Below are 57,066 nucleotides of genomic sequence, written 5' to 3'. Positions count from 1 at the left end.
GTTCACGATCAGCGACCACACTGCCGCGTAGCCCGGCACGGCCATGCCGAACAGGTGCACGACGAAGATCGAGCCCTTCAGGTGCAGCGAGAGGGCCATCCACGTGCCGGTGGCGATGCCCGCCGCCCAGCCGAGCAGGAGGCCGCGCCAGTCGAGCATGCGCGTATAGAGGCCGAGCACGATCGCGGGCAGCGTCTGGATGATCCAGATGCCGCCGAGCAGTTGCAGCTGGATCGCGTACGTGAGCGGCAAGCCCAGGATGAACGCCACCGCGCCCACTTTCACGACCAGCGAAACCAGCTTGGCGACATTGGTCTCCTGCTCGTGATTCAAGTTGCGGTTGATGAACTCCTTGTGGATGTTGCGCGTGTAGAGGTTGGCGGCCGCGATCGACATGATCGCCGCCGGCACCAGCGCGCCGATACCGATGGCCGCGAACGCCACGCCCACGAACCACGACGGGAAGTACTGCAGGAACAGCGCCGGAACCGCGAAGTTCGGGCCGAAGGCCTTGAAGTACGGCGCGTATTGCGGCATGTCCTTCACGCCCGAGGCGAGCGCCATGTAGCCGAGCAGCGCGAGCAGGCCGAGCACGAGCGAGTACGCGGGCAGCATTGCCATGTTGCGGCGGATGCTGTTGCCCGACGACGACGAGAGAATCGCCGTGACCGAGTGCGGATACAGGAACAGCGCGAGCGCCGAGCCCACCGCGAGGGTCGCATAGGCGCTATAGCCGTTCAGGCTCGCGGCATCCGGGGCCTTGAGCAGCAGCTTGGCCGGCGGCACCGCGCCGAAGATATGGCCGAAGCCGCCCAGTTGCGCCGGAATCACAATGATAGCCGCGATGATCGTGATGTAGATGAGCACGTCCTTCACCACCGCGATCATGGCCGGCGCGCGCAGGCCCGAGGTGTACGTGTAGGCCGCGAGAATCGCGAACGCGATGATGAGCGGCAGATCGCCGACGAAGCCCGTCGTGTCGAAGCCGAGCCCGCCGATCACCACCTCGATGCCCACCAGTTGCAGCGCGATGTACGGCATGGTCGCGACGATGCCGGTGACCGCGACGGCGAGCGCGAGCACGCGGCTGCCGTAGCGCGCGCTCACGAAGTCGGCCGAGGTGACGTAGCTGTGGCGCTTGGCGATGGCCCAAAGCTTGGGGAACACCACGAACGCGAACGGATAAATCAGGATCGTATAGGGCAGCGCGAAGAAGCCCGTTGCGCCCGCACCGAACACGAGCGCCGGCACGGCCACGAAGGTATATGCCGTATAGAGGTCGCCGCCGAGCAGGAACCACGTGACGATGGTGCCGAAGCGCCGGCCGCCGAGACCCCACTCGTCGAGATGGGCGAGATCGCCCTTGCGCCAGTGCGCAGCGAGGAAGCCGACGATGGTGACGCCGACGAACAACAGGACGAAGACGAAGGTTGCGATGACGTTCATTGCGCACCCCCTGCCTTGCCCGCGCCCTTCGAGCGGTCCTTGGTCTTGATATAGACGAACACGGTGATGACGGCGCTGATCAACACCCAGAGGAGCTGATACCAGTAGAAATAGGGGAAGTCCCACAGCGTGGGCTCGATCTTGTTGTACGACGGCACCCAGATCATGGCGATCCAGGGCAAGAGCAACAACCAGAGCCAGTGCTTGCTGGCCTTTTGGGCGTCGGCGTCGTGAGCCATGACGTCTCCTCGTTAGTTATGTATTTATGGGGGTTTTGATTGAGTCCACCGCCCGATATAAGGCGGTCCACGGCCCGCGAGATCGTGCCTCGCAAGGTCCCCGAAAGCGCAGAAAAGAGTAGCGATGGTGCGCCGGCGGGTCAAGACGGGCGGACCCCAATTTAGATCACGTTGTCAAGACACAACTGGCATCGCGCTTGCTCCGCGATTGTCAGCGATTAGAAAGCTTGCTGCTTAGAGGCGCAATAAAAAACCGGCCTCATGAATCATGATGCCGGTCCTTCCTTGCACAGCCGGCGTGCCGATGTGCGCAACGCAACGCCTTGCGGCGCTGGCGTCAGATGGCGAACGTCTCGCCGTTCTTGCCATCGGACTCGCGCAGCGCCTTCACCCACTGGTGCGCCGGCAAGCCGAGCTTGCTTTCGAGCAGACGCGCACGCTTGTCGAGCGCCGCCCAGCTCACTTCGAGCGCCGGACCCGAGAACGCCAGCGCGATGCGGTTGCCATCGTGCACTTCGGGCAGCGCGATCACACGGCCGTCGAACGCTTCCTTCAGGCGCTTCATGTTGCGCACATAGCTCGGGTGGTCGCCGAACAGGTTGATGGTCGCCACGCCGGCATCGGCGAGGCACGCGCGCGCCGCGCGATAGAACGCCACGCTGTCGAGCACCGGACCGCGCGCGGTCGCGTCATAAATATCGATCTGCAGCGCGCCGATGGTGCCGTGGTTCGCGCGGTCGTGCACGAAGTCCCACGCGTCGAGTTCGCGCACGGTGAGGCGCGCGTCGTCATGCGGCAGTTCGAACATCGTGCGCGCGGCCACCACGACCGCGGGGTTCAGTTCGATCGCCTCGACCTTCGCGGGACGCAGATAACGATGCGCGAACTTGGTCAGCGCGGCGGCGCCGAGACCCAGTTGCACGATGCGCTCGGGCGTCGCGAGGAACAGCGTCCAGGCCATCATCTGCTGGGCGTATTCGAGTTCGATGTGTTGCGGCTTCGAAAGGCGCATCGCGCCCTGGACCCACTCGGTGCCGAAATGCAGGTAGCGCACGCCGCCCTCTTCCGAGAACGTCACAGGCGCGAAGCGCGGCTTGCGCGGCGCTTCGATGACCGGCGCGTTGTCGAGATCGGCATCGGCCTGCTTCGAGGCGGCCTTGCGGGTCTTCACTGCATTGGCGGTCTTGCTGAATGCGCGCGCTTCGGCCGAAGCGCGCTTGATGAGAGTCGTCATGTACAAAAATCTTGCTTGTAAGGAGCAGATGCAGATGCGAAATCCGCTGCGCTTTTTCGGGTGCGAAATCGTGAGCGAATCATACGCAACTGCGCATACGCAACTGCGCGGGCGACCGAGAGCATAGCACTCGCGGCGGATCGGTCCGGTTTTATACAACAGGAGCCGGTCTCGTTTTGCCCGGCAATCCGCACGCAACCGATGTCGTGCATAGTCGCTTGCAAGTGCCGCCTTAGCGTGGAGCGATTGCCGCGCGCTTACGTTTTGGGGCGCTGGCGCGCGGCTCCCCCACGAACTCGCCGAGCGCGCGCCACGCCACCAGCTTCGCTGCAAAATTCATCGACGCATAGGCAGGACTACTGGACGGCATCCGCAGAATGCGAAAGCGCGCTGCGTGCGGCCCGAGAATGCGCTCGCCGATGCGCGCCGCGGTGCCGCCGTTGAACGCGATCGCTTCGAGCACGGGCAGGCCTTCGATCAACGCGATGAGATCGTTGCCCGCGTGATCGCGGATATTGCCGTCGAGACTGCCCTCGCGCCGCGCCTGCGCGACCACGTCCCATAACCCGATGCGATGATCGAGCAGCGTTTGCAGACGCGCGTCGTACGCCAGCGCGGGCAGATCCGCGCCGATTACCTCGCCTACCAGATGCCAGAAACGGTTCTGCTTGTGCGCGTAGTACTGCTGATGCGCAAGCGACGCCTCGCCGGGCAGACTGCCGAGGACCAGCACGCGCGTGTGCGCATCGACGACCGGTGCAAAGCAGCGCTTGAGGCTCATCGGCGAAGGCCCACTGTGTGGAGCGACGGCGCTCAACGCGACGCCTGTTGTGAGGGATGTTGGAGAGCCCGCGAAGCCGTGTGACCGAGCGGCCCGCGCTCGCGCGCCGAGTGTGTCGAATATGCGGGCAACGCCGGCTGCGCATCGCCTGCCAGATACGCCAGACGTGCCAGGCGTGCCCACAGCGCGGGCAGCATACATTCGGTCACGAGCAGCGGCGCACCGTGGCGCTCGAACACGGAACGGCGCGCGACGAACGCATGTGGTACATGCTCCCGCATTTCACGCGCGGCCAGCGCATGGAGCGGATGCCGCGCACTCACGCGCCGGCTCACGAGCGCCGAGCGCGCGACGCCGCTATCGGTGTAAAGCAGTTCCGCCAGTGGACGCGTGCGCAGGCGGCGCATGGCTTGCCAGATGCCGTGGCTCGCCACGACCGGCGTCGCGCTGTGCGCGGCCACGAACGGCACGCCGTCGACTTCGAGCACGATCTCGCGCACCCAGGCCCGCTCGCGCGGCGCCAGACCGAGCGCGACGCATTCGTCGGGCCAGGGCATGTCGACGGCTTCGCGCGTCACGCGCACAACGACATGACCGAGCGCGCGCAGATGCGCGGTAAGCGAGCCGCCGCGAGTGAGCCAGTCTTTCTGATCGGCGCTGAAGGCCGCGAGGGGCGCGACGCGCCAGTGGGCGTCGGCAGCATCGAATCGGATGGGCATGGCGCGCATTATAGGCCCCGTGCATTTCAATTCGCTGCCGGGCGAACAACGAGGCAAAACGGCATAAAAACCGCCCAAAGTGGGGCAGCAAGCAAAAATCCCCTTACAGCACGAGGCCGCAAGGGGATCAACCGTGCAGACGCAGCACGTCTACGTGCTGCGTGGCGCCGCGCGCCCGCGGTGCGCTTTAACCTGCCCGTGCCAGCAGCAGCGCATTAGTGCGCTTCACGAAGCTCGCCGGATCTTCCAGCGCGCCGCCTTCGGCAAGCAGCGCCTGATCGAACAACAGATGGCACCAGTCGCCGAAGTCCGCGCTATCCGTGCGCAGCGCCTTCACGAGCGGATGCTCGGGATTGACTTCGAGAATCGGCTGCATCTGCGGCGCCTGCTGGCCCGCCGCCTTGAGCATGCGCTGCAGGTAGCCGCTCATGTCGCCTTCGTCGGCCACGAGGCAGCTCGGCGAATCGGTCAGGCGGAACGTGAGGCGCACGTCCTTGGCCTTGTCCTTGAGCGCTTCCTTCATCTGCTCCACGAGCGGCTTGAGCTCTTCGCTCACCTTCTCCTGCTGCTGCTTTTCCTCGTCGTTGAGCGCGCCCAGGTCGAGGTCGCCGCGTGCCACGCTCGCGAGCGGCTTGCCGTCGAAATCGTTGAGGAACGACAGCATCCATTCGTCCACGCGGTCCGCGAGCAGCAGCACTTCCACGCCCTTCTTGCGGAATACTTCGAGGTGCGGACTATTCTTCGCGGCCTGCCAGGTGTCGGCGGTCACGTAGTAGATCTTCGACTGCTCGGGCTTCATGCGCGCGACGTAATCGGCGAGCGAGACGGTCTGCTCGTTCGTGCCGTTGTGCGTCGACGCAAAGCGCAGCAGCTTCGCGATGCGCTCGCTGTTCGCCTGATCCTCGCCCACGCCTTCCTTGAGCACCTGACCGAACTCGGTCCAGAAGGTCGCGAACTTCGCCTTGTCTTCTTCCTTCGCTTCGGCGTCGGTTTGCGCCGAAGCCATCTCTTCGAGCATGGAGAGTACGCGCTTGGTCACGCCATCGCGAATCGCCTTCACATCGCGGCTTTCCTGCAGGATTTCGCGCGAGACGTTGAGCGGCAGATCGCTCGAATCGACCACGCCCTTCACGAAGCGCAGGTAGTTCGGCAGCAGTTGCTCGGCTTCGTCCATGATGAAGACGCGCTTCACATAGAGCTTCAGGCCGCTCTTGTGATCGCGGTTCCACAGGTCGAACGGCGCATGCGACGGCACGTAGAGCAGTTGCGTGTATTCGCTGCGGCCCTCGACGCGGTTATGCGTCCACGCGAGCGGATTCATGTGATCGTGCGCGAGGTGCTGATAGAACTGCTGATACTGCTCGTCGCTGATGTCGTTCTTCGCGCGCGTCCACAGCGCGCTCGCCTGATTGATGGTCTCGTACTCGTCCTTCGTGACCATCTCGCTCTTTTCGGCGTCCCATTCTTCCTGCTTCATTTCGATGGGCAGGCCAACGTGATCCGAGTACTTCTGGATGATCGACTTGAGCTTCCACGCGGAGAGCAATTCGTCTTCGCCTTCGCGCAGGTGCAGCGTGATCGTGGTGCCGCGCTGCGCGCGCTCGATCGACTCGACCGAGAATTCGCCTTCGCCCGCGCTCGTCCAACGCACGCCTTCAGCGGCCGGCAGACCCGCGCGGCGCGTTTCGACGGTGATCTTGTCCGCGACGATGAAGCCCGAGTAGAAGCCCACGCCGAACTGGCCGATCAGCGCCGCGTCCTTCTGCTGGTCGCCCGAGAGCTTGCCGAAGAATTCCTTGGTGCCCGAGCGCGCGATCGTGCCGAGGTTGGCCACGGCTTCGTCGTGGCTCATGCCGATGCCGTTGTCGTCGATGGTGACGGTGCGCGCGGCCTTGTCGAAGCCCACGCGAATGCGCAGGTTCGGATCGTTTTCGTAAAGCGCGTTGTTCGCGAGCGCCTCGAAGCGCAGCTTGTCGGCCGCGTCCGATGCGTTCGAGACCAGTTCGCGCAGGAAAATTTCCTTGTTGCTGTACAGCGAATGGATCATCAGGTGCAGAAGCTGTTTCACTTCCGCCTGGAAGCTCATGGTTTCTTGTGCCATGGTCGGGGTCCTTTTTCGTTGCAATCAGTAGGGTTGGCCGCGTGCGCATTGCCGCGGCGCGTCGTGCGTCCATGTGGGGACGCGCCGCGCCGGTTTCAAGAGCACGGGGTTAAAGCGTGCCGGATTCGGGGTGCCGATTCCGGGTCACCGATTCAGGAATACAGTCAGGGCTATATTTCGGGGCGCCAGCGCGCATGTGCCGGTTCAGGCGCGCCGCGCCACACCGTCCAGATAGCCGGCAAGGAACGTCGGCAGCGTCGGGTCGCCGCAGTTCGCGATGTTAAAGCGCATCCACGTCGTGGGCGACTGGTGCGGCGAAAACAGGCTCCCCGGCGTGAGCAGGAAGCCCGCCTCGTGGCCAGCCGCCGTGAGCGCGTCGGCGTCCACGCCGGTGTCGGCCCACAGGAACATGCCCGCGCCCGGCGCGGTGAAGAGCCTGCAGCCCGCGCGCTCCAGCATGCGCGCGGCCTTGTCGCGCACGCCGTCCAGACGCACGCGCAGCCGCTCGACGTGGCGCCGGTAGTGGCCTTCGGTGAGCACGCGAAAGAGCACGCGTTCGTTGAGCTCGGGGCTCGTCATGCCCACGAGCATTTTCTGGTCCGCGACCGCCTGTGCCACATCGAGCGAACTCGCGATGAAGCCCACGCGCAGATTGGGCGCGAGCGTCTTGGAGAAGCTGCCGAGATAGATCACGCGGCGTAGCTGGTCAAGGCTCGCGAGGCGCGTGGCCGGATAGCCCGCTGGGCATAGATCGCCGTAAATATCGTCTTCGACGACGAGAAAATCGTACTGCTCGGCGAGGCGCAGGATGCGAAACGCCTGGGCGGCCGTGAGCGAGGTGCCGGTGGGGTTTTGCAGCACCGAGTTGATGACGAGCAGCTTCGGCCGCCAGGTCGCTACGAGCGTTTCGAGCGCGTCGAGGTCCGGCCCTTCGGGCGTGTACGGCACACCCACGAGACGCGCGCCTTGCGAGACGAAACGGCCGAACATCTGGAACCACGCGGGGTCGCCCACCACGACGGTGTCGCCGGGCTGGACGTACAGGCGCGCGAGCAGGTCGATGGCCTGGGTGATGCCCGAGACCATCACGAACTGCTCGGGTGTCGCGCCGATCTCGAACTCGGCCAGACGCGTCTGCAACTGCTGGCGCAGCGGCAGGAAGCCCTGCGGCGAGCCGAAGCCGAGCAGTTGCGAGCCGCTCTGGCGGCCCAGCGAGCGCATGGCTCCCGCCAGCAACTCGCCGTCCAGCCAGCGTGCGGGCAGATAGCCGAGCCCCGGCCCCTTTTCCGGATGCGTCGACGAATGGAGCATGTTGCGCAGCAGCCAGACCACGTCGAGGGTGGGCGGCGGCGCGGGCTCGGCTGCGCCGCCGGCATCCGCACCGGACGCGGCGGGACGACGCTCCAGCGGCGCCACGGCCGCGAGCCGCTCGCGCACATAGAAGCCCGAGCCGCGCCGCGAATCGAGGTAGCCCTGCGCGACGAGGCGCTCATACGCCTCCACCACCGTGAAGCGCGAAACGCCCTTGTCGAGCGCGAGCTTGCGGATGGACGGCATGCGCATGCCGGGGCGGAACACGCGCTCTTCGATGCGGCGGCGGCCCCACTGGACGAGCTGATCGACGAGCGTCGTCGTGGCGGCGTCGTGCGGCGCCGGAATCTGGTCGAGGGGAACGGACGACATGGCGGCTCCAACTGTACAGAACACTATCGGAGCGATTGTACCGTTACTGTCTACCACCATACCGGTACATTTCTTCAGATACTTGCCGGTAAAGCTCCTTCTCCCGACGCGCTTTTATGACCGCCACGCCGCTCAGCCTCGATCATCTCGTCGTTTCCGCCCGCACGCTGGACGAAGGTGTGCAGTATGTCGCCGATACGCTGGGCGTGGCGCCCGCGGGCGGCGGCGCGCATCCGCTCATGGGCACCCACAACCGCCTGCTCGGGCTGTGGGGCGGCGCCTATCTGGAGGTGATCGCGGTCGACCCCGGCGCGAGCCAGCATGCCGCCGGTCGCGCGCGGCTCTTCGCGCTCGACGATCCCGCCGTGCAGGCGCGCCTCGAAACGGGACCGTACCTCTCGCACTGGGTCGCGCGCGTCGTGCCGCCCAGAAGCCTCGAACGATGGCGCAGCCAGTACCCGCAGCGCATCGCCGATCTCGTGCCGATGACGCGCGGCGATAGAAACACGCAACTGAGCTGGCAGCTCACGGTGCCGCTCGACGGCGCGTTCCCGTCCTGGCAGGGCGTGGGCGACGGCATTCTGCCCTCGCTGATCCAATGGGACACGGCGCGCCATCCGTCGCAAACGCTCGGCGACAACGGCATCGTGCTCAAGTCGCTCACGGGCTTCCACCCGCAGACGCAAACCGTGCGCGAGCAGTTGAACTGGCTCGGCGCGTCGCATCTGATCGCGCTGGAAGAAGCCGATGCGCCGGCGCTCGTCGCGCAATTCGAAACGCCCTCGGGGCTGCGTACGCTCGGCGCCCCCGCGCGCGCCACCTGAGCGGGTTTCGCGCCATAATCGACAATTTCCGGCAGCCTGAGCTTCGCGCCCGCGCCGCCTCAATCCGGGCCACCCGGCCCCTCGTAGCCGTTTCTCAACCAGGAGACCCCATGGACCAAAGCGATCTCAAGGCTGCCCCCGCGTGGCAACTGTCCGAGCGTGCGATCAAGCTGACCAGCTCGGCGATTCGCGAAATCCTGAAGGTCACCGAGCGGCCCGAGGTCATTTCGTTCGCGGGCGGCCTGCCCGCGCCGGCCTCGTTCCCGGCCGAGGAAATGCGCGCGGCCGCCGACCGCATCCTGCGCGACAATCCCACCGGCGCGCTCCAGTACAGTGCGACGGAAGGCTATCTGCCGCTGCGCGAATGGGTCGCCGAGCGCTACTCGGTGGGCGGCGCGAAGATCCGCGCGTCGCAGGTGCTGATCACCACGGGCTCGCAGCAGGCGCTCGACCTGCTCGGCAAGGTGCTGGTCTCGCCGGGCAGTCCCGTGCTGGTGGAAACGCCCACTTATCTCGGCGCGCTGCAATCGTTCTCGCTCTACGAGCCGAACTACGTGCAGATGCCCACCGACGACCTCGGCCTCGTGCCCGAAGGCCTGACGCCCGAACTCACCGCCGGCGCGCGCCTGCTCTACGCGATCCCGAACTTCCAGAACCCGACGGGCCGACGCCTGCCGCTCGAACGCCGTCAGGCGCTCGCCCGCTTCGCGCAAAGCGCGCCCTTCCCGGTCGTCGAAGACGACCCCTACGGCGCGCTCGACTACGCGGGCCAGCCGCTGCCCACGCTGCTCTCGATGGCGCCCGAGCATATCGTGCATCTGGGCTCGTTCTCGAAGGTGCTGGCGCCGGGCCTGCGCGTGGGCTACATCATCGCGCCCGAGGATCTGCACTTCAAACTGGTGCAGGCCAAGCAGGCCACCGACCTGCACACGCCGAGCTTCACGCAGCGCATCGTCCACGAAGTCGTGAAGGACGGCTTCCTCGACACCCATATCCCGAAGGTGCGCGCGCTCTATCGCGACCAGTGCGCCGCGATGCTCGACGCGCTCGCGCGCAACATGCCCGAAGGCGTGAGCTGGAACCGTCCCGAAGGCGGCATGTTCGTGTGGGTCACGCTGCCCGAAGGCATCGACACCATGAAGCTGCTCGAACAAGCCGTGGCGCAGAACGTGGCCTTCGTGCCAGGCGCGCCGTTCTTCGCAAGCGAGCCGCAACACAATAAGCTGCGCCTGTCGTTCGTGACCGTGTCGCCCGCGAAGATCGAGGAAGGCGTGGCGACGCTCGCGAAACTCATCCGCGCGCGCATCTGATGCGCGCAGTCCCGAACCCCTCTTCACTCTGACTGTAAAAGGACTCCTGATCATGGCTGACATCAACGTCTACGACCGCCTCAACGAACTCGGCATCGAACTGCCGACCGCCGGCGCACCCGCCGCCGCCTACGTGATGAGCGCGCAGAGCGGCAACACCGTGTATCTCTCGGGCCACATCGCGAAGAAGGACGGCAAGGTCTGGGCCGGCAAGCTGGGCGAGTCGCTCACGACCGAGGAAGGCAAGGCCGCCGCGCACTCGATCGCGATCGACCTGCTCGCCACGCTGCACGCCCACACGGGCGACCTCAACAAGGTCAAGCGGGTGGTCAAGCTGATGAGCCTCGTGAACTCGACGCTCACCTTCACCGAGCAGCACATCGTCACGAACGGCGCTTCCGAGCTGATCGCCGACGTGTTCGGCGAGAAAGGCAAGCACGCGCGTTCGGCCTTCGGCGTCGCGCAGATTCCGCTGGGCGCGTGCGTCGAGATCGAGCTGATCGCCGAAGTCGAGTAAGCGTTCGGCAAAGCGGCCTGGTCGGCCTGGGTGGTCTGTCCCGGGCTGACCAGGCCGCGCCCTCTCGGGTTGCGTTCCCTCGGTCGCGCCCCTCCCCCCGCCTATCTTCCCGCTCCTCTTTCTCACGCCATGACCGCACGCAGCGTCCGCTTCAAGCAGGTCGACGTATTCACGTCGCATCCCTTCAAAGGCAATCCGCTTGCCGTGGTGTTCGATGCGGACGGGCTCGATACGGCGCAGATGCAAGGCATCGCGCGCTGGACCAATCTCTCCGAAACCGCGTTCCTGCTCGCCCCCACCGACGCGCGCGCCGACTATCGCGTGCGCATCTTCACGACGCAAGGCGAACTGCCTTTTGTGGGCCACCCGACGCTCGGCACGGCGCACGCGTTCCTCGACAGCGGCGGTCAGCCGAAAACGCCTGGCCGCCTCGTGCAGGAATGCGGAGCGGGTCTCATCGAGCTGGCCGCGCAGCGCCCCGCCGGATCCGATAACGACGCCGCGCAAACCTGGGCATTCGCCGCGCCGCCCGCGAAGATGACGCCGCTGCCCGAGGCGCGGTACGACGCGCTACGCGCCGCGCTGCGCTCGCACGCGATCGATTTCGGCGCGGCGCCGTGCGGGGTCGACAACGGCGCGCCCTGGCTCGTCGTGCGTCTGTCCTCGGCGCAGGCGGTGCTCGCGCTCGACATCGACTATGAGGCGCTCGCAACCATCGCCGCGAGCGTGGGCGCGCAAGGGCTTGCGGCCTACGGCGCACACAGGGACGACGGCCCGGCCACCTTCGAGGTGCGCTGCCTCATGACCGGTCTGGGCAAAGGCGAAGACCCCGTGACGGGCAGTGCCAATGCCGCCATCGCCATGTTGCTCGCGCAGCAAGACCGCCGCCCCGGCAGACGCTACACCGTGCGCCAGGGCACGGCGATGGAGCGCGACGGTCGCGTCTTCGTGGACTATGACGACGCTGCGGACAAGATCTGGATCGGCGGCGCGTCGCTCACGGTCGTCGACGGCACGATGCAACTCGCATAGCACCGCGCCTGCGCGGCATGCATTCTGCGCAGCCCCAATACCCAACCGCACCCAACCGCACTCCATCGCACGCTGCCGCCGCTATGCGCGGCATCGCCTCTATGCGCCGCGGATCGTGACCGCGTCCGCGTTTGCCCACGACTCGCGTATACCCGGGGAGCGATGGCTTCCTTATTCATTGTCCAACCATTAAGATCCAGACATCGGATGCAAGAACGCGTCCGCTGTACCCTGTTCGCGCACTTCGCGCTACTTCCATAGCCGTTCCGATGCCGCCGATCCAACCGAGCGCCTTGCCGTTGTCCTGGCCGCCGCATCAGCGGCGCGACGGTGTGCGCGTGCGGCGGGCGAGATGAGCGCGAACTGGCGCCCCTTCTCGCGCGACGCGGGCATGCGCACCGGAGCGCCCGGGCCGGCCTACACGCGTCCGCGCACGCTGCTTGCTATCCCGCTGCTCGGCGTGCTGGTGCTGATCATGCTGTGGGCCGTGATCTTCACGCGCCTCGCGGTCGAGAAGGAAGCCACCCAGCGCGAGGCAACGGCCTCCGCGGCCATCCTCTCGGCGGCGCTCGAGCAGCACACGGTGAAGGCCATCCACCAGGTCGACCAGATCACGCGCTTCGTGAAGTACGAGTTCGAGAAGACGCCCGACCACTTCAATCTGTCGAGCACGGTCGAGAAAGGCGTCGTGCAGAGCGACTCGCTCGTGCAGGTGTCGATCATCGACGAGCACGGCATACTCGTCGCCAACACCGTGGAGCCCAATCCCAAGCCCATCGACCTCTCGGATCGCGAGCACTTCAAGGTGCACGAGCACGAGAACGACGACCAGCTCTATATCAGCAAGCCGGTGCTCGGCCGCGTCTCGGGCCACTGGACCTTGCAGATGACGCGCCGCCTCAATCACGCGGACGGCTCGTTCGCCGGCGTGGTGGTGGTCTCCGAAGACCCGAGCTACTTCACGAGCGACTTCTACAACAATGCGGCCATTGGCCGTGACGGCGTGATCGCCGTGATCTCGGACACCGGCGCCGTGCTCGCGCGCCGCACCGGCAACGCTGAGCGCGCGAGCGGCGCGTTCTCCGCGAGCGGCGTGTACCCGATTTCCGAGCACGTCTCGGGCACCTACACCGATCCGATCGACCACGTCACGCGCATCGTCTCGTACCGCCATATCGACGGCTATCCGCTCGCGGTGCTGGTCGGACTGTCGCAAGCCGAACAGTTCGCGGACTACAACCACACGCGCAACGTCTACCTGATGATGGCGACGTTCATCTCGCTCGCCATGCTGTCGTTCTTCGCCGTGGCGACCGGGTTGATCGGCAAGCTGCTCGGGCGCGAGCGCGAGATGTCGCAACTCGTGCAGTACGACCTGCTCACCGGCCTGCCCAACCGCTACGCCACGCTGCAGCGGCTGCGCCATGAAGTCTCGCAGCCGGGCAATCTCGGGCGCCTCGCGATTCTCTTCATCGACCTCGACAACTTCAAGACGGTCAACGACACGCTCGGCCACAACGCGGGCGACATCGTGCTGCAAATGAGCGCCGCGCGCCTCGCCGACGCCGTGGGCGGCGCCGGCACGCTCGCGCGCATCGGCGGCGACGAGTTCGTGGTGATCGTCAAGGGCGACGAGATCGAGAAACGCGCGAGCGCGATCGCCGACGTGACCAACGCCGCGTTCACGCATCCGTTCGACGTGCGCGGCAGCGCCTTCGTGCTGCATGCGAGCACCGGCATTGCGCTGTTCGCCGTGGCGCACGAGAGCGAGATCGACCTGCTCAAGAAGGCCGACCTCGCGATGTACGCCGCGAAGGAGGCCGGCCGCAACTGCTTCCGCTTTTACTCGCCGCAGCTCGCGCACCGCGCCGACCACCTGATGAAGTGGGAGCAGCAACTGCGCATCGCGCTCGGCGAAGGCCAGCTCTTTCTCGCGTATCAGCCGAAAATCGATCTGCGGCGCCGCTGCATCACGGGCTTCGAGGCGCTGGTGCGCTGGAACCATCCGCAGTACGGGCTTATTCCCGCGAGCGAATTCATTCCAGTGGCCGAATCGACCGGCCTCATCGTACCGGTGGGCGACTTTGTGATCCGCACCGCGTGCGCGCAGCTCGCGCAATGGCAGCAGCAAGGCTATGAAACGCTCTCGCTCGCCATCAACATCTCGGCGGTGCAGTTCTGGCGCGGCGACCTCTACGAGACGGTCGCGCACGCGATCGAGGAAACCGGTATCGCCGCGCACAAGCTCGAGCTCGAGATCACCGAGACCGCGATGATGGAGTACCCCGAGCTCGTCTCGGAGAAGATTTTCGCGTTGAAGCGCCTGGGCGTGCGCGTCGCGCTCGACGACTTCGGCACCGGCTATTCGTCACTCTCCTACCTGAACCGCTTCTCGGTCGACACGCTCAAGGTGGACCGCTCGTTCGTGCAGGCGATTCCGGCCGACCGCAGCGTCTGCGTGATGGTCTCGGCCATCGTCAATCTCGCGCGCTCGCTCGGCCTCACCGTGGTCGTGGAGGGCACCGAGACCGAGGAGCAGATCGCGTGGCTCTCCGCGCTCGGTCCGATCGAAGCGCAGGGCTTCCTGTTCTCGCGGCCCGTGCCGGTGGAAGGCGTGCCCGCGTTGATCGAGCGTTTCGGTGTGTGCGGCGCGGCGCAGTCAGGCGCGCACGATGCGCGCAACGAACGCGAGAGCGACGCACCGCAGCCGCGCTGAGCGGTGCTTAGCGGTGCATCCGCAGGACTGCTCACCCGCCCCCGGTTTTCGGCGCCCAGGCGCCGCTTTCCCTTGCCGCGCCGCAGAAGCGGCTATGCTCAGAACCCGCGCGACATCACCGCGACGCCGATCGTCACGACGCCCAGCACGAGATTGACGACGACCAGCCTGCGCACGGTGCCCACGGCGCGCGCGCCGTCGGGCCACTTCTGCGCCTGCACCGCGCGTCGAATACGCGGAAACACGGCGAAGCGGATATGGCCGAAGATCAGCATCATGATCACGCCGAGGCCGGCCATGGCGTGCAACTGCCACGTGGCGTGGCCGCCGCCGAACTGCATCAGCAAAAAGCCGCCCGTGAGCAGGATTACGATCACGGCGATGCCCACCCAGTTGAAAAAGCGGCTAAACACCGATTCCACGAGCGGCAGCCGCAATTGCGGCGAGAGATCTTCGAGCGCCGGACGCAGGCAGAAGTGCGCGAACACCATGCCGCCCACCCAGACGGCAACGCTCAGCAGATGCAGAAAGAGCGCGATTTCGATCGCGTGACCCATGCTTGAATTTCCTTGTACGTAGAAACTATCCGGCTGTCGACGGGAGTTGGTGCTTCAGCACTTACTCCCGTCCCATGCAAAGCTGTCGACCAGAGTTGGCGCTTTAGCGCTTACTCTGGTCCCATGCAAAGCTGTCGACGGGAGTTAGTGCTTCAGCACTGCCCCCGGTTCCCGCGTTGCGCGGCATTATTTCATGCGATGCCGCACGTGTGCGCCTCGCACGAAGCGCACACGCTTTACCGTCACCATCGTCGGCGGCCGACGGCTTATTGCGGCAGCACCGGACGCATGCCCGTGATGACCTTGAGCTTCGAGTCGGGCGCACGGCCCTTGCGCGCGCGTTTGCCGATCTGCGGCGCGAGCACTGCGCCCGCCATCAGATCCTCGCCCGCCTTGCCGCCGCGCCCCGTGCCCACCAGCACGACGCCGGCTGCCGTGACCGCGAGCGCCTGCACGAGCGTCTCGCGCGTCTTGCCGTCGTCGTCGAGCTGCATCAGCGTGACGCCGCGCCCGCCGCCCGAGAGCGTCTTCATCTCGTCGAGACCGAACACGAGCAGGCGCCCGCCCGACGAAAGGCACGCCACCTGGATCGCATTGGGCAGCATCGGCATCGGCGCGAGCGGTGCGCAGTTTTCGTCGATCGTCATGAACGCCTTGCCGGCCTTCACGCGGCTCACCATGTCGCCGATCTTCGCGATGAAGCCAAAGCCGTTGTTCGACGCGAGCAGCAGTTGCTGCTCCGCGTTCGCCGCGTAGTAGTGCAGCAGATGCGTGCCTGCTTCCAGTTCGATGAGCGAGGTGACCGGCACGCCGTCGCCACGGCCGCCAGGCAGTTGCGCGATCGATACCGAATAGACGCGCCCGTTGCTGCCCCACGCGATGAGCGTGTCGGGCGTGCGGCACTGGAACGCCGCGTAGAGCCCGTCGCCGGCCTTGAATGTGAAGCCTTGCTGGTCGAGCCCGTGGCCCTTGAGCGCACGCACCCAGCCCTTTTGCGACACCACCACCGTAACCGGCTCGTCCACCACGCGCACTTCGAAGCTCGCGCGCTTTTCCTGCTGGATCAGCGTGCGGCGGTCGTCGCCGTACTGCTTCGCGTCGGCTTCGATCTCCTTCACGATGAGCCGCTTCATCGACGACTCGTTCGCAAGCAGTTCCTCGAGCTTCGCCTTCTCTTCGCGCAGCTCCGCGAGCTCCTTCTCGATCTTGATCTTTTCCAGCCGCGCCAACTGACGCAAGCGGATTTCAAGAATGTCCTCGGCCTGGCGCTCGGAGAGGCCGAACGCGCTCATCAGCGCGCTCTTGGGCTCGTCCGACTCGCGGATGATGCGGATGACCTCGTCGATATTGAGGAAGACGATCATCCGCCCTTCGAGGATGTGGATGCGGTCGTCGACCCTGGTCAGGCGATGCTGCGTGCGGCGCGTGACCGTCGCGAAGCGAAAGCCGATCCACTCGCCCAGAATCTCGCTGATGCCCTTCTGACGCGGACGGCCATCGGCGCCGATCATCACGAGGTTCAAGGACGCGTTCGATTCGAGGCTCGTGTTGGCGAGCAGCGAATTGACGAACTCGCCCTGGTCGATCTTGCTCGTCTTCGGCTCGAACACGAGGCGCACGGGCGCATCTTTACCCGACTCGTCGCGCACGGCGTCGAGCAGCGCGAGCATCGACTGCTTGCTCTGCAACTGCTCGGGCGTGAGCGTCTTCTTGCCGAGCTTGAGCTTCGGGTTCGTCAGCTCCTCGATCTCCTCGAGCACCTTCTGGCCCGAGGTGTTCGGCGGCAGTTCGGTCACCACGAGCTGCCACTGGCCGCGTGCGAGATCTTCGATCTTCCAGCGCGCGCGCACCTTGAGGCTGCCGCGACCCGATTCATAAGCCGCCGCGATTTCCGCTTCGCTCGAAATGATCTGGCCGCCGCCCGGGAAATCAGGCCCGGGCACTTTTTCCATCAGCTCCGCGTGCGAAAGCTTCGGGTTCCGAATCATCGCCACGGCCGCCGCCGCGACTTCGCGCAGATTATGCGAGGGAATTTCCGTGGCAAGACCGACCGCGATACCCGACGCGCCATTGAGCAGCAGCATCGGCAGGCGCGCGGGCAGCGTCTTCGGCTCCTGGAACGAACCGTCGTAGTTCGGCATGAAATCGACGGTGCCCATGTCGATTTCGTCGAGCAGCAGCTTCGCGATGGGCGTGAGGCGCGCTTCGGTGTAACGCATGGCCGCCGCGCCGTCGCCGTCGCGCGAGCCGAAATTGCCCTGGCCGTCGATGAGCGGATAGCGCATCGAGAAGTCCTGCGCGAGGCGCACGAGCGCGTCGTAGGCCGACTGGTCGCCGTGCGGGTGGTACTTGCCGAGCACGTCGCCGACCACGCGCGCCGACTTCACGGGCTTGGCGTTATCGCCGAGACCCATCTCGTTCATCGCGTAGAGAATGCGTCGCTGCACCGGCTTCTGGCCGTCGCAGACGTCGGGCAGCGCGCGGCCCTTCACCACGCTCACTGCGTAGTCGAGGTACGCGCGCTCCGCGTAGTGGCCGAGCGTGAGCGTGTCGCCGTTCGGGGCGTCGGTCACTTCAGCAAAGAGATCGTCCATGTTTCAATCAGTCCGTAATCGGGTATGGGCTTTGATGGGCGTAAAGATGGAAGAAGGCGTGTCCGCTCAGATATCCGCTTCGACTTCGTTGCCCTTCTCTTCGAGCCACGAGCGGCGCGAAGCCGCTTCGCCCTTGCCCATCAGCATCGTCATGCGCGCGACAGTGGCCTCGTAGTCGAGGTCGCCGAGCGCGATGGGCGACAGGCGCCGCGTGTCGGGATTCATCGTCGTGTCCCAGAGCTGCTCAGCGCTCATTTCGCCGAGGCCCTTGAAGCGGCTGATGGTCCATTGCGTCTCGCGCACGCCGTCCTTGCGCAGCTTGTCGAGGATCGCTTCGAGTTCGCCTTCGTCGAGCGCATAGAGCTTCTGCGCGGGCTTCTTGCCGCGCGCGGGCGCATCCACGCGGAACAGCGGCGGGCGCGCCACGCACACGTGGCCGCGCTCGATCAGCTGCGGAAAGTGCTTGAAGAACAGCGTGAGCAGCAGCACCTGGATGTGCGAGCCGTCGACGTCCGCATCGGAAAGAATGCAGATCTTGCCGTAACGCAGGTTCGAGAGATCGACCGTGTCGTCGGGGCTGTGCGGATCGACGCCGATCGCCACCGAAATGTCGTGCACTTCGTTGTTGGCGAACAGACGGTCGCGCTCGGTCTCCCACGTGTTGAGCACCTTGCCGCGCAGCGGCAGGATGGCCTGATATTCCTTGTCGCGGCCCATCTTCGCGGAGCCGCCCGCCGAGTCGCCCTCCACGAGGAACAGTTCGTTGCGCGCGATGTCGGTCGATTCGCAGTCGGTGAGCTTGCCGGGCAGCACGGCCACGCCCGAACTCTTGCGCTTCTCGACCTTCTGGCCGGCGCGCGTGCGCGCCTGCGCCTGCTTGATGACGAGATCGGCGAGCTTCTTGCCGTGCTCGACGTGCTGGTTGAGCCACAGTTCGAGCGCGGGACGCGAGAACGACGAAACGAGCTTCACGGCGTCGCGGCTATTGAGGCGCTCCTTGATTTGCCCCTGGAACTGCGGGTCGAGCACCTTGGCCGAGAGCACGAACGAGACGCGCGCGAACACGTCTTCGGGCAGGAGCTTCACGCCCTTGGGCTGAAGATTGTGCAGCTCGACAAAGCTCCTCACGGCCTGAAAGAGACCGTCGCGCAAGCCGCTTTCGTGCGTGCCGCCCGCGGGCGTCGGAATCAGGTTGACGTAGGACTCGCGCGTGAGCGAGCCTTCCTCGCTCCATGCGACGACCCACGCAGCGCCCTCGCCTTCGGCGAAGGTGTCGTCGGTGGTGCGGGCGTCGGCATAGCGCTCGCCTTCGAACAGCGGGATCAGCAATTCGCTGCCGCCCATGCCTTCGAGCAGATAGCCGCGCAGGCCGTCTTCGTATTTCCACGAGAGGCGCTCGCCGGTCTTCTCGTTGACGAGTTCGACCTCGACGCCGGGCAGCAGCACGGCCTTCGAGCGCAACAGGCGCTGGAGTTCGCCGAACGGCAGATTGGGCGAATCGAAGTACTTCGGATCGGCCCAGGCGGTCACGCGCGTACCGGTCTTCTTCTCGTCGCGCGCGGCGTTGCGCGTGGTGAGGGGCTTCACGACATTGCCGTCCGAGAAGCCGATTTCGGCGACCTTGCCGTCGCGCCAGACGGTCACGTCGAGGCGCGTCGAAAGCGCGTTGGTGACCGAGACGCCCACGCCGTGCAGGCCGCCCGAGAACGTGTAGGCGCCGCCGGCGGCCTTGTCGAACTTGCCGCCCGCGTGCAGGCGCGTGAACACGATCTCGACGACGGGCACCTTCTCGTCGGGGTGCAGGCCGAACGGAATGCCGCGGCCGTCATCCTCGACGGAGACGGACTGGTCGGCGTGCAGCGTGACGGTGATGCGCTTGCCGTAGCCGCCGAGCGCTTCGTCGGACGCGTTGTCGATGACTTCCTGGATGATGTGCAGCGGATTCTCGGTGCGCGTGTACATGCCCGGCCGTTGCCGGACGGGCTCGAGGCCCTTGAGCACCTTGATCGACGCTTCGCTATATCCAGCGTTTGCAGCGTTTGACTTCTTCGTTGCCATGGTGATCCGCAGGGGGTTGTCCGCGCGGATGTCCACAGGTCCTGTGGACATCTACGGGGAAAACGCGTTGAGTGTTCAAAAAAACCGTGACGAAACAACAAGCTGGGTGCGCTGCGCAACACCCGGGCAGACATCGCCTGGCCGGCGCGCGCTCGCGCAGTCGCTCCCGCAGTTATTCGAATTCGCGAGGTATTGTACTGATTTGGGCTTGCGCGGCAATTTGGAAAGGGGTCGGCCGTTCGGCCGAGGGGTGGACGGGGGGCGACTCGCGTAGAATGAACTGCACGCGGCGCGGCCCCTGCCGTCGTATTTTCAACCGTGGTGTTACACCCGGGGTGCTATACCGTTTGGGAGCGTTGACTGTCATGAGACCATCCGAAGCCTTGCGCGCACACCGCGCCGAAATCCGCGCGATTGTCGCGAGCCACCACGCAACCAATGCGCGCGTGTTCGGCTCATCGGCACGCGAGGAGGACGACGACGAAAGCGACCTCGATTTGCTCGTTGATCCGACGCCGGAGACAACGCTTATCGATCTCGCACAAATCCAGTTGCGCCTCGAAGCGCTCATGGGCGTGCGAGTGGACGTACTTACGCCCAAAGCGCTGCCCGAAACCTTCCGCGCCCGCGTAGTCGCTGAATCGGTACCGGTATGAGAAAAAAAGATCTGCGCACCCCCGATTACCTGCGGCATATCCTTGACGCCATCGAACGCATTCGCACATACACGGAGCCGCTTTCACACGAGAGCTTCGCGGCAACACCAATGGCTGTCGATGCCGTCGTGCGAAACATCGAGATCATTGGCGAAGCGGCCCACAACATCACGCAGGGCGATCCTGAGTTTGCGGCCGCGCATCCCGAGATACCGTGAGAGGCAATGTACGGGATGCGCAACCAGGTCTCGCACGGCTACTTTGCCGTCGACATCGACATTGTCTGGAGCACCGTACAGACCTATTTGCCCGACCTGGAACACAAGCCCTCGAAGTTGAAGAACACATAAAAAAGCGGCCCTCACCAGGCCGCCTTCTCTCGCACTACCTCACTTGCGCTTGCTCTCCAGCTCTTCCCACCGCTCCAGCGCAACGAGCAATTCATCGTCGATCGCCGCATAGCGCTCGGTGAGCCGCGCGCCCTCCTGCGCATCCTTCGCGAAAATCGAGCCGTCCTCGATCTTCGCACCGATCTCCTTCTGCTCCGTCTCCAGCGCCTCGATGCGCTTGGGCAGCTCTTCGAGTTCGCGCTGCTCCTTGAACGAGAGCTTCACGGTGCGCTGCGCGTTGCGGCCCACCGCGCTCTCCTTCGGCGCAGCCGCCGCAGGGGCTGCTTCCTTCGGCGCGCGCGCCTCGGCAATCTCCTGCGCGCGAGCGCTCTGGGTCTGCCAGTCGGTAAAGCCGCCCACGTATTCGCGCCAGCTCCCCTCGCCCTCCGACGCAATCACCGAAGTCACCACGTTGTCGAGGAACGCGCGGTCGTGGCTCACCAGCAGCACGGTGCCGTCGTAGTCGGTCAGCAGTTCCTCGAGCAATTCGAGCGTGGGAATGTCGAGGTCGTTGGTTGGCTCGTCGAGCACCAGCACGTTCGCGGGACGCGCAAAGAGACGCGCGAGCAGCAGGCGATTGCGCTCGCCGCCCGAGAGCGACTTCACGGGCGAGCGCGCGCGCTCGGGCGAAAACAGAAAGTCGCCCAGATAGCTCATCACGTGCTTTTTCGCGCCATTGATCTCGACCCAATCGCTGCCCGGGCTGATGGTGTCGGCGAGACTCTTTTCGAGGTCGAGCTGCGCGCGCATCTGGTCGAAGTACGCCACTTGCAGATTCGTGCCCACACGCACCGTGCCGGCGTCCGGCTTCAACTGACCGAGGATCAGCTTCAACAGCGTGGTCTTGCCCGCGCCGTTCGGCCCGACGAAGCCGATCTTGTCGCCGCGCATCACCGTGCTCGAGAAGTTATCGACGATCGTGCGATCGCCGTAGCGCTTCACAACATCGGTCAACTCCGCGACGATCTTGCCCGACTTCTCGCCCTGCGCGACGTCGAGCCTCACGTTGCCCTGGACGTTGCGGCGCTCTTCGCGCTCGTGGCGCATCTGCACGAGGCGCGCGATGCGTCCCACGCTGCGCGTGCGGCGCGCCTCCACGCCCTTGCGGATCCAGACTTCTTCCTGCGCGAGCAGCTTGTCGAACTTCTCGTTCTCCACGCGCTCGACTTCGAGCTGCTGCGCCTTGCGCTCCTGGTACTGCGAGAAGTTGCCCGGATACGAGAGCAGCTTGCCGCGGTCGAGCTCGACGATGCGCGTGGCCACGCGGTCGAGGAACGCGCGGTCGTGGGTGATGAACAGCAGGCTCGAACGCTGCGCGACGAGCAGCTCTTCGAGCCAGCGGATGCCGTCGAAGTCGAGGTGGTTGGTCGGTTCGTCGAGCAGCAGCACGTCGGGCTGCACCACGAGCGCGCGCGCGAGCGCCACGCGCTTTTGCATGCCGCCCGAGAGCGCACCCACGCGCGCCTCGCCTTCGAGGCCGATTTGCGCGAGCGTGGTCAAGACGCGCGTGCGCCAGTTCCAGGCATCGGTGTGATCGAGCGACGATTGCAGCGCATTCATGCGTGCGAGCAGCGCGTCGTGCTCCGCGCCTTCAGGCGTGTCCGCGAGCTTATGCGCGACCGTGTCGTATTCGTCGAGCAGTGCGCGCACATGTTCGAGCCCCGAGGCGACGGTGTCGAACACCGTGGCATCGGCGTCGAAATCGGGCTCCTGCGGCACGTAGACGGTCGAAAGATCCTGCTGGCGCGTGACGAGGCCGTCGTCGGGCTTCGCGAGATCGGCGACGATCGTGAGCAGCGACGACTTGCCCGCGCCATTGCGGCCGATCAGTCCGACGCGCTCGCCGGCTTCGAGCGAAAAGTCCGCATGGTCGAGCAGCGCGACGTGGCCGAACGCGAGTTGCGCGCCGGTGATGGTGTAAAGCGACATGACTTGAGAGCGTTGCCTGCGTTGGAGAGCAAGCGCGTATTGTACCGGGGCGCATGGGGTGCGCCGCCCTGGCCCCCAAGCGCGACCTACTTCACATGAACCATGATCGTCTGGCTCCACTCGGGACCATACGTAGTGGATCGACTTCTCGCTGACCGGCACGACCGTCATGCCGATGCGGCGGGAGCCCGTCGCGCACGGCCGGCCCGTCGTTTTCCGGTAACATCGCGGGTCGCCCGCCGCCCGCCCCGGAAAGAGCAACGGGGTCATATGGCGGCCCCAATCCTCGGGTAACGTAGGCAACGCGGGCAATGATCAGCGGATATCCGCGTCGAACTGGAACGAAAGGTGTGTTGTGAGCGAAGTGATCGAATACAAGAGCTGGGTGTGCCTGATCTGTGGCTGGGTCTATAACGAAGAAGAAGGTCTGCCCGACGAAGGCATCGCGGCGGGCACGCGCTTCGCGGATATCCCCGATAACTGGCGCTGCCCGCTGTGCGACGTGGGCAAGTCCGATTTCGTGGCCGTGGAGTTCTGAAGCGCGCGACGCGCAGGGCGAAACGCAGTGCGGCACGCAGCACGACATTTTCCAGGCGAATCGCGTTTGCTATACTCTTGCGCCTGCGCAGCACATCGCGCTCGCCAGCGCGGGTCGCACGAGACCTGTGCGCAGACTCCGCGCCATGACGGGTGACTTGGGAAACATGGCGGTCTGGCGGAGTGGGAGCACATGCTCCCGCAGCGGATTTGACGGCTCCCTGTAGTTCAATGGATAGAACAAGTGCCTCCTAAGCGCTAGATGCAGGTTCGATTCCTGCCAGGGGGACCAGCCGCCCGCACCCATCCTCACCGCGCCGTTCGCCCGTGTGCGCCTTGCCGGCGCGGCCAGCCCGATATCTCCGTAACCTCCGTAACTATTTCGCTGTGCGGCATGCGCGCCCCGATCGCCAATCCCGCGCGCCTCGCAGCGTCCTCATTCGAGGCAGATCCATCATGGACATCAACAAGCAACTCGCCGCCCTCACCCATTCCGAACTGCAAACGGCCGGTGCCAGCCAGGCCACCGCCATCGCCGTGAGCGTCCTGCTGCGCCACCTGAGCTCGCCGGAGCTCGCCAAGCTGCTGTCGTCGGCGTTCGAGAATCACCAGGCCGTAATGCTGCAAACGCCGTGGCCCGAGCAGATGCTCAATTCGTTCGAGGCCACGCGCCGCTTCCTCGAAGGAGCCGCGCAAGGCCCCGCGCCTACGCCTGCAACTCCGGCCGAGTGAACGCACGCACGAGGTCGCGGCCGGGTTGCCGGGCCTCGTCGTGCGGATGCGGCAGAGGTATCCCGCAGGTGCCCGGCAGCCCACGAAGGCTTGTCAATTGTTAACCTTCATGGGCGCCGATCTCGCCTACGATGGTCTCCACCAAAAAAACCAGACGAGACCCATGCCATGACCTCACCCCACGTATTCGCGCTCATCGCGGCGCTCAGCAGCGTCGTGGTTTCGTCGATGACGACGGCTATGCGCCAGACCGCGCGCCAAACTGCGCGTCAAGCTACGGGTAAACATGGAGCCGTCCGGACCTAATGTCGGGGCCGGAACTGTCGTAATCTCCCGGCATGGACACACCTCGCCCCCTTCCGGCAGGCTACCTGATGTCGAGTCTCATCGACCAGGATATCGCCCATATTCGACGCGTCATGCCGCTTTCGCTTTCGGGCGACTTCGGCGGCCCGATCCTACCCGCTTCCTACTGGCGCAAGCGCCTGCACCAACTGCTCGACACCGGGCATGTCAATAAAGGCCAGCTCGCCGATATCGACAGTCTGCTGGTCCAGATCGGCCTCCACGAACTGAACGCCGCTTCGGCGGTAGCAACCAGTGCGGAGCAAACCGTCGGCGCCGCCGCCGGCCAACGCTAGTCGCTGGCCGCTGGCCACGCACATCCTCTCGGGCATCCCGGACATCTCGCTAGTCGCACAGGCGCAGCGCCTGTGCGACTAGCGTCGCGGCACACGGAACAGGCGCACCAAAAGACGCACGGAAATCCTGGTGCCGGGGGTCACCCATCGGTCATAATGTCCGCCAAAATACCCAGAGAGGACTTCGTGCACCCGGCCCATTCGCGAGACCTGCTTCAGCAGGCACGCCAGCGCTTCACGCAGCAGCAGATCGCCACTCACGTCGGCAAGGACGTCAAGACCGTGCGCCGTTGGGAAAAAGGCGAGACACCTTGTCCCGCCATGCTCGAAGCCGCACTGCGCGAGCTCTTGCGCAGCACCGAGCCAAGCGCGGGTTCCGCTGCGGATTCGTCCGTTCACGCTCCCGGGCGCTTTCGCTTCGTTGATCTGTTCGCGGGCATCGGCGGCATTCGCATGGGCTTCGAGGCACATGGCGGCGCCTGTGTCATGACGAGCGAGTGGAATCCGTTCTCGAAGAAAACCTATCTGGAGAACTACGCGCAGAAGGACGGCGAAGGTCATGCGTTCGTTGGCGACATCGTCGAATTTCCCGCCGCCGATGTGCCCGACCACGACGTCCTGCTCGCGGGCTTTCCGTGCCAGCCGTTCTCGATCGCGGGCGTTTCGAAGAAAAATGCGCTCGGCCGTCCGCACGGTTTCGAGTGCACGACGCAGGGCACGCTTTTTTTCGACGTCGCGCGCATCATCGCCGAAAAACGGCCCGCCGCCTTCCTGCTCGAGAACGTCAAGAACCTCCTTTCGCACGACCGCGGCCGCACCTTCGACGTGATCCTGCAAGTGCTGCGCGACGAGCTCGGCTACGACGTGCACTACCGTGTGATCGACGGGCGCCATTTCACGCCGCAGCATCGCGAGCGCATCATCATCGTCGGCTTTCGCGAGCCCACGGCGTTCACGTGGGACGCGCTCGGCCTGCCCGAGGAAGGCCCGCGCCTTGCCTCGATCCTGCATCGCACCGATGGCAGCGAGCCCATCCTGCCGTGGGACGGCGAGCGCTTCTTCGATCACGCGGCGCGCCAGGTCCAGCCGAAATACACGCTCACGCCGGGGCTCTGGGCGTATCTCCAGCAATATGCGGAAAAGCATCGCGCGGCCGGCAACGGCTTCGGCTACGGCCTCGCGTTTCCGGGGAGCGTCACGCGCACGCTGTCCGCGCGCTATCACAAGGATGGCAGCGAGATTCTCGTGCATCAGGGCGAGGGCCTGCGCCCGCGCCGCCTCACGCCGCGCGAGTGCGCGCGCCTGATGGGCTTTCCCGACACCTTCCGCATTCCCGTGAGCGACACTCAGGCGTACCGGCAATTCGGCAACAGCGTCGTGATGCCGGTGATGCGCGAAGTGGCGCGCACGATGATGCCGCATCTCGACGCGGCGCTGAATCGTGCACGTGCGGACACTCCGGCCGGCACACGCGCAGGGGCGAAGCGTCGTGCCGGCGATCGCGGCGGCAACGGTAGTGGCAATGGCAATGGCAGCGCGCAAGAACAAGCAGAAGCGGCCAGCGCGGCGAACCCGGTGCGAGCGGTGCGAGCGGTGCAAGCGGTGCCGCTCGCCGCTGACGGAGCTTCGTCCGTCGCTTCTCGCGTTGCGTCGTCGGCCGGGCCCCGGCCCGCTGCCGCGCCGGCCTGAACGCCGGCACGGGCGAACCGCAACGGACACGCCATGGTCGACGTCGTCGACACCGCCACGCGCAGCCGGATGATGTCGGGCATCCGCGGGCGCAACACGAAGCCCGAGATGCTGGTGCGCAGTCTGTTGCATCGCCGCGGCTTTCGCTTTCGTCTCGACGTGCGCGAGTTGCCGGGGCGCCCCGACATCGTGCTGCCCCGCTATCGCGCCGTGGTATTCGTGCACGGCTGTTTCTGGCATGGCCACCAATGCGCGCTCTTCAAGTGGCCGGCCACGCGGCCGGAGTTCTGGCGCGCCAAGATCGCGCGCAACCGCACCAACGACGCGAAAGCCCTCGCCGCGCTCGCGGCCCAAGGCTGGCGCGTGGCCGTGATCTGGGAATGCGCGCTGCGTGGTGCCGCACAGGATCCGCAAGCCGTCGTCGAGCGGCTGGCGCTCTGGCTCGAAGACAGCGCGAGCACCTGGTTCGAGGCGCGCGCCTGAATTGCGCGGCGCGCTTGCGGCCCGCCTGCGCTTGCGACCAAAGCGCCGCGCCCCTCAGTGATAAACTGGATCGGCTGTCGGCGCCGCTGGCAACGCACAGTCCGCCGCATGGTGCCCGACACTGCCCGGCACGTCGCGCCCGGCGTGTGACGCCCGCCGCATCCATTCCAGAACTGAACGAGAAGGAGGCAACCGATGGCTGATTTTCGACTCTGGTCCGACGACTTTCCGAGTAACGGCTTCATGCCGAAGGCGCAGGAGTTCGACGATCGGGCCTTCGGCGTCGATGGCGACAATGTCTCGCCCGCGCTGCAATGGGACGCGCCGCCCGCCGACACGCAAAGCTTCGCGCTCACCCTCTACGATCCCGACGCGCCGACGGGCAGCGGCTTCTGGCACTGGGTGGTCGTCAACATTCCGCCCGACGTGCGCTCGCTCGCGCTCAACGCGGGTAAGGCGGACGGCAGCCTGTTGCCGCAGGGCGCCGTGCAACTGCGCAACGACTACGGAACGGTCGGCTTCGGCGGCGCCGCGCCGCCACGCGGGGACAAGCCGCACCGCTATATCTTCCGCCTTCATGCGCTGAAGGTCTCGCAATTGCCGGTCACGCCGGAAACCACCAACGCGGTCGCACGCTTCATGACGCACCTGAACGAAGTGGACTCGACCACTTATGTCGGGCTCTACGAACTGAAATAGCGGCTGCCTGCGTGCGCAGGCCACAACGGCGCGCCGTGTGCGCAGCGGCTGTATAACTGGCTGTATAACTGGCTGTGAAGCGGCTGTATAACGGCTGTACAGCGGCGCGCCTCGCACGCACCATCATGAACGCACCCGGCGGTGCGCAGCAGGCTCGATGCGCGCCGCCCCTCTGATCGATGCCCACATCCACGCTTTCCGCCTCGCGCGCCGATCCCGCCGATCCTGTCGATCCCTCCGACGACGTCGAGACCGGCCTGCCCTTCCCGCAACGCTATTACGCGATTCTCGTGGTCGCGCTCGGCATCACGCTTGCCGTGCTCGACGGCGCGATCGCCAACGTCGCGCTGCCGACCATCGCGCATCACCTGAATGCGAGCCCCGCGAGCTCGATCTGGATCGTCAACTCGTACCAGCTTTCGGTGACGATCTCGCTGCTGCCGCTTGCCTCGCTCGGCGACCGCATCGGCTACCGGCGCGTCTACCTGTGGGGCATGGTGCTCTTCACGCTCGCATCATTCGGCTGCGCGCTCTCGACCTCGCTGCCCGCGCTCACCATCGCGCGCATGGTGCAGGGCTTCGGCGGCGCGGGCATCATGAGCGTCAACACCGCGCTCGTGCGCATGATCTATCCGCGCGCACAGCTCGGGCGCGGCATCGCCATCAACGCGATGGTGGTGGCGATCGCCTCGGCGGTCGGCCCGACGCTCGCCTCAGGCGTGCTCGCCGTCGCCTCGTGGCCCTGGCTCTTCGCGATCAATGTGCCGATCGGCATCGCGGCCCTCGTGCTGGGCATGCGCGCGCTGCCCGTCAACGAACGGCACCCGGCTCCCTACGACCTGCTGAGCGCCGTGCTCAACGCCCTCGTGTTCGGGCTCCTGATCTTCGCCGTCGACGGCCTCGGCCACGGCGAAAGCCGCGCATGGGTCGCGCTCGAATTCGCGGGCGCGGTCGTGATCGGCTGGTACTTCGTGCGGCGCCAGCTCACGCAGCCCGCGCCGCTCCTGCCCGTCGATCTGCTCGCCAATCCGGTGTTCGCACTGTCGATCGGCACCTCGATCTGCTCGTTCTGCGCGCAGATGCTCGCCTTCGTCGCGCTGCCGTTCATGCTCCAGGATGCCTTCGGCTTCTCACAGGTGCAGACGGGCCTGCTGATGACGCCATGGCCGCTCGTGATCATCGGCGCGGCGCCGCTCTCGGGCGTGCTCTCCGACCGCCATCCCGCCGGCATGCTCGGCGGCGTGGGGCTCGCGCTCTTCGCGCTCGGACTCGTCTCGCTGGCCTCGCTCGCCATGCTCCACGCGCAGCCCACCCTCTTTCAGATCTGCTGGCGCATGGCCTTGTGCGGCGCGGGCTTCGGCATTTTCCAGTCACCCAACAACCGGCAGATTCTCTCTTCCGCGCCGCGCGAGCGCAGCGGCGGCGCGAGCGGCATGCTCGGCACGGCGCGGCTCACCGGCCAGACGCTCGGCGCGGCGCTGGTTGCGCTGATCTTCGGCGTTGCGCCACAGCATGGGCCGACCGTGGCGCTCTATGTGGCGACCGCTTTCGCGGCCCTCGCGTCGGTGGTGAGCATGCTGCGGCTCGTGCCGGGGCGCGGCACGCCCGCGCGGCGCTAGCGCGCCTCGCCCTGGGCTGTGTCAGCGGCCTGCCGTCGCTTCTATCGTGCCTGTCGCTCCGATTGTTCCGATTATTAATCAGTCGCCCGCACGAACATGCACTAACATGGATTCATGGCGCCAGCCCGGCATCCGCCGATGGCTCGGCGCCGCTCTCCAGGTGAGTCAACCTCGCAAAGGGGGATTCCCATGTCACTGATCGTCGCTGGCCGGTTCACGACCTTCCCCGCCGCCGAAGCGGTCGCCGAAAAGCTGTTCGCGCGCGGCTTCGTCGAAGAAGACGTCAACCTGTTTTTCGTCAATCCGCGCGGCATGCACGACAAGCACGCTATGTCGCATTCAGCACGTGCCGATGCTGAGTCGGCGGCGCACCACAAGCGCAATCTCGTCATAGGCGCGGTAGCCGGCGCCGTGGTGGGCATCCTGCTGTTCGGCGCGCTGCTCATGGCGTCGCTGCCGTCCACCGTGATCGCGGCGGGCGTGGGGGCGTGGATCGGCGCGCGCATCGGCGCGGGCTGGCAGCACAGGGCCGAGCACGAGGAGCGCGTGCATCACGAAACACGCCAGTCGGGCGTGCTGCTCGCGGTGCATGTGAGCGCGGAAAATCAGGCAACGGCCGCGGAGGTGTTGCGCGAAGCCGGCGCTGATGAAGTCGAGCGCGCCTCGGGGCAATGGAACGGCGGCCATTGGGCCGACTTCGACCCGACGCAGGCGCCCACGCCATACGGCGGCCAGGCGGGCGCGCAGCAGGTCTGAGTGCGGCGGCCGCGCACTCGCGGCGGCTCTCGCTTCGGCGCGCGCAAAAAAACGGCGGCTCGAAAGCCGCCGCCGTGCCCTAATCGTCCTGTTCGCTCGGTGCGCCTTCTCAGTGCGCCTTGCTCGCCGTCGCCGCCTTCACTGGCACGGCGGGCGCCGCGCTGCGTGCCTTCGCGGTGACCGAGGCCGCCGTCGCCACGCTGCGCAGATCGGCGAGGAAAGTGTCGCGCCATACCGAAAGATTGTTCTCGCGCAGCGAGGCCATCATGTCCTCGTAGCGCGACTGGCGCTCCGCATGCGGCATCGAGAGTGCACGCTCGAGCGCCTCGGCGGTCTGGTTCAGATCGTAGGGATTCACGACGAGCGCGCCCGGCAGTTGCTCGGCGGCGCCCGCGAATTGCGAGAGCACCAGCACGCCCGGATCCTCCGGATTCTGCGATGCGACGTACTCCTTCGCTACCAGGTTCATGCCGTCACGCAGCGGCGCCACGTAGCCCACCTGCGCCTGGCGGAACAGCGCCATCAGCAGATCGCGCTCGTACTTGCGGTTCAGGTACTGGATCGGCGTCCAGTCGAGCTGCGCGAAGCGGCCGTTGATGCGGCCGGCCTCGCCTTCGAGGTTGCGGCGGATCGTCTGATAGGTCTGCACATCGGAGCGCGTCGGCGGCGCGATCTGCAGGAGCGAGACGCGGCCATGCCAGCCCGGCCCGTTCAGCAGCATGCGCTCGAACGCCTGGAAGCGCTCGGCGAGGCCCTTGGAATAGTCGAGCCGGTCGACGCTCATGATGAGCTTGCGCCCGCGCATCGCGTCGCGCAGGCTGCGCACCGGCTTGCGGTCGGTGAACTGCACGGCGGACTTGGCGATCGCGTCGGGATAGATGCCGATGGGGTAGGCGCCCACCTTCAGGAAGCGGTCCCACGCGTGGACCATGCCGTCCTCGCTCGACGTGCCGTGGCCGCCGCGCTCGACGTAGTCGAGAAACGCCTGGCGGTCGGCGTCGGTCTGGAAGCCGACCACGTCGTAGTCGCACATGAAGCGCATCAGCTCCTCGTGCGGCGGAACCGAGCGCATCACTTCCGGCACCGGCAGCGGAATATGCAGGAAGAAGCCGATCGGGTTCTTCACGCCCAGCTCGCGCAGGCTGCGCGCGAACGGGATCAGGTGATAGTCGTGCACCCAGATGATGTCGTCGGGCTGGAGCAGCGGCTGTAGCTGGCGCGCGAGCGTCGCGTTCACGCGCAGATAGCCGCTGTATTCCTGGCGCTCATAGCGCGCGAGGTCGTTGCGGTAGTGGAACGTGGGCCAGAGCGTCGTGTTCGAGAAACCTTTGTAGTACTGGTCGTAATCGCGCCGGGTGAGACCCACCGTCGCGTACGTCACGCTGCCCTGCTGTTCGATGACCGGGGCCGACTGCTCCGTCACGGTCTCGCCACTCCAACCGAACCATACACCTCCGGTTTCCTTCAGCGCGTCGAGTACGCCGACCGCCAGCCCTCCCGCTGCTGGGCGCCCTTCCTGCGTCGGTGCAACGCGATTCGATACCACGATCAGTCTGCCCATTACGGGTGTACCTCCTGTTTCGTTGGGTCCGGGGACGGTGCATCGATAAGCTAAGCAAGACTCGTGCCTCCTTTGGGCCCGACCGACACCGAGCTAAATCGGGCTCAATCGGGCTCAATCGGGCTCGCTCGGCAAACGCGAGCGGCACCAATACGACGGCCCGGCGCAAACCGGTTCCGTCGCTCCCTTGAAAAGCCGTTGCTCGATGCGGTATCCGACGCGGTGTCGCGAGGCGTTGCGCCCCGCCATGCGGGCGCCAGGAGAATCAGGCGTCCTGCTCCGATCCCAGATCGCGCTGGTAATCGAGCCCCTCCGCGCGCGCGCCGCCCTGGTTGTGTTCGCCGTCGGGTGGCACGCCCGGAGCCGGACGGTTCTGTCCGGCAGGGTCCGGCGTGTGGCCGGACGACAGATTGGTGGAATCGCCGTCCTTGAGCCCGGCGTCGCGCGGACCGCGCTTGCCCGTGTAGCGGGCGGAACGGCGCATTGCGGGATGTCTCATGTCGATGCCTCCTGCGGCCTGTGCCGCGGACCGACAGCCAGGTGGCCAGGCGGCGGTGTGCTTATAGTCTAGGGGCCGTTGGGTGAAAATGCCGGTAAAAATGGCGATTCGTTTGTAACCTGTACATAAAAATCACGAGTGTCAGCGAACCTGACGCGGCGGCCCATGAAGCGGGGACAAAGCGGGAGACGAAGCGGGAGACGAAGCGATGGCCAAAGCGTGGCAGAAGCCGTGGCAGAAGCGCGGCGCTTCATCGGGCTCGGGCGGCGGATCGCCGATGGGCGGCGCATCGGGCTCGCCGGGTTCAGTGGGCGGGGGATCGTCGGGCTGCGGCGTATGCGCACGCCAGGGCTGCATGCGCAGAAGATCGGCGGGATCGGGGAATCGGTAGCTCAGCATCGGTTGCTCCTCGAGAGGTTCTACAGAGCAAGTCACAAACCACGTACCAGCCACAAGCCACGCAGCGCACGTACCAACACCACCGGTTCCCGTCAAAGTACGCACCCGCATGAGCACGCGGCCGCTCATGCGCCCCGGCGCTCCGGTGCTGTAGCGCTCAGGCGCCGCCTGCAGCGCGCGCGGTCGCTTCGCCCTTGCCGCCCTCGTTGCCGTATTCGACGAGCCGGTTATAGAGCGTCTTCAGGCTGATGCCGAGAATCTCCGCCGCGCGCGTCTTCACGCCGCCGCACTGCTCGAGCGTCGCGAGAATCAACTGGCGGTCGGCATCGGCGAGCGAGGTGCCGAACGGGATCGTCACCGCCGTGCCCGCCACGGGCTTCGAAATCGAGATCTGCAACGGCACCGCCGCCGTGAGATCGCCTTCGGCGCCAGACATGATGTGCGCGCGCTGCACGTAGTTCTTCAGCTCGCGCACGTTGCCCGGCCACGGATACCCGGCCAGCGTGTCGCGCACGGCCGCCGGGAACTGCTTTTTCGTGCCGTGGCGCTCGTTGAGCTCGTCGAGGAACGCCTGGGCGAGCAGCTCCACGTCCTTGCCGCGCTCGCGCAGCGGCGGCAGGCTGATCGGGAACACGTTGAGCCGGTGATAGAGGTCGAGGCGCAGCTTGCCCTCCTCGACGGCCTGCTCCGGGTCGCGGTTGGTCGCCGCGATCAGGCGCACGTCGGTCTCGATCTCCTTGGTCGTGCCCACGCGCATGAACATGCCCGTCTCCAGCACGCGCAGCAGCTTCACTTGGAGCTCGATCGGCATTTCGGTGATTTCGTCGAGAAACAGCGTGCCGCCGTTCGCACGCTCGAAATAGCCTTTGTGCTGACGGTCCGCGCCGGTAAACGAGCCGCGCTCGTGGCCGAACATCTCCGACTCGATCAGATTCGGCGAGATCGCACCGCAATTCACGGCGAGAAATTCGTGCTTGCGGCGCAGGCTCAGCTGATGGATGGTCTGAGCGGCCACTTCCTTGCCCGTGCCCGACTCGCCCACGAGCATCACGGACGCCGGCGTGGGCGCGACGCGGCCGATCTGGTCGTAGACCTCCTGCATTGCCGGCGAATTGCCCATCATGAGGCCGAAGCGCCCCATGCGGCGCAGCTCGCCGCGCAGCGTGCCGATTTCGGCCTTGAGGTCGCCCGCGCGCGGCAGGCGATTGAGAATCGCCTTCACGCGCTGGAGGTTGATCGGCTTGACCAGATAGTCGATGGCGCCCGACTTGAGCGCATCGACAGCCGTCTCCACGCTCGCGTGGCCGGTGATGACGACGAGCTCCACGCCCGAGCGCGGGTCGAGGTCCTGGAAAAGATCCGTGCCGCTGCCGTCGGGCAGCTTCAGGTCGGTGAAGACGACGTCCGGCATCTGCCGGATCAGCTGGATGCGCGCCTCGCGCAGGTCGCCTGCCTGCGCGGTGGTAAGACCGTCTTCGGTCACCACGGCGGCGAGTGCTTCGCGGGTTTGCGCGTCGTCATCGACAATCAATACATGTGGCATCGCGTCTCGTCAGCACTGAAAGATGAGTGGCTCCCAGGCGCAACAGCGGCGGCGCCGCGGCAAGCGCGGGCCGCGAGGCAACATGAATCGGCACCGCAGGCTTCGCGGCGCATACTGTCGCGCTGCAGCAGGGGAGTACGAAACGGTCGGGGGCGCTCAAGACGGCGAGTGAGCGGTTTTAGCTGCACTAACGCAACAATACCGCAGCCAGCACGCAACCCGAACCTCGATTGTTGTGGATATCACTATTATAGACTTAATCGAGATAGGTTTGCGCGCGTTGCTCGACGCAGGGCGGCGCCTCGCGGGCGGCGCGGCAGCGTGACAAGCGCTACGGCGTGCCAAACCACGCGCGGTGCCGCGCGCGGTGGCACCCTCCCGGTTGTGCGCTCGATTTTCCGGCGCGGGACGGCGTCGCTCGCGCTGGCGCGTGGCTTCAGTGCCGCGTGACCGGGCCGCTGTCCCCGTGCGGAAACGGCCAGGCACCGGTCGACTCGTCGCTCGGCAAGCCGTTGACCGGTGTGCGCGCCGTCTTGCTCGCCACGCGCGCGTCCATCGTGCCGGCCATGCCCGCGCCACTGTCGGCGGCGGCCACACCCGGCGCGCCAGCACCGTTCTCCACCAATGCGCCGCCCTCGCCTTCCCAGCGGCTCAGTTCGCGATAGAAACTCTGCCGCTGCATGCGATGCCGTTGCGACCAGCGCCATGCCAGCATGCCGGCCGTCGCACCAAGCGCACCCATCGCAAACAAGGTTCCAATCAGTCCAGGCTTGTTTCTTGCCATATCGCATTCTCCCAATATCGTCGCCAATGAAGCGGTTCGGAACGGCTCGAACAGACGGCGCGCAGTTCATGTGCCGCCAGCAGGTCATCAGCGGTGGCAGCCGCGACCCGGCGAGCAGGACACCCGTCTGCTATAGCGTAGACGCCCCGCAGAGGTTGGAGTTGCGCAGCATGAGACATGCCAGGCGGCGGCGTTTCGCGGCGGTGAGTGGCGTCAAAACGCCCACATAAACGCCATCGAGACGCCATCGAAACGCCCTGATCGGCCACCAACGGGCCAGCAACGGCACGCCGGCGCGCACGCAATGTGGCACGTCGATTGCCCTGCACGGTACGGCAGTGGTTAAATGTTTACGAGATGGAGGTTCCGAGGCCGTCGACGCGGCGTTGTCCGTGCTAGTCCTGGACAGCCGGTCCGGAACAGATTGTCAGGCGGCCTGTCGAGGCGGTCCGCGAGATCTTGCGGGCGAGACAGCCCGTCGGATGAGCTGGCAAGATCGCTTGCGGCACCGGCGCGGCCGGTCTGCCGGCTGCGCTCCCGGCCCTTGCCCACGCGCCGCGCCCGCGCAACAGGCGTCGCGAGCGCTTTCCGGCTTCTGGCCGCACACCCAATTTGCAGGACGAATACGCCATGGCGTCAATCGAGCCGGGCTTGCCCGCCGCCGAACGAGACGAACAGCGCGCAGAACGGCGCAACGAGAAAGGCAATGAAACGCGCCGCAGCGATCCATCGGGCCCGCGCGTCGCGGGCTTGCAGTCGTACGGTTTGCTGTACGGCTCGTCGGCGATCATGCAGGAGCTCTACGGACAGATCGAGCGCGTGGCGCTCACCGACGCCACCGCGCTGATCGTGGGCGAGTCGGGCACCGGCAAGGAGCTCGTGGCACGCACGATCCACGCGCAAAGCACGCGCCGCGACGGTCCGTTCATCGCCGTGAACTGCGGCGCGATTCCCGACGATCTGATCGAAGCCGAGTTGTTCGGCCACGAGAAAGGCAGTTTCACAGGCGCCGTGCAGGCGCGCGACGGCCACTTCGAGCACGCGCGCGGCGGCACGCTCTTTCTCGACGAAGTCACCGAGATGTCGCTGCTGCATCAGGTCAAGCTACTGCGCGCGCTCGAAACCGGCGAGTACTATCCGGTCGGCAGCAACGAGGCGATACGCGGCGACGTGCGCATCATCGCGGCCACCAATCGCGATCCCGTGGCGGCCGTGAGGGATAACGCGCTGCGCGAGGACCTCATGTATCGCCTCGCCGTGTTTCCGCTGCGCGCGCCGCCGTTGCGCGAACGCGAGCGCGACCGCGAACTGCTCGCCCAGTTCTTTCTCACCGAGCTCAATGAGGAAAGCGGCACGCAAAAGATCTTCAGCAAGCGCGCGCTCGAGACCGTGCGCAACTGGTCGTGGCCCGGCAACGTGCGCGAGCTCAAGAACGCCGTGTACCGCGCGTTCATCCTAGCGGAGAAGACGGTCGAGATCGCCCATCCGCAACTCGTTCCGCGCGTGAAAAAACCTGTGACGCAAGGCGACTCGATGAGCGTATGGATCGGCACGCCGCTCGCCGACGCCCAAAAGCAGATCATCCTCGGCACGCTCAAGTACTGCGGCGGCGACAAGCGGCTCGCGGCGCGCACGCTCGGCGTGAGCCTGAAGACGCTCTATAACCGGCTCGGCAGCTATGGCGCCGAGGACGGCGACACCAGCGCGCCCGACGAAGGTGAGAACGACGCCGACACACGCGACGCGGACTGACAAAGGCGGCGCCCACAACCACGCAACGACAGGCTGCGCACCACGTTTTTCAATTTCTTGCACTTTACCTATCCCCTTTGTAGAGGTCATCCTGCACAATCCGCAGCACCAAAACGTGCTGGAGGCCCGCGCAGGGTGGCTTCCAGCCGCAAGCGGCAGGGAACCAACATGCAAGAACGAAGTGCTCTGGCGTGCAATGCGCCAACGTCGGCTCCGCGAATCGCGCCTTCGGCCGCCGCGGCGCGCTCCCGACCTCTCGCTTCGAGCGCCCGGCGGCGGCGCACGGCGGCGCTCACGCTGCTCGCCGCCGTGGCAAGCCTCGCCTGCTCCGCGTGCAGCTCGCTCTACTCCGAAGGCGCGCAAACGGGCGCCGGCGTGGCCGGCGCGGCGCTCGCCTCGAAGGTGACGAGCAACGCGGCGGCCGCCACCGGCATCGGCCTCGCCGCTGTGGCCGCCGCGAAGACCGGCGTGCAGTATTCGGAGCGCGTGGTACACCGCAACACCCAGGACAGCATCGCGAAGGCCGCCGGGCCGCTCGACGTGGGCGGCGTGGCGCCCTGGTCCATCGTCCATTCGTTTCCCATAGAAGACGACGCGCATGGCCGCGTCACCGTGAGCCGCACGATCAGCAGCGGCGCGCTCGACTGCAAGGAGATCGTGTTCTCCGTCGATCAAGACGCGACCAAGGACAAGCCATCCTCCAGCGCGTTCTACGTGGCCTCGGTTTGCCGCGACGGCGAGACGTGGAAGTGGGCGTCGGCGGAACCGGCGACCGACCGCTGGGGCGCGCTGCAATGAGCGGCGCGAACGAGTTCGCCGCGCAAAGGCAAAGGCAGGCCGTGCCGCGCGCGGCCATCCGTGTCGTCGCGCTTGCCGCGCTATGTGCGGGCGTCGCGCTCGCGTCGAGCGGCTGCGCGTCGATCGGCGCAGCCAGCGGCGCGGCGGCGGCCGCCGCCACCGGCATCGTGACGGCGAATCCGGCGGTGGGTGTGGGCGTGGGCATTGCGGTGCAGGCGGCCACCGACGAGGCCGTCAACCGCTTCATGAAGAGCATGCACGCCGACCAGCAGGAAATGATCGCCGAGACAGCCGGCCGCCTGCCCGTGGGCGGCATGGACATCTGGCGCATCAAGCATTCGCTGCCGGTCGAGAACGGTCATGGCCAGGTGCGCGTGACGCGCGCGTTTGCCTCGGCGCTCGCGCTGTGCAAGGAGTTCGTGTTCTCGGTGCAGGACGGCGAAGCCGCCGACGCGCCCGAGCAGTGGTACACGGCCAGCACCTGCCACGACGATAGCGGCTGGAAATGGGCGACGGCGGAGCCGGCGGTGGAGCGCTGGGGCACGCTGCAATAGACAGCGGACAGCGCATAAAAAAACGGTCGCCGAGGCGACCGTTTTTTATGCCACGAGAAGGCGCGCAACGACACAAAGCGACGCCCAACCCACCGGACGATCAAGACTCCACGTCTTCGAGGCTGAAGATTTCCGACTGGTCGTTGTACGAGAAAATCTCGCCGTAACGGCCCCAGTCGATGACGGTGTCGAGCGTCTCTTCCGCGGCGCCGTCCGAAAGAAAGTCTTCGAGTTCCTGCTCGAAGCGCACGCGCGGCGCGCGATGGCCCGGGCGCTCGTTGAGCACTTTCTTGATCCGCGCGGCCAGCGGCACATGGCGCAGCAAATGCTCGGCGAACATCATCTTGCGCTCCTGCGTGCCGAATTCCGCAAACACGCGCGCGGGCGGCGTGAGCAGCACATCGCCTTCGCGCACGTCGGCGAACCCGAGGTTCTGGAGCACTTCGGCGATCGGGAACAGATCGTCCACCTCCAGGTGCAGCGAGCGCGCGATCTCGGGCATGTCGGCGCGGCCGTGATACGGCGCCGCCGCCAGCGTCTCGATCAAACCGGCCATCAGGTTGGTCGACACGCGCGGCAGCCAGCTGCCAAGCTCGAGCCCCTTCCTGGTGGTCTCGCCGGTCTGGCGCGCGGTCATCTTCGCGTAGATGTCGTCCACGAGCTTGCGGAACGCCGGGTCCAGACGGTTGCGCGGGTGCTTGAACGGCACCTTGATCTCGGCCACCACGCGCCCCGGATTCGACGACAAAACGAGAATGCGGTCGCACATGAACACCGCTTCCTCGATGTTGTGCGTGACGATCAGCACCGACTTGATCGGCAGGCGCCCTTGCGTCCAGAGGTCGAGCAAGTCGGTACGCAGCGTTTCGGCGGTCAGCACGTCGAGCGCCGAGAACGGCTCGTCCATCAGCATGAGCATCGGGTCCACGACGAGCGCACGCGCGAAGCCCACGCGCTGGCGCATGCCGCCCGAGAGTTCGCGCGGGTAGGCGTTTTCGAAACCGTCCAGACCGATCAGGTCGATGGCAGCCAGCGCCCGCTCGCGGCGCGCGCGCGCGCCCACGCCTTGCGCTTCGAGGCCGGCTTCCACGTTCTGCAGCACCGTGAGCCACGGGAACAGCGCGAAGGTCTGGAACACCATCGCCACGCCTTCTGCGGGACCATCGAGCGGCTTGCCGCGCCAGCTAACCTCGCCCGAGGTGGGCGAAATCAGCCCGGCGATGATACGCAGGAGCGTGGACTTGCCCGAGCCCGAGCGGCCGAGCAGCCCGACGATCTCGCCCTCGCGCAGCGACAGATTGGCGTCGTCGAGCACGAGCAGCTCGCCCTGGGTCTTGTTGAAGCCCCGGCACACGTTCTGCACACGCAGGATTTCCTCGCCGATACGCGGCGGATTCGGGACGTTCTGCGCGTCGCCGTGTGCGGTGCCCGGTGTGGTGCTCGTTGTGGAGCTTAGGGTCTTGGGGTTTTGCATCGCTTTACCTTCGAGCCTTCGATTATTCGATCAGTCGAGCCGCAGCCGGGACTCCGCGTAAGTGTAGAGGGGACGCCAGAGCACGCGGTTGAACAGCGTGACGAACAACGACATCACGGCAATGCCGAGAATGATCTTCGGATAGTCGCCGGCGGCGGTCGTCTGCGCGATATAGGCGCCAAGACCGTGCGCGGCGACCTTGGTGTCGCCCCACTGCACGAACTCGGACACGATGCTCGCGTTCCATGCGCCGCCCGACGCCGTGATCGCCCCCGTGATGTAGTACGGGAAGATGCCCGGCAGCATCGCCTGGCGCCACCACTGCCAGCCGCGGATGCGGAAGTTCTTCGCCGCTTCCTTGTAGTCGTTCGGATAGGCGGTGGCGCCGGCAATCACGTTGAACAGGATATACCACTGGGTGCCGAGCACGATCAGCGGCGACAGCCAGATGTCAGGATTGAGGTGAAAGCGCACGATCACGATCACGAACACCGGGAACAGCAGGTTCGCCGGGAACGCGGCAAGGAACTGCGCGAGCGGCTGGATTTTCTCGGCGAGCGCGGGACGCAGGCCGATCAGCACGCCGAGCGGGACCCAGATCACCGAAGCGATCGCGATGAGCAGCATCACGCGCAACAGCGTGATGAAGCCGAGCACGAGCACATGGCCGACTTCGTCGAGCGTGACGCCGGTGCGCACGAAGGCGAACACGCGCCAGACCACGTAGGCCGTGAGCGCGATCACGAAGACGGCCCAGACGATATCGCCGATCTTCGAGCGCAGGCCGGCGCGGCGCGCGGGCGCTGCCGCCGCGCGCTGCACCACGGGCATGGCGGTGAGGGAGATTAGCGACGTCAACGAGGACGTCAAGCCCGTGGGCAGCCGGAACGGCACGCGCGCGGCTTTCGCGAAGCACCAGCCGAGCGGCACGAGCAATTGATGAATCAGATGCGTGCGGCGAATCAGGTCGAGCAGCCACGAACCAGGCGCGTCGCCCGAACTCGTGGTCTCCATGCGGAACTTGTCGGCCCAGGCCACCAGCGGGCGGAACAGGAACTGGTCGTAGGCCAGGATCACCACCGTCATCGTGAGAATGACCCAGCCCACCGCGTGCAGGTTTTTCTCGGTGATCGCCTGCGCCAGATACGCGCCGATGCCCGGCAGCGTGATCGTGTTGTTGCCCACCGTGATCGCTTCAGACGCCACCACGAAGAACCAGCCGCCCGACATCGACATCATCATGTTCCAGATGAGGCCCGGCATCGAGAACGGCACTTCGAGCTTCCAGAAGCGCTGCCACGCGGTGAGGTGAAAACCGCGCGAGACTTCATCCAGATCGCGCGGCACCGTGCGCAACGACTGGTAGAAGCTGAACGTCATGTTCCAGGCCTGGCTCGTGAAGATCGCGAAGATCGCGGCAAGCTCCGCGCCCAGCACGCGCGAAGGCACCAGCGCGAGAAAGAACGTGACGGTAAACGAAATGTAGCCGAGCACCGGCACCGATTGCAGGATGTCGAGGATCGGCACCAGCACCTGACCCGCGCGCCGGCTCTTGGCCGCGAGCGTGCCATAGACCAGCGTGAACACGAGCGAGGCGACCATCGCCGCGAGCATGCGCAGCGTGGTGCGCATGGCGTACTCGGGCAGCATCGACGGGTCGAGCGAGATCGCCTGGGTCTTGAGCGTGGCGATGGGCGCCAAGGTCTGATGGAAACCCACCACGGCCATGGCGATCAGGCAAATGATGAGCGGGAACGCCACGAAATCCCAGCGATTGGGCAGCACGCGCCACGCCGAAGCGTTGGCCGTACGGTTCAGGTTGAAGCCGAAGTCCATTCAGGCGCCCTCCCCGCGTTGCCGCGAATGCGTCAGATGAATGTGCGCATGGCAGATGCGCCGACGCGGATCGCGCGAGCGGTGCTGATGCGGATAGCGCGCATGGCGCTCGGAAAAAGCGCGATCGGGAAAGGCAAGACGCATGGACACCGTATTTCGTTAGCGTTGACGACGCACCGGCCAGAGCCGAGGCGCTACACCGGCGCACGCACCGTCCGGACCATTCAGACGTGCCGGGCCAGTCTGGCGGCCAGCCTCGCGGGCTTGCCTTGTTCGGGGACGGCACGACACTACACAAGCTTCGTGACAGATTCAACCTCGCGCGCCCTGCCGCCGCACGCCCGCCGGCGGGCGCGTTGCGCATGCCTTCGAGGCGCGTTCGCGGACGTGGTAGCGCACCCGCACCCGGCGTCCGCCGACCGTCCGCCGCGCCCTCACGCGCGGTCGAACCCGCGCTCAGGCATGCAGGCTGCATCGGCACGGCTCGCCTGACGGTGCCTGCGGCCTCAATCGCGCCATTCGAGAGTTAAAATCGTCGCACGGCGACGGCTGCTACCTGTAAAACCGCTGTCACCCGCGGCCACCTCCGTCACGTATTGCCTCGCTTTACCGGGACGCCGGGCTGCCCGCCCGCCAATGCACCACGCGCACCATGCACGCCATGCGCCTGAACAAACCAGAAGGCCGATGAACAGGAGACTCTCGCGTCAGGCTACCGTGCCCCCCGTGGTGACGGTGGCGGCCGTCGTGGCGGTCGCGCTCGTCTGCTGGCTGATCGCGGGCTGGCTCGCCAACCGCATGGTGCGCCAGGAGCTCGAGACCGCCCTCGGCGTGCAACGCCAGATGACGCGCTCGGTCGTCGACAACATGGCAGAGGTCATCGCGAGCGATCTCTCGATGTCGCGCGCCATTCCCTCGACCATGGCCGAAACCCACGTGGTGCAACAGGCACTGGCCGAGGCCGGGAATTATGCCGCGTCGCGCTCGTCCACGGAACTGGAGCGGCGCGAAGCGTTGGAGCACGCGCCCACGTTCGCGGCCGTCAACGGCTTCCTGCACGACGCGCAAGGCTTCTCCGGCTTCGACGCAATCTGGCTCGTGAACAACAACGGCATTTGCATCGCGTCGAGCAACGCCACGGAGAAAATCTCCTACGTGGGCGTCGATATGCGCTCGCGCAACTATCTGAGCGACACCCTGCTCGGCGCGTTCTCCGAGACCTATGGCGTCGGCACCTCGAGCGGCGAGCCGGGCATCTTCGTGGCCGCACCCGTCTACGACAACGGCCTGCTCGTGGGCGCCGTGCTCGCCAAGGTCAGCATCGCGCGGCTGCGCCACTGGGTCACGCACCCGGGCACCTTTGTCTCCGACAGCAACGGCGTGATCGTGATGGCGCACGACAGCAAGCTCGAAGGGCTCGCCCTGCCCGGCTCGCACGTCGAGGAGATGAACGCCGTCGACCGCGTGAACACTTATCTGCGCGAGCGCTTTGCCGAGCTCCCGCTGCAAAGCGCCGGCGAGGCCGCGACGCGCGACGCGCCCTGGATACCGGGGAGCGAGGCGCGGGCGCTCGTGGAGTTGCCCCGCCAACGAACCCCGGCGCTCTACGAGCAGCGCGGCGGACTCAACTCCGGGCTCACCGCCCATCTCGTCGATCCGCTCAACGCATGGCCCGAGCTGATCGCGAACCACCAGCGCGACCGGCTGCTGATCTTCCTCACGCTGGCGGGTACGGTGGCGCTTGCGGCCGTGATCTCGATTTCGTGGGTGCGCGAGCGGCGCCTGCACCTCGCGAGCCGCGATCTCGCCGAGCAACTGCAGGCGGCCAACGCGCTGCTGGCCGCCGAGGCGCGCCACGACGCGCTCACGGGCGCCCTCTCGCGCCGCTACTTCCTCGACCTGCTGCGCTGCGAGATCGACGCCGCCTACACGAGCGGCAGGCCGCTATGCATGGCGATCGCCGACCTCGACCACTTCAAGCAGATCAACGACCGCTTCGGCCACCCGGCCGGCGATCGCGCACTACAGCACTTCGTCGAGACCTGCCGAGCCGAACTGCGCTCCGACGACGCCGTCGGCAGGCTCGGCGGCGAGGAGTTCGGCATCCTGCTGCCGGGCACGACACTCGCCACCGGACACGACGTAGTCGAGCGCCTGCGCCGCGAGGTGAAGGCGAGCGTCTGCGCCGGGCTGCCCAGTGAAGCGTATCTGAGCGTGAGCATCGGCGTCACCGAACTGGCGGCGACCCAGGATCAGCCCGAGCGCCTGATGAGCCGCGCCGATCTCGCGCTCTACATGGCGAAGGCGGGAGGCCGCGACCGCTGCGAAGCGATGGCCTCGGACGGCGCCACACCGCCGCGCACCGCCGCGGCAACCTGGTAATCATCAACCAGGAAGTCATTACTCACTTAATTGCGAGACTCGCCCAGGGCTTTCGCCCCTGACGCGGTATCATCGAGCGATCGGAGCGCGCGGCGTCATGCGGCGCGCATCGCCGTGGCAAGTCGCTCAGCACATAGGAGGCATGCATGAAGGGAAATCTGGTCATCGTCTGCCGCGATCAGGATGCTCTCGCGTTCGACCAGCTGATGGTCGAATACGGCGCATTTCAGACGCGCCTGTCATCGACCGCGTGGTACCTGAAGCTCGAAGCCGCGCCCGAGCTGGTCCAGGAAGAAATTCTTGCCCGCCTCGGCAAGTACACGACGCACTACATCTTCGAGGCCGACAGTGTGGTCTACAACACCGTCGACAGCGAGGCCGCCTCGGCACTCGACACGCTGTTCTCAGCCTGACGCGGCCTGGCGTGGCCTGGTGCGATTCAGTGCGATTCAGTGCGGCATTGCCCGCCGGCCACCACGGCAACCCCGCCATTCAGGCTGTTCCCGCATCGGTAGTTTTTCAGTTCAGTAGTGTTCTCGCGGTCGGCTCCGGCCAGGCACATGCGCCGGGCGCCCGCCGCACATTCCCCAATCGATATGCGCCGCGCGCCGGCGCTCACCAGATCTGTGCCGCCTCGGCGACCGTACGCTCGACCACCTCGACCGGAAACGTCATGCGCACTTCGAGGCCGCCGCTCTCGCCATTGCCGATGGCGATTTCCCCGCCCGCGCGACGCACGAGCCGCTCGACGATCGCAAGGCCCAGACCGCTATGGCCATTGCCGCCGCGCGCCGGATCGAGCCGCACGAACGGCCGGCTCGCCTGTGTGAGATCCTGGTCGGCAATGCCCTTGCCGTGGTCGCGCACGGTCAGCGTGAACGCATCCCCGCCGCGCGAGGTCTCGATCACCACGGGCGGCGCGCCATAGGCGTGCGCATTGTCGAGCAGGTTCGACACGAGCCGCTCCAGCGTGGCCGCGGGCAGGCGGAAGGCCGCGCCGGCTTTCAGGCGCCGCTCGATGACGAGCGTCTCGCCGCCCACCGTGCGGTAGTTGCGTGCGATGCGCTCGCACTGGTCGTCCACTTCGACGGGCTCGCTGCGGTCGGCGCCATCGTGCGCGAACACCAGAAACTGGTCGACGATATGCGCCATCGAGTCCACGTCGCGCACCACGCCGTCGCGCACCTTTTGCTCGTCCATCATTTCGGCGCGCAGGCGCAAGCGCGCGAGCGGCGTCTTCAGGTCGTGCGCGACGCCTGCGAGCATGACCGCGCGGTCTTTCTCGGTGCGCTCGACTTCCTTCACCATCTGGTTGAAGCCGCGCGTGAGCTGGCGCATCTCGCGCGGGCCGCGCTCGGCGAGTGGCGGCACCGGCTGGCCACGCCCGAAGCGCGCGACCGCCTGGACGAGCGCGCGCAGCGGCTGCTGGAGCATCCAGGCGGCCACCAGCGCCGCGATCACCGCCGCCGAGAAGATGATGATGAACCAGGGTATCGCGCGGTCGATCGGCCGCATCAGGCGCAGCGGCTGCGCCGGCACCACGATCCAGCGCGCGTCCTGGGGACCGCGCACCCACAGCATGGGCGGATGCCCGGGCGGGCCGATACGCACCTCGGTGCCGGCCGGCATGCGATCGCGCAAGTCGTCGATGAAACGGCGCAGGCTGGTGGGCATGTCACGCCGGAGCTCCGGCACCTCGACGCTCGCGGGGTCGACGAGCCGCACGCGCGAGGGCAGCGGCTGATTGGGCTCGCGCTGCACGTGCTGACGCACGGCATCGACGAGGAATACCGCTTCTTCCACCGCGTAGCTCGAGCGCATCTGGTCGCGCTCGAGGCGCATCAGCGCGAACCATGCGACGTGAGACAAGAGCAGAACGCCGATGAAGAGCAGCGCGAAGCGCCCGAACAGCGAATCAACCGGCCGGCGCATGGCTGTTCTGCTCGCCATCCGGCACGAAGACATAGCCGCGGCCGCGCACTGTCTGGATGAAGCGCGGCGTGGACGGGTCGGTCTCGAGGATGCGGCGCAGGCGCCACACCTGCACGTCGATGCCGCGGTCGGTGCCGTCGTACTCCGGACCGTGCAGCAGTTCGAGCAGGCGCTCGCGCGTGAGCGTGCGCATCGGGTGATTCACAAAGATCTTCAGGAGCGCGAACTCGCTGCCCGAGAGCATGATGGGCTTACCTTCCTGCTGCAGCGTGCGCGACTGGAAGTCGAGCACGAAGCGGCCGAACGAGAACGGCTCGCGCTGCTCGGGCGCGGCGGCCGAGGGCACCGTGCGGCGCCGGCGCAGCACCGCCTGCACGCGCGCGAGCAGCTCGCGCGGGTTGAAGGGCTTGCCGAGATAGTCGTCGGCGCCGAGTTCGAGGCCGACGATGCGGTCCACGTCGTCCGCGCGGGCGGTCAGCATGATGACGGGAATATCGTCGCCCGACGCGCGCAGCTTGCGCAGCGCGGTGAGCCCGTCCACACCGGGCATCATGAGATCGAGCACGATCAGGTCGGGGCGCTCGCGCTCGAGCCGCCGCTCGAGCGAGCCCGCATCGTGCAGCACCGACACTTCAATGCCCTGCCGCGCCAGATAGTCGCGCAGCAGGTCGCGCAGTTCGACGTCGTCGTCGACGACCAGAATTTGAGTAGCCATGGACGAAGTGTAACGCGCACGGGAAAGCCGTTTGCTTACACGGACGCGCTTTGGGTTACCAGGTGTTACCACGAAAGGCGCATGTAATGTCGCGTAATGCCAGCGGTCGGGGCCGTAACACGCGGCGCCCGTGCGCTCTATACGCTAGGGACACCGGTTGCGGACGCCCCCAACTTCCTGTGGCGCCGTGCCAGACCGGACACCTTCAAGGATTTGTCAGGAGCATCACTATGTATAAGACGACTTCGCGCCTTCTCGCCATCGCCGCTGCCTCGCTCGCACTCAGCTTTGGCGCCACCGCCGCCAATGCCCAGGCCAATGCCCAAACGCCGCCCCCGGCCAGCGCCGGCATGATGCACGGCGGTCCGGGCATGCATGGCGGCCACGGCATGCACGGCGACTTCATGATGGGTTTCAAGAAGCTGCACGACAAGCTGAACCTGAACGCCGCGCAGGAAAAGCAATGGCAAGCCGCGCTCGACACCATGAAGCAGAACCATGAGGCCATGCGCAAGAATCACGAGCAGATCAAGCAGCAGTTCGACTCGATGAAGAACCAGCCGATCCTCGACATGAACGCGCTGCACACGGCGCACCAAAAGATCGAGCAGCAGGACGCGCAACTGCACGAGCAGACCGCGCAAGCCTGGCTCACCTTCTATAACGGGCTGAACGATCAGCAGAAGACCACCGTGAGCTCCGCGCTCAAGGAACGCTTCGCGAAGATGGAGCAGCGCCGCGAGAAGATCCACGAGCGCTGGGAGCAGCACCAGAAGGACCACAATGGTGCGGGCACGGGTGCGGCCTCGGCGCCGGCGGCGCAGTAAGCGCCTGGCCTGGCCTCGCGCGGCACGGCCAGGCGGCCGGGCCGTGCGTGAGTCCGGTTTATCCGCTATCGGCAAAACGCCGCGGGACGCAATCCTGCGGCGTTTTTCATTGCGGGCCGGGCTTGGGCCATAGCGAAACTCTGTCAGGCCGAAGCCACACGCCACACAGTGGCCGACCGCGCCGGCTTCCGCTTCGGGTAAAATACCGCGCTTTTCGGGACGGCCCGTTTGGGACGGCCCGCTCGGCTTGAGCCACGGCCCCGGTATAGAGGCCCCGCACCGGCACATGCTGGCCACCGGCGCAGTACGCGTCCGACCCGTATTTTTGATCGCCTAAAATGACGGCGCCCGGTCACGAGCCGGCCCGCACGAGAGAGGACCGTCGTCCGCTCTCAAGTGGCTCTCGGGCAGACCTCAAGACCTTAAGACATCGAGGTCTCGAGGCAAACGTCGAACGGCGCCGACCCGGCGCCCTTGCTACGCGGCACTCACACGGTGCCGCGCCCGTCGTATCAGCTTTGCATGGGACCAGAGTCATGCGCTAAAGCGCGAACTCCGGTCGACAGGAGAATGATGAAGAAGTTTGCAGTGTGCCTCGCGCTCGCCCTTGTGGCGGGCAGCGCCGCAGCCAGGGAATGGAAGACCGTGCGCATCGGCGTCGATGCGAGCTATCCGCCGTTCGAGTCCAAGAATGCCAGCGGCCAGATCGTCGGTTTCGACGTCGACCTGACCAAGGCGCTCTGCGCGCGCATGAACGTGAAGTGCGTCTGGGTCGAGAGCGACCTCGACGGCATCATTCCGGCGCTCAAGGCCCGCAAGTTCGACGCGATCGTCTCGTCGCTGTCCATCACCGACCAGCGCCGCCAGCAGATCGACTACTCCGACAAGACGTTCGACGCGCCCGCGCGCATGCTCGCGAAGGCGGGCTCCCCGCTCCTGCCCACCGTGGCCTCGCTCAAGGGCAAGAACGTGGGCGTCGAACAAGGCTCGACCCAGGAGGCCTACGCGAAGGCGCACTGGGCCGGCAAGGGCGTGAACGTCGTGTCGTACCAGAATCAGGATCAGGTGTATCAGGACTTGATGTCGGGGCGCCTCGATGCGACGCTCCAGGACGAGGTCCAGGCCGACGTCGGCTTCCTGAAGACACCGCGCGGCAAGGGCTTCGCGTGGGCGGGCCAGGCGGTGGAAGATCCCGCGACCATCGGCGACGGCACCGCGATCGGCCTGCGCAAGCAAGATACCGATCTGAAGGCACAATTCAATGCCGCACTGGCCGCGATCCACAAGGACGGCACGTTCGACAAGCTCGCCAGGCAGTATTTCGACTTCGATATCTACAAAGGCAAGTAAGCAGAGAAACCAAAGACGGAGACACACGGCGCCCACCGGCGCCGCCGTCGCGAAGCACGCGGCCAGCCTCGCCGGCCGCGCATGAACCGACTTGAACCGCGGCAGCCTCTGCCGCGCCTTTCGCGGGGCGCCGTCCAGCGTCGAGACGCCCCGTCGAGGACTCACCTATGTTTCTTCAAGGCTACGGCCCGCTGATCCTCGCCGGCACCTGGCAGACCGTCAAGCTCTCGGTGCTCTCGCTCGTGCTCTCGTTCCTGCTCGGGCTGATCGGCGCGGCGGCGAAGCTCTCGAAAAACCGTGTCGTCTATGGCGCGGGCACGGCCTATACCACGCTCATTCGCGGCGTGCCCGATCTCGTGCTGATGCTGCTGCTCTTCTACAGCATCCAGATCTGGCTGAACATGCTCACTGACCACCTCGGCTGGGACCAGATCGACATCGACCCGTTCCTCGCGGGCGTGATCGTGCTGGGCTTCATCTACGGCGCGTACTTCACCGAGACCTTCCGCGGCGCCTTTCTCGCGGTGCCGCGCGGTCAGCTCGAAGCGGGCCACGCCTACGGCATGACCAACTGGCAGGTGTTCGCGCGCGTCATGTTCCCGCAGATGATGCGCTTCGCCCTGCCCGGCATCGGCAACAACTGGCAGGTGCTCGTGAAGTCCACGGCGCTCGTCTCGATCATCGGCTTGGCCGACGTCGTGAAGGCAAGCCAGGACGCCGGCAAGGGCACCCTGCGTTTCTTCTTCTTCACCCTGCTCGCAGGCGCGATCTACCTCGTCATCACGACTGTCTCGAACTTCGTGCTGATGTATCTCGACAAGCGCTACTCCACGGGCGTGCGCAAAGCGGATCTCTGAAACGCGCGAGGCCAAGACCATGCAAGACTTCGTCCAACTGATCCAGCAGTACTGGCGCAACTACCTCTTCACCGACGGCTATCATCTCACCGGCGTCGCCGTCACGGCGTGGCTGCTCGTGATCTCGATCGGCATCGGCTTTTGCCTCTCGGTGCCGCTCGCCGTCGCGCGCGTCTCGAAGCGCAAGTGGCTTTCCACGCTCGTGTGGCTCTATACCTATGTGTTCCGCGGCACACCGCTCTACGTGCAGTTGCTGCTCTGCTACACCGGCCTCTATAGCCTGGACATCATCCGCAACCACGAGCTCACGAGCGCGTTCTTCAGAAGCGGCATGAACTGCACGCTGCTCGCGTTTGCGCTCAACACCTGTGCATACACCACCGAAATCTTTGCGGGCGCGATCAAGGCGACCCCCTACGGCGAGATCGAAGCGGCGCGCGCCTACGGGATGTCGCAATTCACGCTGTACCGCCGCGTGATCCTGCCTTCGGCGCTGCGCCGCGCGTTGCCCTACTACAGCAACGAAGTCATCCTGATGCTGCACGCGACGACCGTGGCGTTCACGGCCACCGTGCCCGACATCCTGAAGATCGCGCGCGACGTGAACTCGGCGACCTACCAGTCGTTCGGCGCCTTCGGCATCGCCGCCCTGCTGTACCTGATCATTTCTTTCACGCTCGTGTGGCTGTTCCGCCAGGCCGAGCGCCGCTGGCTCGCGTATCTGCGACCCCAAGGTAAGTGAGGGCAAGTGAGCCCGCACCGAGGTATTTGATGAATTCCCAGAAGCAAAAACTTTTCGTCGACTCGCTCCACAAGAAGTACGGCGACCATGAAGTCCTGAAGGGCGTCTCGCTCAAGGCGAACGCCGGCGACGTGATCAGCGTGATCGGCTCGTCCGGCTCGGGCAAGAGCACGATGCTGCGTTGCATTAACTTCCTCGAGCAGCCCAACTCGGGCCGCATCATCGTCGATGGCGAGGAAGTGGCGACCCGCGCCGACAGGCGCACCGGCGCGCTGCACGCCGCCGACGCGAAGCAATTGCAGCGCGTGCGCACCAAGCTCGCGATGGTGTTCCAGCACTTCAACCTGTGGTCGCACATGAACGTACTCGAAAACGTGATCGAGGCACCCGTGCACGTGCTCGGCATCTCGCGCAAGGAAGCCGAGGACCGCGCGCGCACCTATCTGGAGAAGGTCGGTCTCGCGCCGCGCGTGGAGAAGCAGTACCCCTCGCACCTCTCGGGCGGCCAGCAGCAGCGCGTGGCGATCGCACGCGCGCTCGCCATGAACCCTGACGTGATGCTGTTCGACGAGCCCACGTCCGCGCTCGACCCCGAACTCGTGGGCGAAGTGCTCAAGGTGATGCAGAAGCTCGCCGAGGAAGGCCGCACGATGATCGTCGTGACGCACGAGATGGGTTTCGCGCGCAACGTCTCGAACCATGTGATGTTCCTGCACCAGGGCCGCGTGGAGGAAGAAGGCGTGCCGGGCGAAGTCTTCGCCAGCCCGAAGAGCGAGCGCCTGCGGCAATTCCTCTCGGGCAGTCTCAAGTAAGCGGCCTTACCAGGTAAGGCGGCCCGCATGTAGTCGACTACATCCGGTCCCGACGATGTAGTAAAAGTAGTATTTCAAGGCGCTTTCAGCGCCTTTTCTTTTTTCATTCAAATCCCGCTCGACAGCCCTCGTGGCGCGTCGAATTCGCGCCTTTCGCCCTACGCCTGACGATATTTCGCGTCAATAGTGGCAATCCTGAAGATCCTCCGCCAGCCGACGTGTGTGCCTTGTCCTATAAGGGTTTAGACATACTTTTCAGATCGTGCTGACCACCATCCAGGAAACACGTATGGCAATTTGGCGACACCCCGCCACCCACAAGCGATTTCGGTCGCCAGCGTCAGTCTTTTTTGCTAAATTAGTAACCAAAGTAGCAAAACAAAGTTCATTAAAAGTAGTTTCACTTCAAATAAGAACGGGAGATGCCAGTCAACCAGGGGATCTGCAAGACGACTCGAACAGTTTGTCCTGCTCGCAGCGTTTACCGTCCGCCGATCCTTGGGTCACGCTCCCAACGCGACAATTTCTGTCCGCAGCACCCCGAAGGCGCGGACGTCTTTCGCAGTACTTAGGTTGACTCTTTGACAGGGTATGGAGGAGATGATGAAGAAAGCTCTGCTCGCCGCGGCGTTGATGTCGGCTGGCGTGGTCGCGCATGCGCAAAGCAGCGTGACCCTATACGGCCGCCTGGACGCGGGTGTGGCGTACATGAACGGCATCGGCGCCGGCAGCGACGCACTGGGCCGCGCCACGCACGGCACCAGCCAGGTGCAGCTCGAAAGCGGCTACTGGGGCACCAGCCTCTGGGGCATGAAGGGCGTTGAAGACCTCGGCGCCGGCAACAAGGCACTCTTCCAGTTGGAAGGCAGCTTCAGCACGGCAACCGGTCAAGGCCCGGGCGGCGGCGGTCTCTTCAATCGCTGGGCAACGGTCGGTATGGCCAACGACAACTACGGCACGCTGCTGTTGGGCCGCGAACTGTTCATCTCGAACGGCATTTGGGACTTCGACCCGTTCGGCCAGTCGAACTGGTCGTCGGCATCGATGGTTCGTGGCCGCAACTGGCCGCAGTCGAGCAACAACATTTCGTATCAGTCGCCGAAGTTCTACGGCTTCGACGTGTATGGCCAGTACTCGTTCTCGAACGCCACGAGCTGGAACGGCAACGGCACGACCAGCCAGGGTCGTGAGGACGGCCTGCAGCTCACTTACACGAGCTCGCTGTTCCAGATCCGCGGCCTGTACGACGAAATCCGCAACCCGATCAACGGCCGACTCAACGGCGACCCGACCATCACCGACGCCTCCACCGGCCAGACCGGCGGTCCGTTCACCGCGTCGCGCGAATACACGGTCATGGCGAACGTGTTCCTCGGTCCGTTCAAGGTTCAGGGCGGCTACCAGGCCATCCGCACGTCGGGCATGAATGGCGCGTTCACGTTGCCCGGCCAGCCGACCACGCTCGATCACGAGTGGGGCGGCGTGACGTGGCAAGCCACGCCGGCAGCCGCGCTGATCGCCGCGGTCTATCACGTCAACGCGAACAACGGCGGCGGCAACGCCACGCTGTACACGGTCGGCGGTTCGTACAACCTGTCCAAGCGCACGCTGCTCGACCTCCAGGTGGCAACGGTGCGCAACAGCAAGTCGGCCAACTTCGGTCTGAACGCGAACGGCCCGGGGCTTGGCGCCGACACGGGCAACCCGCTGCCGGGCCACAGCCAGACTGGCGTGTACGCAGGCATCCAGCACTCGTTCTAATTCGCAACGAGCCTGGACAGAACAGCTATATCGACGTTTTCACGCTGCTGCGAGAGGCGCGTATCGGTGCGGTATCCAAACGGGTATCGCACCGTTTTTTATGGCGGGGACGGGCCGTGCGAGCGGCGCCGTCCCCTTCTTCTTTCTTCGTTGCAATGGTGCCGCGAAGGCTGACGCGCGGCCGCCTCAGACCGCCGCTTCGTCCTCTTCGCCGGTGCGGATGCGGATCACGCGCTCGACGTCAGTGACGAAAATCTTGCCGTCACCGATCTTGCCCGTGCGGGCCGCGCCGATGATCGCGTCGATCACCTGGTCGGTCTGCGCGTTGGCGACTACCACTTCGATCTTCACCTTGGGCAGGAAGTCCACCACGTACTCGGCGCCGCGGTAGAGCTCCGTGTGGCCCTTCTGGCGGCCAAAGCCCTTCACTTCGGTGACGGTCAGGCCCGTGAGGCCCACTTCGGCGAGCGCCTCGCGCACTTCGTCGAGCTTGAACGGTTTGATGACGGCTGTGATGCGTTTCATGACGATCCTCGTCTGACTCGGTTTATTTGCGGATTATCTGTGACTTGTCGGCCGCCGTGGGGTGGCGGCCTGGGTGGGTCCGGCCTGGGCCCGACCCGGGTCCGGCCTGGGCCCGGCCGATCTGTCGCCGGCCGGCGATGCGGCGATGGTCCTGCGATTTTACGCTGTGTGCACCCATTTCAAGACGCGGCGGCGGGCGGCGGCGCGATTGCGCGCTCCTGATCGGGCACGCGCTCGAGATCCGCGAGCCACACAGCCGACTCCGAATCGCTCGGCGCGCGCCAGTCGCCACGCGGCGAGAGCGAGCCGCCCGAGCCCACCTTCGGCGCATTCGGAATGCAGGTGCGCTTGAACTGGCTCGTGCGGAAGAAGCGGTCGAGGAAGATGCGCAGGTTACGCTTGATGGTCGCGAGGTCGTACTGGTTGCGCGCGACCTTCGCATTCTCGGGCCAGGCGCCCGTCTCGCGGTCGCGCCACGCATGGCGCGCGAGGAACGCGACCTTCGAAGGCGCGAAACCAAAGCGCAGCGTGTAGTAGAGGTTGAAGTCCTGCAACTCGTACGGGCCGATCGTGCTTTCGGTCTTCTGCTCGGGCGCACCATCGGTCTTGCCCGGAATCAGCTCGGGGCTGATGTCGGTGGCGAGAATCGCTTCGAGCACGTCGCGTCCGCTCTCCCCGTTCTGGCCAATTTGCCCCGTCTCCGCGACCCAGCGCACGAGGTGCGTGATGAGCGTCTTCGGCACGCTGGCGTTCACGTTGTAGTGCGACATGTGATCGCCCACGCCGTAGGTGCACCAGCCGAGCGCAAGCTCGGAAAGATCGCCCGTGCCGATCACGATTGCGTGATTGAAGTTGGCGAGGCGGAACAGATGGCTCGTGCGCTCGCCCGCCTGCACGTTCTCGAAGGTGATGTCGTAGCTTTCCTGGCCCGCCGAATACGGATGGCCGAGGTCTTCGAGCATCTGCTTGCAGCTCTGACGAATGTCGATCTCGCGCGCCGTGCAGCCCACGAGCGTCATGAGTTCGCGCGCCTGGCGCAGCGTGCGCTCGCTGGTCGCGAAGCCGGGCATGGTGTACGCAAGGATATTGGCGCGCGGCAGCTTGAGGCGGTCCATCGCCTTCGCGCACACGAGCAGCGCGTGCGTGGAGTCAAGCCCGCCCGACACGCCGATCACCACCTTCTTGATGCCGGCCTGCGAGAGCCGCTGCACGAGCGCCTGCACCTGGATGTTGTAGACCTCGTTGCAGCGCTCGTCGCGGCGCTTCGGGTCGGCCGGTACGTAAGGGAAACGCTCGACGCGGCGCGAGAGCGCCAGCATCTCCTGCTCCCAGGCGCCCTTGCCTGCCGAGGCGCCGGCTGCACTTCCTGCACCTGCTGCACCCGCCGAAGCCCCGACCGAGGCGCCCGCGAGCTCGCAACGAATCACGCGGAACTTCGCGATTTCGTCGGCATGACGGCGCACCGAATCGCCGAAGGTGGTCTGGCGGATGCGCTCCTGCGCAAGCCGGTCGAGGTCGACATCGGCGTAAATCAGGTGCGAGTCGCCCAGAAAGCGCTCGGACTGCGCGAGCAGCTCGCCGTTTTCGTAGACGAGCGACTGGCCGTCCCAGGCCATGTCGGTGGTCGATTCGCCTTGGCCCGCCGAGGTGTAGAGATACGCGGCGAGGCAGCGCGCCGACTGCTGCGAAACCAGTTGATGCCGGTAACCCGCCTTGCCCACCACCACGTTCGACGCGGAAAGATTGACCAGCACCGAAGCGCCCGCGAGCGCGGCGAACGACGACGGCGGAATCGGCACCCAGACGTCTTCGCAGATTTCCACATGAAAGCGCAGGCCGGGGATCTGCGCCGCGTCGAAGAGCAGCGACGCGCCGAACGGCACGTCCTGGCCGGCGAGACGCACCGTGTCGGTGCTCGCGCAATCGGCGGCGCTGAACTGGCGCGGCTCGTAGAACTCGCCGTAGTTCGGCAGGTAGCTCTTGGGCACGACGCCCGCGACGCGCCCGCCCGCGACCACCGCCGCGCAATTGAAGAGCGCATGGCCCGCATGGCCGGCGCGCACCGGCAAGCCCACGATCATCGCGAGCGGCAGCGTCGCCGACGCGGCGACGATCTGCGCCAGCGCGCGCTCGCAGGCGTCGAGCAGCGCCTGCTGGTGAAAGAGATCGTCGCAGCTATAGGCGGACAGGCCGAGCTCCGGAAACGCGATCAGCGCCGCGCCGCCGGCTGCGGCCTCGCGCGCGAGCGCGAGCGTCTGCTCGGCATTGAAAGCCGGATCGGCCACGCGGCAGCGCGGCACGCCCACGGCCACGCGTGCAAAGCCGTGCGAGTAGAGATTGAAGAAGCGCTCTTTCATTTGGATAACCAATAAGCGATAGCTTGGGACCGATGAGGGGCCGATGAGGAACCCAGGCGGAACACAGAGGCGCTCGGGCCATCCGGACAGTTGGGGGCCTCACCCGTTCGGGTGGTTTGCTTTACCATGACCGTTTGCCGCGACGAGGCGAACCGGCGCCGCCGGTATCCTGCAAAGCCGCAGGCATCCCTCAATGCCACGCCACGTCACGCCACAACGGGCACGCAAGTTGAATAAGGAACATTTCGATTATCGCACGGGCATTCTCGGCTCACCGGCCGAGGTCGACGCCGCGCAATGGAACGCGCTGCTCGCGCGCCAGGCGCAGCCGACGCCCTTTTTGCGTCACGAATTCCTCGCCGCGCTCGATGCCGCGCGCTGCGCCACGCCCGACGTCGGCTGGGCGCCGCAGTTCGTCACGCTCACCGACTCGCGCACGGGGCAGCTCGCCGCCGCCGCGCCCGTCTACCTGAAGGGTCACTCATACGGCGAATACACCCTGTTATGTATCATGACCGGTGTGACTGACTGATTGATACATTAGCGGAGGCGGTATGCCGATTGGGCCGCGTACACCGGGGCTGGCTGCTCGTCATACCTGGTCAGGAAATGTGGCAACCGTTTTCTGCATCAAAACGGTGCACGGAAAGTCCATCTACCCAACGATGTCTTTGGACTTTGACGCCCTTGGAGTGGCGAGGGGCGGCCTGCTTGAAGAGGCTATTCGCTCGGCCCCCTGCCCCCTCAACAGCTCCTACGCGGGCCCGCTTCAACAGGTTCTTAATGACGTCGCCCGCAGCTCTCAAGCAGTTTCGATTCTCAGCACGCCCGTCAACCAGATTTCTCGGCCACAATTGCATGGCTCGCTTTTCGAGGCGTTTGAAAGTGCAATTGAAAAATGGAGGGGCGGATACAAATACAGCCGCTTCATGCGCGCGCGCCATATATTCACTTTAGTTAATATAAAGCTGGCTACGGGAGAAAACATCTCCGAATCCGGCTTCAAGTCGCGCTTTCCAAGAGACAATACTCCGACCAAACAACTCTTGAGCGAAGGTTACGATTCCACCTTTGACAAGAAAGAACTAGCTGCACCAATTTCTGCGACCGATTTTGAAAATCTACCTGAGCTAAACCGAAAAGCATTGGCGCATCTCGAGTCACGGCTGAATCGCGTAACTTCAGCGTGCCATAAAGCACTGGATGATTTTTGCGATGTCCGCCAACGCATTTATGATTCGCAAGCTGCGCCTCCTCCCTCAGAGATTACTGAATTGGCGCTCACCCACTTTCGAAAAGGGCGCGGTCCAACGCGTAAGATTTACGACAATCTTTCCGAGTCGTCTCGATTTTGGGTTGCAGCCAATCTTGTATTGCGAGATGAATTACATAAGTCCTATTTTAACAAACAGCTCTCACTCGCCGGATTATCGGGACTGATGCCCGTGTGCCACACCTCGTCTAACAAGGTTCTGTTTACAGCGCTTTTGAGCACCCACTATCTTCCTCGCTCGACCCTGATTGCCTGTTTGCTTTTGACAATTGTTACGTCCCGAACTATTTGAGTTTTAGCGGGAGGCGTTTATCTCGCGAACGTCGGGAACGATTTTTTGAACTTCACCGCGCGAAGCGCGGGACACGAGGGGCGTAAAGAAGGCCGGTGCT

48 protein-coding genes, 1 tRNA gene and 2 pseudogenes (1 of these 51 only partly in view) are annotated in these 57,066 nt (G+C 65.6%); 29 read left to right on the top strand and 22 right to left on the bottom strand.

The genetic code is table 11. The annotated features are described in order from the left end of the window. From mctP to L5014_RS20710, 7 genes are all read right to left on the bottom strand, one after another. Nucleotides 1–1,446, bottom strand: the 5' portion of a protein-coding gene (mctP, locus tag L5014_RS20740; RefSeq protein ID WP_238465622.1) for a monocarboxylate uptake permease MctP. It extends 105 nt beyond the left edge of the window; only the first 1,446 of its 1,551 coding nucleotides appear in the window; its start codon is at nt 1,444–1,446; its stop codon lies off the left edge, out of view. Next, nucleotides 1,443–1,685, bottom strand: a complete 243-nt coding sequence (locus tag L5014_RS20735; protein WP_238465621.1) for a DUF3311 domain-containing protein — start codon at nt 1,683–1,685, stop codon at nt 1,443–1,445. The genes mctP and L5014_RS20735 overlap by 4 nt, the downstream gene beginning before the upstream one ends. Nucleotides 1,686–2,022: 337 nt before the next feature. Continuing rightward, nucleotides 2,023–2,919: a class I SAM-dependent methyltransferase gene (locus L5014_RS20730; RefSeq protein WP_238465620.1), complete on the bottom strand. Its 897-nt coding sequence runs from the start codon at nt 2,917–2,919 to the stop codon at nt 2,023–2,025. 232 nt (nt 2,920–3,151) lie between these two features. Then, on the bottom strand, nt 3,152–3,700 hold the full coding sequence (locus tag L5014_RS20725) for a DNA-deoxyinosine glycosylase (protein WP_238465619.1): 549 nt from the start codon (nt 3,698–3,700) through the stop codon (nt 3,152–3,154). A 32-nt stretch (nt 3,701–3,732) separates the two neighbouring features. Further along, nucleotides 3,733–4,419 carry a chorismate--pyruvate lyase family protein gene (locus L5014_RS20720; RefSeq protein ID WP_238465618.1) on the bottom strand — a complete coding sequence of 229 codons (687 nt, stop codon included), beginning with the start codon at nt 4,417–4,419 and terminating at the stop codon, nt 3,733–3,735. A gap of 187 nt (nt 4,420–4,606) precedes the next feature. Continuing rightward, a complete protein-coding gene (gene htpG, locus L5014_RS20715) occupies nt 4,607–6,520 on the bottom strand; it encodes a molecular chaperone HtpG (protein ID WP_238465617.1) in 1,914 nt (637 codons plus the stop codon). Nucleotides 6,521–6,724: 204 nt separating this feature from the next. Continuing rightward, nucleotides 6,725–8,203: an aminotransferase-like domain-containing protein gene (locus L5014_RS20710; protein WP_238465616.1), complete on the bottom strand. Its 1,479-nt coding sequence runs from the start codon at nt 8,201–8,203 to the stop codon at nt 6,725–6,727. 116 nt (nt 8,204–8,319) lie between these two features. On the opposite strand from L5014_RS20710, the gene L5014_RS20705 reads away from it, so the two are divergent. The 5 genes from L5014_RS20705 to L5014_RS20685 all read left to right on the top strand — a co-directional run bounded on the left by L5014_RS20705 (nt 8,320) and on the right by L5014_RS20685 (nt 14,602). After that, nucleotides 8,320–9,027 carry a VOC family protein gene (locus L5014_RS20705; RefSeq protein ID WP_238465615.1) on the top strand — a complete coding sequence of 236 codons (708 nt, stop codon included), beginning with the start codon at nt 8,320–8,322 and terminating at the stop codon, nt 9,025–9,027. Between the two features lie 110 nt (nt 9,028–9,137). Next, nucleotides 9,138–10,337: an aminotransferase-like domain-containing protein gene (locus tag L5014_RS20700; RefSeq protein ID WP_238465614.1), complete on the top strand. Its 1,200-nt coding sequence runs from the start codon at nt 9,138–9,140 to the stop codon at nt 10,335–10,337. Nucleotides 10,338–10,389: 52 nt separating this feature from the next. Next, complete coding sequence (locus tag L5014_RS20695) at nt 10,390–10,854, top strand: RidA family protein (protein WP_238465613.1); 465 nt, start codon at nt 10,390–10,392, stop codon at nt 10,852–10,854. Between the two features lie 129 nt (nt 10,855–10,983). Continuing rightward, nucleotides 10,984–11,886 (top strand): PhzF family phenazine biosynthesis protein, encoded by a 903-nt coding sequence (locus L5014_RS20690; RefSeq protein WP_238465612.1) that lies wholly within the window; start codon nt 10,984–10,986, stop codon nt 11,884–11,886. Between the two features lie 391 nt (nt 11,887–12,277). After that, nucleotides 12,278–14,602 carry a bifunctional diguanylate cyclase/phosphodiesterase gene (locus L5014_RS20685; protein WP_238465677.1) on the top strand — a complete coding sequence of 775 codons (2,325 nt, stop codon included), beginning with the start codon at nt 12,278–12,280 and terminating at the stop codon, nt 14,600–14,602. 98 nt (nt 14,603–14,700) lie between these two features. Here the strand turns inward: L5014_RS20685 and L5014_RS20680 are convergent, their stop codons facing one another. The 3 genes from L5014_RS20680 to L5014_RS20670 all read right to left on the bottom strand — a co-directional run bounded on the left by L5014_RS20680 (nt 14,701) and on the right by L5014_RS20670 (nt 19,811). Further along, entirely contained in the window at nt 14,701–15,159 is a 459-nt protein-coding gene (locus L5014_RS20680; protein WP_238465611.1) for a DUF4149 domain-containing protein, read from the bottom strand. 266 nt (nt 15,160–15,425) lie between these two features. Next, complete coding sequence (gene parC, locus L5014_RS20675; RefSeq protein ID WP_238465610.1) at nt 15,426–17,753, bottom strand: DNA topoisomerase IV subunit A; 2,328 nt, start codon at nt 17,751–17,753, stop codon at nt 15,426–15,428. Nucleotides 17,754–17,819: 66 nt separating this feature from the next. Next, nucleotides 17,820–19,811, bottom strand: coding sequence for a DNA topoisomerase IV subunit B (locus tag L5014_RS20670; RefSeq protein WP_238465609.1), 1,992 nt, complete (start codon nt 19,809–19,811; stop codon nt 17,820–17,822). Between the two features lie 365 nt (nt 19,812–20,176). Here L5014_RS20670 and L5014_RS20665 point away from each other — a divergent pair, with 365 nt between their 5' ends. Together L5014_RS20665 and L5014_RS20660 are read left to right on the top strand one after the other, a co-directional pair. Continuing rightward, nucleotides 20,177–20,467 (top strand): nucleotidyltransferase family protein, encoded by a 291-nt coding sequence (locus L5014_RS20665; protein WP_238465608.1) that lies wholly within the window; start codon nt 20,177–20,179, stop codon nt 20,465–20,467. Then, nucleotides 20,464–20,817: pseudogene (locus L5014_RS20660) on the top strand (HepT-like ribonuclease domain-containing protein). Before L5014_RS20665 ends, L5014_RS20660 begins: the two are co-directional and overlap by 4 nt. A 39-nt stretch (nt 20,818–20,856) precedes the next feature. On the opposite strand, the gene L5014_RS20655 reads toward L5014_RS20660, so the two are convergent. Next, nucleotides 20,857–22,785 (bottom strand): ATP-binding cassette domain-containing protein, encoded by a 1,929-nt coding sequence (locus L5014_RS20655; protein WP_238465607.1) that lies wholly within the window; start codon nt 22,783–22,785, stop codon nt 20,857–20,859. Nucleotides 22,786–23,140: 355 nt separating this feature from the next. Between L5014_RS20655 and L5014_RS20650 the strand changes: the two genes are divergently transcribed. The 9 genes from L5014_RS20650 to L5014_RS20610 all read left to right on the top strand — a co-directional run bounded on the left by L5014_RS20650 (nt 23,141) and on the right by L5014_RS20610 (nt 29,941). Beyond that, nucleotides 23,141–23,323 (top strand): rubredoxin, encoded by a 183-nt coding sequence (locus L5014_RS20650; RefSeq protein ID WP_238465606.1) that lies wholly within the window; start codon nt 23,141–23,143, stop codon nt 23,321–23,323. A gap of 216 nt (nt 23,324–23,539) precedes the next feature. Further along, nucleotides 23,540–23,614, top strand: a tRNA-Arg gene (locus tag L5014_RS20645). 164 nt (nt 23,615–23,778) lie between these two features. Next, on the top strand, nt 23,779–24,054 hold the full coding sequence (locus L5014_RS20640; protein ID WP_238465605.1) for a hypothetical protein: 276 nt from the start codon (nt 23,779–23,781) through the stop codon (nt 24,052–24,054). 374 nt (nt 24,055–24,428) lie between these two features. Then, nucleotides 24,429–24,695, top strand: a complete 267-nt coding sequence (locus L5014_RS20635; protein WP_238465604.1) for a hypothetical protein — start codon at nt 24,429–24,431, stop codon at nt 24,693–24,695. Between the two features lie 156 nt (nt 24,696–24,851). Continuing rightward, nucleotides 24,852–26,384, top strand: coding sequence for a DNA (cytosine-5-)-methyltransferase (gene dcm / locus L5014_RS20630; RefSeq protein ID WP_274389444.1), 1,533 nt, complete (start codon nt 24,852–24,854; stop codon nt 26,382–26,384). A 33-nt stretch (nt 26,385–26,417) separates the two neighbouring features. Then, nucleotides 26,418–26,867 (top strand): very short patch repair endonuclease, encoded by a 450-nt coding sequence (locus L5014_RS20625; protein ID WP_238465603.1) that lies wholly within the window; start codon nt 26,418–26,420, stop codon nt 26,865–26,867. Nucleotides 26,868–27,062: 195 nt separating this feature from the next. Continuing rightward, entirely contained in the window at nt 27,063–27,566 is a 504-nt protein-coding gene (locus tag L5014_RS20620) for a YbhB/YbcL family Raf kinase inhibitor-like protein (protein WP_238465602.1), read from the top strand. A gap of 179 nt (nt 27,567–27,745) precedes the next feature. Continuing rightward, on the top strand, nt 27,746–29,185 hold the full coding sequence (locus L5014_RS20615) for an MFS transporter (protein ID WP_238465601.1): 1,440 nt from the start codon (nt 27,746–27,748) through the stop codon (nt 29,183–29,185). Between the two features lie 189 nt (nt 29,186–29,374). Then, the gene (locus L5014_RS20610) at nt 29,375–29,941 is read left to right on the top strand and encodes a hypothetical protein (RefSeq protein ID WP_238465600.1); all 567 of its coding nucleotides are present in this window, start codon (nt 29,375–29,377) and stop codon (nt 29,939–29,941) included. Nucleotides 29,942–30,050: 109 nt separating this feature from the next. Here the strand turns inward: L5014_RS20610 and otsA are convergent, their stop codons facing one another. The 5 genes from otsA to L5014_RS20585 form a co-directional block, all read right to left on the bottom strand. Further along, nucleotides 30,051–31,502, bottom strand: a complete 1,452-nt coding sequence (gene otsA / locus L5014_RS20605) for an alpha,alpha-trehalose-phosphate synthase (UDP-forming) (protein WP_238465599.1) — start codon at nt 31,500–31,502, stop codon at nt 30,051–30,053. Between the two features lie 265 nt (nt 31,503–31,767). Continuing rightward, nucleotides 31,768–32,001: a hypothetical protein gene (locus L5014_RS20600; RefSeq protein WP_238465598.1), complete on the bottom strand. Its 234-nt coding sequence runs from the start codon at nt 31,999–32,001 to the stop codon at nt 31,768–31,770. 141 nt (nt 32,002–32,142) lie between these two features. Continuing rightward, a complete protein-coding gene (locus L5014_RS20595; RefSeq protein WP_238465597.1) occupies nt 32,143–32,400 on the bottom strand; it encodes a hypothetical protein in 258 nt (85 codons plus the stop codon). Between the two features lie 157 nt (nt 32,401–32,557). Then, nucleotides 32,558–33,943: a sigma-54-dependent transcriptional regulator gene (locus tag L5014_RS20590; RefSeq protein WP_238465596.1), complete on the bottom strand. Its 1,386-nt coding sequence runs from the start codon at nt 33,941–33,943 to the stop codon at nt 32,558–32,560. Between the two features lie 436 nt (nt 33,944–34,379). Then, entirely contained in the window at nt 34,380–34,727 is a 348-nt protein-coding gene (locus L5014_RS20585) for a hypothetical protein (RefSeq protein WP_238465595.1), read from the bottom strand. Between the two features lie 630 nt (nt 34,728–35,357). Between L5014_RS20585 and L5014_RS20580 the strand changes: the two genes are divergently transcribed. From L5014_RS20580 to L5014_RS20570, 3 genes are all read left to right on the top strand, one after another. After that, on the top strand, nt 35,358–36,479 hold the full coding sequence (locus L5014_RS20580; protein WP_238465594.1) for a sigma-54 interaction domain-containing protein: 1,122 nt from the start codon (nt 35,358–35,360) through the stop codon (nt 36,477–36,479). Between the two features lie 168 nt (nt 36,480–36,647). After that, nucleotides 36,648–37,277, top strand: coding sequence for a hypothetical protein (locus L5014_RS20575; RefSeq protein ID WP_238465593.1), 630 nt, complete (start codon nt 36,648–36,650; stop codon nt 37,275–37,277). Next, on the top strand, nt 37,274–37,831 hold the full coding sequence (locus L5014_RS20570; protein ID WP_238465592.1) for a hypothetical protein: 558 nt from the start codon (nt 37,274–37,276) through the stop codon (nt 37,829–37,831). The genes L5014_RS20575 and L5014_RS20570 overlap by 4 nt, the downstream gene beginning before the upstream one ends. A gap of 100 nt (nt 37,832–37,931) precedes the next feature. Here L5014_RS20570 and L5014_RS20565 read toward each other — a convergent pair whose 3' ends face one another. After that, the gene (locus L5014_RS20565; protein ID WP_238465591.1) at nt 37,932–39,305 is read right to left on the bottom strand and encodes an ABC transporter ATP-binding protein; all 1,374 of its coding nucleotides are present in this window, start codon (nt 39,303–39,305) and stop codon (nt 37,932–37,934) included. 30 nt (nt 39,306–39,335) lie between these two features. Then, complete coding sequence (locus L5014_RS20560) at nt 39,336–41,141, bottom strand: ABC transporter permease (protein ID WP_238465590.1); 1,806 nt, start codon at nt 41,139–41,141, stop codon at nt 39,336–39,338. Nucleotides 41,142–41,828: 687 nt separating this feature from the next. On the opposite strand from L5014_RS20560, the gene L5014_RS20555 reads away from it, so the two are divergent. Together L5014_RS20555 and L5014_RS20550 are read left to right on the top strand one after the other, a co-directional pair. Next, nucleotides 41,829–43,523 carry a sensor domain-containing diguanylate cyclase gene (locus L5014_RS20555; RefSeq protein WP_238465589.1) on the top strand — a complete coding sequence of 565 codons (1,695 nt, stop codon included), beginning with the start codon at nt 41,829–41,831 and terminating at the stop codon, nt 43,521–43,523. 146 nt (nt 43,524–43,669) lie between these two features. After that, nucleotides 43,670–43,936, top strand: coding sequence for a double-stranded DNA-specific endonuclease (locus tag L5014_RS20550; RefSeq protein ID WP_238465588.1), 267 nt, complete (start codon nt 43,670–43,672; stop codon nt 43,934–43,936). Between the two features lie 202 nt (nt 43,937–44,138). Here L5014_RS20550 and L5014_RS20545 read toward each other — a convergent pair whose 3' ends face one another. After that, nucleotides 44,139–45,455: an ATP-binding protein gene (locus L5014_RS20545; protein WP_238465587.1), complete on the bottom strand. Its 1,317-nt coding sequence runs from the start codon at nt 45,453–45,455 to the stop codon at nt 44,139–44,141. After that, nucleotides 45,439–46,170 (bottom strand): response regulator, encoded by a 732-nt coding sequence (locus L5014_RS20540; RefSeq protein ID WP_035527335.1) that lies wholly within the window; start codon nt 46,168–46,170, stop codon nt 45,439–45,441. The genes L5014_RS20545 and L5014_RS20540 overlap by 17 nt, the downstream gene beginning before the upstream one ends. Before the next feature lie 230 nt (nt 46,171–46,400). Between L5014_RS20540 and L5014_RS20535 the strand changes: the two genes are divergently transcribed. The 6 genes from L5014_RS20535 to L5014_RS20510 all read left to right on the top strand — a co-directional run bounded on the left by L5014_RS20535 (nt 46,401) and on the right by L5014_RS20510 (nt 52,519). Then, complete coding sequence (locus tag L5014_RS20535) at nt 46,401–46,997, top strand: Spy/CpxP family protein refolding chaperone (RefSeq protein WP_238465586.1); 597 nt, start codon at nt 46,401–46,403, stop codon at nt 46,995–46,997. A 573-nt stretch (nt 46,998–47,570) separates the two neighbouring features. Beyond that, nucleotides 47,571–48,347 (top strand): ABC transporter substrate-binding protein, encoded by a 777-nt coding sequence (locus L5014_RS20530; RefSeq protein WP_238465676.1) that lies wholly within the window; start codon nt 47,571–47,573, stop codon nt 48,345–48,347. 167 nt (nt 48,348–48,514) lie between these two features. After that, nucleotides 48,515–49,204 carry an ABC transporter permease gene (locus L5014_RS20525; protein ID WP_238465585.1) on the top strand — a complete coding sequence of 230 codons (690 nt, stop codon included), beginning with the start codon at nt 48,515–48,517 and terminating at the stop codon, nt 49,202–49,204. 19 nt (nt 49,205–49,223) lie between these two features. Next, entirely contained in the window at nt 49,224–49,946 is a 723-nt protein-coding gene (locus tag L5014_RS20520) for an ABC transporter permease (RefSeq protein WP_238465584.1), read from the top strand. A gap of 29 nt (nt 49,947–49,975) precedes the next feature. Next, complete coding sequence (locus L5014_RS20515; protein WP_238465583.1) at nt 49,976–50,758, top strand: ABC transporter ATP-binding protein; 783 nt, start codon at nt 49,976–49,978, stop codon at nt 50,756–50,758. Nucleotides 50,759–51,361: 603 nt separating this feature from the next. Further along, nucleotides 51,362–52,519, top strand: coding sequence for a porin (locus L5014_RS20510; RefSeq protein ID WP_238465675.1), 1,158 nt, complete (start codon nt 51,362–51,364; stop codon nt 52,517–52,519). 186 nt (nt 52,520–52,705) lie between these two features. Here L5014_RS20510 and L5014_RS20505 read toward each other — a convergent pair whose 3' ends face one another. Continuing rightward, nucleotides 52,706–53,044, bottom strand: a complete 339-nt coding sequence (locus tag L5014_RS20505; protein ID WP_238465582.1) for a P-II family nitrogen regulator — start codon at nt 53,042–53,044, stop codon at nt 52,706–52,708. Between the two features lie 179 nt (nt 53,045–53,223). Next, nucleotides 53,224–55,401, bottom strand: a complete 2,178-nt coding sequence (locus tag L5014_RS20500; RefSeq protein WP_238465581.1) for an NAD(+) synthase — start codon at nt 55,399–55,401, stop codon at nt 53,224–53,226. A gap of 229 nt (nt 55,402–55,630) precedes the next feature. Here L5014_RS20500 and L5014_RS20495 point away from each other — a divergent pair. Continuing rightward, nucleotides 55,631–55,897: pseudogene (locus L5014_RS20495) on the top strand (peptidogalycan biosysnthesis protein); the annotation flags it as partial. A 58-nt stretch (nt 55,898–55,955) separates the two neighbouring features. After that, on the top strand, nt 55,956–56,966 hold the full coding sequence (locus L5014_RS20490) for a hypothetical protein (RefSeq protein WP_238465580.1): 1,011 nt from the start codon (nt 55,956–55,958) through the stop codon (nt 56,964–56,966). Nucleotides 56,967–57,066 lie beyond the last annotated feature (100 nt).

This window comes from Paraburkholderia tagetis (assembly GCF_022213065.1).
Classification (GTDB): Bacteria; Pseudomonadota; Gammaproteobacteria; order Burkholderiales; family Burkholderiaceae; genus Paraburkholderia; species Paraburkholderia tagetis.
The sequence above is the reverse complement of the archived record's forward strand: the minus strand, read 5'-3'. Positions and strand labels throughout refer to the sequence as shown.

What these genes read in the sequence shown, in the direction of transcription:
- L5014_RS20640 (WP_238465605.1), top strand. Translation starts at nt 23,779, where the DNA reads ATGGACATCAACAAGCAACTCGCCGCCCTCACCCATTCCGAACTGCAA.
- L5014_RS20690 (WP_238465612.1), top strand. Translation starts at nt 10,984, where the DNA reads ATGACCGCACGCAGCGTCCGCTTCAAGCAGGTCGACGTATTCACGTCG.
- L5014_RS20700 (WP_238465614.1), top strand. Translation starts at nt 9,138, where the DNA reads ATGGACCAAAGCGATCTCAAGGCTGCCCCCGCGTGGCAACTGTCCGAG.
- L5014_RS20725 (WP_238465619.1), bottom strand. Translation starts at nt 3,700, where the DNA reads ATGAGCCTCAAGCGCTGCTTTGCACCGGTCGTCGATGCGCACACGCGC.
- L5014_RS20550 (WP_238465588.1), top strand. Translation starts at nt 43,670, where the DNA reads ATGAAGGGAAATCTGGTCATCGTCTGCCGCGATCAGGATGCTCTCGCG.
- L5014_RS20540 (WP_035527335.1), bottom strand. Translation starts at nt 46,170, where the DNA reads ATGGCTACTCAAATTCTGGTCGTCGACGACGACGTCGAACTGCGCGAC.
- L5014_RS20515 (WP_238465583.1), top strand. Translation starts at nt 49,976, where the DNA reads ATGAATTCCCAGAAGCAAAAACTTTTCGTCGACTCGCTCCACAAGAAG.
- htpG (WP_238465617.1), bottom strand. Translation starts at nt 6,520, where the DNA reads ATGGCACAAGAAACCATGAGCTTCCAGGCGGAAGTGAAACAGCTTCTG.
- L5014_RS20505 (WP_238465582.1), bottom strand. Translation starts at nt 53,044, where the DNA reads ATGAAACGCATCACAGCCGTCATCAAACCGTTCAAGCTCGACGAAGTG.
- L5014_RS20590 (WP_238465596.1), bottom strand. Translation starts at nt 33,943, where the DNA reads ATGCCACATGTATTGATTGTCGATGACGACGCGCAAACCCGCGAAGCA.
- L5014_RS20655 (WP_238465607.1), bottom strand. Translation starts at nt 22,785, where the DNA reads ATGTCGCTTTACACCATCACCGGCGCGCAACTCGCGTTCGGCCACGTC.
- L5014_RS20625 (WP_238465603.1), top strand. Translation starts at nt 26,418, where the DNA reads ATGGTCGACGTCGTCGACACCGCCACGCGCAGCCGGATGATGTCGGGC.
- otsA (WP_238465599.1), bottom strand. Translation starts at nt 31,502, where the DNA reads ATGGGCAGACTGATCGTGGTATCGAATCGCGTTGCACCGACGCAGGAA.
- L5014_RS20530 (WP_238465676.1), top strand. Translation starts at nt 47,571, where the DNA reads ATGAAGAAGTTTGCAGTGTGCCTCGCGCTCGCCCTTGTGGCGGGCAGC.
- L5014_RS20705 (WP_238465615.1), top strand. Translation starts at nt 8,320, where the DNA reads ATGACCGCCACGCCGCTCAGCCTCGATCATCTCGTCGTTTCCGCCCGC.
- dcm (WP_274389444.1), top strand. Translation starts at nt 24,852, where the DNA reads ATGTCCGCCAAAATACCCAGAGAGGACTTCGTGCACCCGGCCCATTCG.
- L5014_RS20735 (WP_238465621.1), bottom strand. Translation starts at nt 1,685, where the DNA reads ATGGCTCACGACGCCGACGCCCAAAAGGCCAGCAAGCACTGGCTCTGG.
- L5014_RS20720 (WP_238465618.1), bottom strand. Translation starts at nt 4,419, where the DNA reads ATGCCCATCCGATTCGATGCTGCCGACGCCCACTGGCGCGTCGCGCCC.
- L5014_RS20525 (WP_238465585.1), top strand. Translation starts at nt 48,515, where the DNA reads ATGTTTCTTCAAGGCTACGGCCCGCTGATCCTCGCCGGCACCTGGCAG.
- L5014_RS20500 (WP_238465581.1), bottom strand. Translation starts at nt 55,401, where the DNA reads ATGAAAGAGCGCTTCTTCAATCTCTACTCGCACGGCTTTGCACGCGTG.
- L5014_RS20535 (WP_238465586.1), top strand. Translation starts at nt 46,401, where the DNA reads ATGTATAAGACGACTTCGCGCCTTCTCGCCATCGCCGCTGCCTCGCTC.
- L5014_RS20710 (WP_238465616.1), bottom strand. Translation starts at nt 8,203, where the DNA reads ATGTCGTCCGTTCCCCTCGACCAGATTCCGGCGCCGCACGACGCCGCC.
- L5014_RS20615 (WP_238465601.1), top strand. Translation starts at nt 27,746, where the DNA reads ATGCCCACATCCACGCTTTCCGCCTCGCGCGCCGATCCCGCCGATCCT.
- L5014_RS20565 (WP_238465591.1), bottom strand. Translation starts at nt 39,305, where the DNA reads ATGCAAAACCCCAAGACCCTAAGCTCCACAACGAGCACCACACCGGGC.
- L5014_RS20600 (WP_238465598.1), bottom strand. Translation starts at nt 32,001, where the DNA reads ATGAGACATCCCGCAATGCGCCGTTCCGCCCGCTACACGGGCAAGCGC.
- L5014_RS20620 (WP_238465602.1), top strand. Translation starts at nt 27,063, where the DNA reads ATGGCTGATTTTCGACTCTGGTCCGACGACTTTCCGAGTAACGGCTTC.
- L5014_RS20490 (WP_238465580.1), top strand. Translation starts at nt 55,956, where the DNA reads ATGCCGATTGGGCCGCGTACACCGGGGCTGGCTGCTCGTCATACCTGG.
- L5014_RS20560 (WP_238465590.1), bottom strand. Translation starts at nt 41,141, where the DNA reads ATGGACTTCGGCTTCAACCTGAACCGTACGGCCAACGCTTCGGCGTGG.
- L5014_RS20685 (WP_238465677.1), top strand. Translation starts at nt 12,278, where the DNA reads ATGCGCACCGGAGCGCCCGGGCCGGCCTACACGCGTCCGCGCACGCTG.
- L5014_RS20585 (WP_238465595.1), bottom strand. Translation starts at nt 34,727, where the DNA reads ATGGCAAGAAACAAGCCTGGACTGATTGGAACCTTGTTTGCGATGGGT.
- L5014_RS20510 (WP_238465675.1), top strand. Translation starts at nt 51,362, where the DNA reads ATGAAGAAAGCTCTGCTCGCCGCGGCGTTGATGTCGGCTGGCGTGGTC.
- L5014_RS20730 (WP_238465620.1), bottom strand. Translation starts at nt 2,919, where the DNA reads ATGACGACTCTCATCAAGCGCGCTTCGGCCGAAGCGCGCGCATTCAGC.
- L5014_RS20695 (WP_238465613.1), top strand. Translation starts at nt 10,390, where the DNA reads ATGGCTGACATCAACGTCTACGACCGCCTCAACGAACTCGGCATCGAA.
- L5014_RS20680 (WP_238465611.1), bottom strand. Translation starts at nt 15,159, where the DNA reads ATGGGTCACGCGATCGAAATCGCGCTCTTTCTGCATCTGCTGAGCGTT.
- L5014_RS20670 (WP_238465609.1), bottom strand. Translation starts at nt 19,811, where the DNA reads ATGGCAACGAAGAAGTCAAACGCTGCAAACGCTGGATATAGCGAAGCG.
- L5014_RS20595 (WP_238465597.1), bottom strand. Translation starts at nt 32,400, where the DNA reads ATGCTGAGCTACCGATTCCCCGATCCCGCCGATCTTCTGCGCATGCAG.
- L5014_RS20575 (WP_238465593.1), top strand. Translation starts at nt 36,648, where the DNA reads ATGCAAGAACGAAGTGCTCTGGCGTGCAATGCGCCAACGTCGGCTCCG.
- L5014_RS20520 (WP_238465584.1), top strand. Translation starts at nt 49,224, where the DNA reads ATGCAAGACTTCGTCCAACTGATCCAGCAGTACTGGCGCAACTACCTC.
- L5014_RS20665 (WP_238465608.1), top strand. Translation starts at nt 20,177, where the DNA reads ATGAGACCATCCGAAGCCTTGCGCGCACACCGCGCCGAAATCCGCGCG.
- L5014_RS20610 (WP_238465600.1), top strand. Translation starts at nt 29,375, where the DNA reads ATGTCACTGATCGTCGCTGGCCGGTTCACGACCTTCCCCGCCGCCGAA.
- L5014_RS20570 (WP_238465592.1), top strand. Translation starts at nt 37,274, where the DNA reads ATGAGCGGCGCGAACGAGTTCGCCGCGCAAAGGCAAAGGCAGGCCGTG.
- L5014_RS20555 (WP_238465589.1), top strand. Translation starts at nt 41,829, where the DNA reads ATGAACAGGAGACTCTCGCGTCAGGCTACCGTGCCCCCCGTGGTGACG.
- L5014_RS20545 (WP_238465587.1), bottom strand. Translation starts at nt 45,455, where the DNA reads ATGCGCCGGCCGGTTGATTCGCTGTTCGGGCGCTTCGCGCTGCTCTTC.
- parC (WP_238465610.1), bottom strand. Translation starts at nt 17,753, where the DNA reads ATGGACGATCTCTTTGCTGAAGTGACCGACGCCCCGAACGGCGACACG.
- L5014_RS20580 (WP_238465594.1), top strand. Translation starts at nt 35,358, where the DNA reads ATGGCGTCAATCGAGCCGGGCTTGCCCGCCGCCGAACGAGACGAACAG.
- L5014_RS20635 (WP_238465604.1), top strand. Translation starts at nt 24,429, where the DNA reads ATGTCGAGTCTCATCGACCAGGATATCGCCCATATTCGACGCGTCATG.